Here is a 55,098-nt window from a genome sequence, read left to right as displayed (position 1 = left end):
TGGGGCCTCGGACGAGCCCATGCGGACTCCCCGCCGACCAGACTTCCCGGCACACCGCGGTCACCCTAACCCGGCCGGGGGCCGTCAAGACAGCGTCAACGTCCTTGGGAGCAGCGCCTACGGGCCGTAAGAGTCCCGTCAAAGGCGTACGCATCGCCGTAAGGGAGCCGTCAACGGCGGCCATATCCGGTCACGGGCGCGGTTACCTCGAAGCGTCCGTTCCCTTCGCACCTCACTCCAGGAGCTCACGATGGCCGATCTGGCCTTCGTCGTCACCACGATCGCGGTCTTCGCGCTGGTGGCCCTCGTCGCCAAGGGGGTGACGAAGCTGTGACCGCCGAAAACGTCGTCGGCCTGATCGTGGCCGTCGCCCTGCTGGGCTATCTCGTCCTCGCCCTGATCTTCCCGGAGAGGTTCTGAGCCACCACATGGGTCCCGTACTCGCAGGCATCCTCCAGTTGCTCGCCCTCATAGGTGCGCTGGCCCTCGCCTACATCCCCCTCGGCACCTACATGGCCAGGGTCTACTCCTCCGACAGACATCTGCGGGTCGAGAAGTGGATCTACAAGGGCATCGGTGCCGACCCGAACACCGAGATGCGCTGGCCCGCGTATCTGCGCGGTGTGCTCGCCTTCTCGGCGGTCGGCGTGCTCTTCCTCTACCTGCTCCAGCGGATCCAGGGCATCCTGCCCGGCTCGCTGGGCTTCTCCTCGGTGAGTCCGGCGCAGTCGTTCGACACGGCTGTGTCGTTCGTGACGAACACCAACTGGCAGTCGTACTACGGCGAGCAGACCATGGGTCACGTCGTACAGACCGCCGGTCTTGCCGTGCAGAACTTCGTCTCCGCGGCCGTCGGTATCGCCGTAGCGGTGGCTCTCGTACGGGGCTTCGCGCTCCCCCACTCTCGGCTTCGCTCGAGCGGGGGGACCCCCATCCGCACCGGTGAACTCGGCAACTTCTGGGCCGACTTGGTGCGCGGTGTCATCCGCATCCTGGTTCCGCTCTCCGTCGTCGCCGCGATCGTGCTTGTCGCGTGCGGCGCCATCCAGAACTTCTCCGGCATCCATGAAGTCGGTCAGTTCATGGGCGGGCAGCAGCAGTGGAACGGCGGGGCTGTCGCCTCCCAGGAGGCCATCAAGGAGGTCGGTACCAACGGCGGCGGTTACTTCAACGCCAACAGTGCCCATCCGTTCGAGAACCCGACGCCGTTCACCAACCTGTTCGAGATCTTCCTGCTGCTGGTGATCCCGTTCTCGCTGACCCGCACCTTCGGTGTGATGGTCGGCTCGGTCAAGCAGGGCTACGCGATCCTCGCGACCATGGCGACCATCTGGGTCGGCTTCGTCGCCCTGATGATGTGGACCGAGTTCGCCCACCACGGCCCGGCGCTCCAGCTCGCGGGCGGTGCGATGGAGGGCAAGGAACAGCGCTTCGGCGTCGGCGCCTCCTCGATCTTCGCGGTGTCCACCACCCTGACCTCGACGGGCGCGGTGGACTCCTTCCACTCCTCGTTCACCGGCCTCGGCGGCGGAATCACCATGCTGGGCATGCAGTTGGGCGAGATCGCGCCCGGCGGTACCGGCTCCGGCCTCTACGGCATGCTGATCATGGCGGTCATCGCGGTGTTCATCGCCGGGCTCATGGTCGGCCGTACGCCCGAGTACCTGGGCAAGAAGATCGGCACCCGCGAGATGAAGCTCGCGGCCTGCTACATCCTGATCACCCCGGCCCTGGTGCTGATCTTCACCGGTATCTCGATGGCCCTGCCGACCCCGCCGCACTCGATGCTCAACTCCGGCGCGCACGGCTTCTCCGAGGTGCTGTACGCCTTCACCTCGGCCGCCAACAACAACGGCTCGGCGTTCGCCGGTCTGAACGCGAACACCGACTGGTTCAACACCATGACGGGGCTCGCGATGGTGCTCGGCCGCTTCCTGCCGATGGTGTTCGTGCTGGCCCTGGCCGGCTCGCTGGCCGACCAGCGGCCCGTCCCGGAGACCGCGGGCACCCTGCGCACCCACAAGCCGCTCTTCGTGGGCCTGTTGGTGGGCGCGATCCTCGTCATCACCGGTCTGACCTACTTCCCGGCCCTGGCGCTGGGCCCGCTCGCCGAGGGGCTGGCGTCATGACCACCCATATAGAAAAGTCAGAGGACTCGATGTCCACAGCCACACCGACCCGCGCGCCGCACGACGACCTGCCGACCGGCCACAAGGACGAAGGACGGGTCGGCGCGGGCCTGTTCGACCCGAAGCAACTGATCAGGTCCCTGCCCGACGCCTGCCGCAAGCTCGACCCGCGGGTCATGGTCAAGTCGCCCGTGATGTTCGTGGTGTGGATCGGGTCCGTCCTGACCACGGTCTTCTCCTTCAAGGACCCGGGCGACTGGTTCGGCTGGGCGATCAGCGTCTGGCTGTGGCTGACCGTCGTCTTCGCCAATCTGGCGGAGGCGGTCGCCGAAGGCCGCGGCAAGGCGCAGGCCGACACCCTGCGCAAGGCCAAGACCGACACCATCGCCAGGCGGCTCAGCGGCTCCGTCGAGGAGCAGGTCCCCGGCACCGGACTGCGTATCGGCGACCTGGTCGTCTGCGAGGCGGGCGACGTCATCCCCGGCGACGGCGACGTCGTGGAGGGTGTGGCGAGTGTCGACGAGTCGGCCATCACCGGCGAGTCCGCGCCCGTCATCCGCGAGTCCGGCGGCGACCGCAGCGCCGTCACCGGCGGCACGAAGGTCCTCTCCGACCGCATCGTCATCAGGATCACGACGAAGCCCGGCGAGACCTTCATCGACCGGATGATCGCCCTGGTGGAGGGCGCGGCCCGGCAGAAGACGCCCAACGAGATCGCCCTGAACATCCTTCTTGCGTCCCTCACCATCGTCTTCCTGCTGGCCTGCGCCACGCTGCCGCCGTTCGCCGACTACGCGGGCACGCACCTCACCATGGTCGTCCTGGTCGCCCTCCTGGTCTGTCTGATCCCGACCACGATCGGCGCGCTGCTCTCCGCGATCGGCATCGCGGGCATGGACCGGCTGGTGCAGCGCAACGTACTGGCCATGTCCGGCAGGGCGGTCGAGGCCGCCGGTGACGTCTCCACCCTGCTGCTCGACAAGACCGGCACCATCACCCTCGGCAACCGCCAGGCCGCCGAGTTCGTGCCGGTGACCGGCACCACCGAAGCCGATCTCGCCGACGCCGCCCAGCTCTCCTCGCTGGCCGACGAGACGCCCGAGGGCCGCTCCATCGTCGTCCTGGCGAAGGAGAGGTACGGTCTGCGGGAGCGCCACCAGGGCGAGTTGACCCACGCCGAGTGGATCGCCTTCACCGCCCAGACCCGGATGTCCGGCGTGGACATCGACGGGCGCAAGATCCGCAAGGGCGCGGCCGGTTCGGTCGTCGCCTGGGTCCGGGAGCGGGGCGGCGAGGTGTCCGAGGACGCCGGCCCGCTCACCGACCGGATCTCCGCGGCCGGCGGCACCCCGCTGCTCGTTGCCGTCGAAGACACCGAAGGCGCACGGGTGTTGGGCGTCATCCACCTCAAGGACGTCGTCAAGGCGGGCATGCGCGAGCGGTTCGACGAGCTGCGCCGCATGGGCATCAAGACCGTAATGATCACGGGCGACAACCCGCTGACCGCCAAGGCGATCGCGGACGAGGCCGGCGTCGACGACTTCCTCGCGGAGGCCACTCCCGAGGACAAGATGGCGCTCATCAAGCGGGAGCAGGCGGGCGGCAAGCTGGTCGCGATGACCGGCGACGGTACGAACGACGCGCCCGCGCTGGCCCAGGCGGACGTCGGCGTGGCGATGAACACGGGCACGTCGGCCGCGAAGGAGGCCGGCAACATGGTCGACCTCGACTCGAACCCGACCAAGCTCATCGAGATCGTCGAGATCGGCAAGCAACTGCTCATCACCCGGGGCGCGTTGACGACCTTCTCGATCGCCAACGACGTCGCCAAGTACTTCGCGATCATTCCGGCGCTGTTCGCGGCCGTCTATCCCGGCCTGGACAAGCTCAACATCATGCACCTGGCCTCGCCCGACTCCGCGATCCTCTCCGCGGTCGTCTTCAACGCGCTGGTCATCATCGCGCTGGTCCCGCTCTCCCTGCGGGGTGTGCGGTACCGGCCGGTCAGCGCGGACAAGATGCTGCGGCGCAATCTGACGATCTACGGCATCGGCGGGCTGATCGCGCCCTTCGTCGGTATCAAGATCATCGACCTGCTCATCTCCCTCATCCCCGGGATCGGCTGATCCATCATGAACAACTCGGTATCCAACACAGCCCGGTTGCTCTGGGCGGGCCTGCGCGCCCTCCTCGTGCTGACCCTGGTGACCGGTGTCATCTACCCGCTGGCCGTCACAGGTGTGGCCGAGGCGCTCTTCAGCCACCAGGCGAACGGCTCGGAGATCAAGTCGGAGGGCAAGGTCGTCGGTTCCTCGCTCATCGGCCAACAGGGCTACAGCCTGGACTACTTCCAGGGGCGCCCCGCCAACGGACTCGGCACGAACTCGGTCAACACCCAGTACAAGTTGATCCTCTCCGGTGCCACCAACCTCTCCGCCGACAGCAAGGTGCTGCTCCAGCAGGTGGAGAAGGCGAAGGCGGCGGTCGTCAAGGACAACTCCGTGCCCGGCTACACCGTCAAGCCCTCCCAGGTGCCCGCCGACGCCGTCACCTCCTCCGGCTCCGGCCTGGACCCGGACATCTCCCCGGCCTACGCCGAACTCCAGGTGCACCGGGTCGCGGAGCGGAACCACCTCTCCGTCCCCCAGGTCGAGAAGCTGGTGAAGAACCACACCGACGGCCGCACCCTCGGCTTCATCGGCGAGCCCACGGTGAACGTGCTGGAGCTCAACATCGCGCTCAAGTCCCTTGTGACCAAGAGCTGATGGCGTTACGCGACCGGCAGGGGAGTCGGCGGCGCCGGGGGGGGGCAGCCGGACGTCGTGATGCTCGACCTCGGACTGCCCGACATGGACGGCGTCGACGTCATCAAGGCGCTGCGCCGACGACCACCCTCGTCACCCAGAAGCACCTGTTGCAGGAGGTGTGCGGGGTGTCCCAGAGCAACAAGACCAACCATCTCCGGGTCTACATGGCCCAGTTGCGCCGGAAGTTGGAGGGGGACCCGTCGAGCCCCCACTATCTGATCACCGGGCCCGGCATGGGGTACCGCTTCGAAGGATGACATGCGTCCGACCTTGCCCCGCTCGAAGGATCCACCTACAGTCCCGCTCCGTAATGTTCGTCGAGTGGTCCGAAACATTCGATCGGACCGGACGGAGGGCCGACACGGATGCGGACGTACGACAACCCGGTCATCGGCGGGTTCCATCCCGACCCCAGCGTGTGCCGGGTCGGCGAGGACTACTACCTCGCGTGCTCCAGCTTCGAGTACTTCCCCGGGGTCCCGCTCTTCCACAGCCGGGACCTGGTGCACTGGCGCCAGATCGGCAACGTACTCGACCGGCCTAGCCAGTTGGACCTGCCGGACGACACCCCGGCGTCGGCCGGCATCTACGCCCCGACCCTCCGCCACCACGACGGCCGCTTCCACCTGATCACCACCGACGTACGGGGCAAGGGCACCTTCCTGGTCACCGCCGACCGGCCCGAGGGTCCCTGGTCGGACCCCGTGCTCGTGGACGTGCCCGGCATCGACCCCGACCTGGCCTGGGACGAGGACGGCGCCTGCTGGTGTGCCGTCGCGGGGGTGAAGGTCGCCCGCATCGACACGGCGACCGGCAAGGTCCTGGAGGGTCCGTTCCCGGTGTGGTCCGGCACCGGACTCCAGCACCCGGAGGCCCCGCACCTCTACCGCGTCGGCGACTGGTGGTACCTGATGCTCGCCGAGGGCGGCACCGCGCACGGCCACAGCGTCTCGATCGCCCGCGCCCGCTCTCCGCGCGGCCCATATGAACCGGCTCCCGCCAACCCGATCCTCTCCCACAGCGGCACCGACCGGCCCATCCAGAGCACCGGCCACGCCGACCTCGTCACCGCCCCCGACGGCACCTGGTGGATGGTGCTGCTCGGCACCCGGCCGCGCGGCTGGTTCCCCGGCTTCCATGTGCTGGGCCGTGAGACGTTCCTGACCCCGGTGGAGTGGGTGGACGGCTGGCCACGGGTCGGTCCGGTGCGGGACCAGCACCCTGCCCCGGAGACCTGGCAGCCTCACCAACTCCCGCCGGTGCGCGACGACTTCGACACCCCTGCCCTCGCGTTCTCGTGGATCTCCCCGCGCCGCAGGCCGGACGCCACCTGGTCGCTGACCGAGCGACCGGGTTGGCTCACCCTCCACGCGGCGGCGGGCCCCACCTTCCTCGGCCGTCGGCAGCAGCACCCCGACTGCCGGGCGGCGGTCCGCATCGACCCCGGCTCCGGGCGCGCCGGACTCTCCGTCCGCATGGACGAGGCCCATCACTACGACATCGAGGTCGCCGGGGGAGCGGTGAGCGTGGTCGCGGAGATCGGCCCCGTACGGCAGCGGGTGGCGGAGGCGCCGGTGCCGGCGGGTCCGGTCACCCTCGCCGTCGACATCAGCACGGCGGACGTCGGCCTGCGGGGCCCCGACACCCTCACCTTCTCCGTGACGGGGTCCCAAGGTGCCGTAGAACTGGCCGAGTTGGACGGCCGCTATCTCTCCACCGAGGTCGCCGGGGGCTTCACCGGCCGGGTGATCGGCATGTACGTCACCGAGGGCAGCGCGGCCTTCGACTGGTTCGACTACGAGCCGATGGTGCGTCAGGAGCACCGAATGTGAAGGTAGTTGCCGAGATATTCGCGCGGTACAGGGGATTGCCACCGTTTGACAGGTGTCTCTAGGGTACGGCAGCAGCGCAGCTTTCTGGATTGACTCCGAAAGTTTCGACCTTCATCCCAAGGAGCGCACCATGGGCGAGTCGGCACTGTCCCGCAGACGTTTCCTGGCCACCTCCGTCGCTGCCGGTCTGGGTATGACAGCACTCGGCGGCTGCGGAGGAGGCTCGGACGGAGGGGCCTCGGGGACGACCACCCTGGAGTGGTGGCACATCAACACCACCGAACCCGCGAAGGGCATCTGGGCCGGACTGGCCCGGCAGTTCGAGGCACAGCACACCGGCGTCAAGATAAAGATCGTCACGCTGGAGAACGAGTCGTACAAGTCGAAGATGACGGCGCTCACCGCCTCCGGGAAACTCCCGGACGTCTTCCACACCTGGGGCGGCGGGGTCCTGAAGCAGCAGGTCGACGCCGGACTCGTCGAGGACCTCACCGACAGCACGAAGGCCTGGTCGGGCACGCTGCTGCCGGTGGCGAAGCAGGCGTATCTGCTGGACGGGAAGGTCTACGGCATCCCGGACGACATCGGGATGGTCGGCTTCTGGTACAACAAGTCGCTCTTCGAGCGGGCCGGCATCCCCCAACCCCCCACCACCTGGAGCGGGTTCCTCGACGCCGTGCGGAAGCTGAAGTCCGCCGGGATCACCCCCATCGGCCTGGCGGGCAAGGAGAAGTGGCCCGGCATGTACTTCTGGGCCTATCTCGCGATGCGCACCGCCGGCCTCGACGCCCTCCAACAGGCCGCCGACAGCAAGGACTTCACCGGCGCCGGGTTCGTCGCGGCGGGGCAGCACCTCAAGGATCTGGTCCAACTCCAGCCGTTCCAGAAGGGGTTCCTCGGCGCCGCCTACTCCACCCCGACCGGTGAGGCCGCCGCCGTGGGCAATGGCAAGGCCGCGATGGAGCTGATGGGGCAGTGGGCGCCCCTCACGCAGAAGAGCGCGGGCAAGGGCATCGGCGCCGACCTGGGCTTCTTCCCGTTCCCGACCGTGGAGGGCGGAAAGGGCGCGCTCACCGAGGTGTTCGGCGGAGGCGGCGGCCTCGCCCTGCGCAAGGGCGCACCGCAGGCGGCCGTCGACTTCCTGAAGTTCTTCGCCTCGGCGGCCACCGACCGGCAACTCGTCACCAAGACCGGGGTGATCCCGGTGGTCACCGCCGCCGAGGACGCCCTGACCGACCCCAACCTCCAAGCCGTACAGGAGCAGTTGAAGAGCGCCACCGGCTTCCAGCTCTACCTCGACCAGGCCTACGCGCCCGCCGTCGGCCAGGAGGTCAACGACAGCGTGGCCGCGCTCATCGCCGGTTCCAAGTCGCCGAAGCAGGTCGCCGAGTCGATCACACAGACCGCGAAGGAGGAGCAGTAGGCCGAGCAGATGACCTCCACCTACCTCCCCGACAAGCGGTCCCGCCCGCCCCTCGCGCCTCCGGTCACCGCACCCGCCCCCGGCCGGGGAAGGCGCCGTGTCCTCAACTGGCTCACCGCGATCGCCTTCCAGCTCCCCGCCCTCGCCCTGTTCGGCCTCCTGGTCCTCCTGCCGATCCTCTTCGCGATCTACGCGTCCCTGTTCCGCTGGGGCGGCTTCGGGATGCCGTCCGACTACACGGGCGCCGACAACTTCACCCGGCTCTTCCAGGACCCCGTGTTCCTGGGCGACTTGTGGCGCTGCGCGCTCCTGGTCGTGCTGTCGCTGGCGCTCCAACTGCCGTTCGCGCTCGCCATGGCGGTCCTGCTCAACCAGCGGCTGCGCGGCCGGGCCGTCTACCGGATGCTGTTCTTCGCCCCGTACGTCCTGTCCGAGGTCGTCACCGGAGTGCTCTTCAGCATGATCTTCGCGCCGGACGACGGCCTCGCCGACCATGTCCTCGGTGCCGTGGGCCTCGACGCGCTCGGTGGCAAGTGGTTCGCCGATCCGTCGACCGTGATGGCGACCCTCTTCCTCGTCATGACCTGGAAGTACTTCGGCTTCCACATGATGCTCTACCTCGCCGGACTCCAGGCGATCCCGGCCGAGTTGACCGAGGCCGCGATAGTCGACGGCGCCGGACCCTGGCAGCGCTTCCGCGGGGTCACCCTGCCGCTGCTCATGCCGACGCTCCGGATCAGCGTCTTCCTGTCCGTCATCGGGTCCATCCAACTCTTCGACCTGGTCTGGGTGATCACCGCCGGAGGCCCCGACCACCACTCCGAGACCATGGCCATCTCCATGTTCCAGTACGGCTTCAAGCGCTACCAGGTCGGCTACGCCAGCGCGATCAGCGTGGCCATGTTCGGCATCAGCCTCGTCTTCGCCCTCGCCTACCAGCGGTTCGTGCTCCGCCGCGACCTGGCGGGCGCGACCACCACCATGCGGGGAGGCGGCGCGTGAAGTCCCGTACACGTACGACGGTTTCGCTGCACGCGGTCCTGATCGTCGTCGGTGTGGTGATGGCCGTACCGCTGGTGTACGCGGTCGTCTCCGGCTTCAAGTCGACAAGTCAGCTCTCCGGCAACCCGATCGGGCCGCCCCACCCATGGGTCGTCTCCAACTACACCGGCATCCTCGGCTCGGGCTCCTTCTGGCGGCTGGCCGGCAACAGCACGCTGATCGCGGTGGCGACGACGGTCCTGGTGGTCGCAGTGTCGGCGCTGGCCGCGTTCTCCTTCGCCCGATTCGCCTTCCGGGGGCGGGAGTTGCTGTTCACACTGTTCACGATGGGGCTGATGTTCCCGTTCGCGGTGGCCGCGCTGCCGCTGTTCCTGCTGCTGCGCTCCCTGGACCTGCTGGACAATCCGCTGGGCGTGATCCTCCCGCAGGCCGCGTTCGGGCTGCCGATGACCATCGTCATCCTGCGCGGCTTCTTCCGGGAGATCCCGGCGGAGCTGGAGGAGGCGGCCACGCTGGACGGCTGTGGTCCGCTCGGTTTCTTCTGGCGGGTGCTGCTGCCGATGGCCCGGCCCGCGCTCGGCACGGTATCGGTGCTGGCCGTGGTCGCGAGCTGGAACAACTTCCTGCTCCCGCTGCTGGTGTTCACCGATCCCAAGTGGTGGACGATCCCCATCGGCGTCCAGCAGTTCCAGGGCCAGTACGCCTCCGACACGGCCCGCGTCTTCGCCTATCTCGTGCTGGCGATGATCCCGGCCCTCGCCTTCTACTCGGTCGCCGAGCGCCAGCTCGTCGGCGGCCTCACCGCCGGCGCCACCAAGGGATGACGGGCGCCGGACGACGAACTGCCCATCTATGAACAGGAGTCGCACCATGCCCAGAAACAGACTCAGGCTCGCGGGCGCCCTCGCCGCCGTCCTCATCGCGGCGGGCATCGCCACCGGCCCGCCCGCCCAGGCCCACGAGAAGCCCGCCACTCTCGCCCAACTCGCCGAGCGCCACGGCCGCTACTTCGGCAGCGCCACCGACAACCCCGAGCTGACCGACACCGCGTACACGAAGATCCTCGGCAGCGAGTTCGACATGATCACCCCTGGCAACGGCATGAAGTGGTATGCCACCGAGCCCCAGCAGGGCGTCTTCGACTGGACCAACGGCGACCAGATCGTGGACCTCGCCCGCGCCAACCACCAGCGGGTCCGCGCCCACACCCTGGTCTGGCACAGCCAGTTGCCCGACTGGCTCACCTCCGGCACCTGGACGGCCGACCAGCTCAGGGCCGTACTGAAGAAGCACATCACCACCGAGGTCCGGCACTACCGCGGCAAGGTCTACTCCTGGGACGTCGTCAACGAGGCCTTCAACGAGGACGGCACCTACCGCGACACCATCTGGTACCGCACGCTCGGCCTCGGTTACATCGCCGACGCGCTCCGCTGGGCCCACCAGGCGGACCCGCACGCCAAGCTCTACCTCAACGACTACAACATCGAGGCCACCGGCCCCAAGAGCGATGCCTATTACGCCCTCGCCAAGGAGTTGAAGGCCCAGCACGTGCCCCTCGACGGCATCGGTCTCCAGGCCCACCTGGCGCTCCAGTACGGCTATCCGACGACCCTGGAGGACAACCTCCGGCGCTTCTCCCGCCTGGGGCTGGACACCGCGCTCACCGAGGTCGACGTCCGGATGCAACTCCCGGCGACCGACGCCAAGTTGGCCGAACAGGCCACCTGGTACCGAGACCTGACCGAGGCATGCCTCGCGGTGCGCCGGTGTGTGGGCGTGACGGTGTGGGACTACACGGACAAGTATTCGTGGATTCCGGCGTTCTTCCCCGGTGAGGGAGCGGCTCTTCCGTGGGACGAGCAGTTCGCGCCCAAGCCCGCCTATTTCGCACTCCGGGAGGCACTCGGATAGCAGCCGACTACGGGGAGTGATCAGCCCCGGATATACGTCGGGGCCGGTGCGCACCGAAGTGTGTGCGGCCGGCCCCTCATGTTCTTGAAATACTCAGGCGGCCGTCATCACCTGGCGGTGCGGAGCGATGATCTGGCCGTCGGGCAGTAGCTCACCGGTGTCCTCGAACAGGAGAACGCCGTTGCACAGCAGGCTCCAGCCCTGTTCCGGGTGGTGCGCCATGAGGCGGGCGGATTCCCGGTCGGCGGATTCGGCTGTGGGACACGGTGGCTGGTGCTTGCACATGGGTGGGATCTCTCGCTCTGTCGTGGTCATGTCCGTCCCCCGTGGTGTTGAGTCACTCCGAACCCAGTGTTGCCCCACGGGCGTCAATCCGCAGGGATTTAGCAGCACCGCTTCTCACAGGTTAGTGACGCTTCACCCGCGCGGACGGTTCATCCCAATTCCCAAGCTCGTACGAGCTTTTTCCTGCTCGTACGAGCGTTACAAGCGTAATAGGGCCGGAAACGCGATCGTACCCCGCTACCGGGAATTCGGCGGCGGGGTACGGGGGTGACTTCGGAGAGAAGTCAGGCGGGTGAGCCGAGTAGTGGCGCCGGAGTCACCCGATGGGTCAGCACCGGCAGCAAGTCTGCGACCCGGTGCGGACGGTGGGCCGCGATGCCGGGCGGTGCAGGGGCCAGTGGGACCAGCAGATCGGTCGCGTCGGGATGGCCGTCGGCGCCGTCCGCGGTGAGGTCGCCGTGCAGCCAGAGCGTGAGCATGTAGAGGCCGGGTACCGAGAGAAGGCGCGGCTGGTAGGCGCCCTTCATGTTCTCGGCCTGGCGCAGCGCCCGCTCGGTGGAGGTGATGTACGGGCCCTCGAAGAAGTGCGAGAACGCCCAGCCGTCGGGGGTCAGCATCGTCTCGGCCGCGGCGACCGCGCGGTCTCCGCAGCGGATCAGGAAACGCCACCCGGCCAGCCGGGTGACGGCCGTCCCTTCCGCGGTGACGCGGTCCAACACATGTACGGGCAGCGGGAGTTCGGGTGTTGCCGGTCCCTGGGCCGCGCGCAGGGACGGTGTTCGGGCCTCGCGGACGGCGGTGGGGGAACCGAGTGCCGTGAGAACGGAGCGCAGGGCGGGCGCGGGAGCCGGGGGGACATGCAGCGGCATGGTGGGTCGCCTCTCATTCGACAGGCACGGTGGCGCGAGGGCGGGACGGGGGCGGACGGCGCTGTCTGCTCTCGGGGTCAAGGAGGCGGGGGCCGGGAGTGCTGTGAACATGGGTGGGGCCTGCCGCACGTCACCTCGACGGCAGGACCAGGACGGTGGGCGCCAGCCTTCTGACTTGTTCGCGGAGTTTATACGACGCGTGTTCAGACGGTGTTTCGTCTAACCGTTTCCCGTATGAACAACAAGGGACTATTCGGCCAGCGATTCGCGGGAATCATCCCGGTTCCGGAGCGAACCCGGGGCGATGACCTCGGGATATACCGCCGATGCGGTCGGCCCATTCTCGTCGGCGTTTTTCACGAGGTCTTCATTGAGTGCGGAACCGCAAGTTGCCGCATGCCTCGTGAATGTGCCGCCGGTCACGTCCGACCAGAGTAGCGGGCCCCGGGCCGCTCCGGGACGTTATTGATCGCCAGGTCTGGGCATCATCCTTCCTGACCCGGGACGAGGAGGTGACGCTTCGATGGGTGAGAAGGTGGTGGCGGGGCCGTTCGAGCTGGCCGACCGCCAGCGCTACCGCGCCAAGCTGCGGCGGTGCCTGACGGGACTGGAGCGGCTGCTGGCCGAGAAGCGGTTCGACCGCCCCAAGAACCTCATGGGGCTGGAGATCGAACTGAACCTCGCCGGCTCCGACGGCCTGCCGAAAATGCTGAATGGACAGGTCCTCGAACGTATCGCGAGCCGAGATTTCCAAACAGAACTCGCCATGTTCAATCTGGAAGTCAACATTGCCCCACACCGATTGGAAGGCCGGGTATTCGACCGGCTCGCCGAGGAGATCCGTACGTCGCTGGCATATGCCCATCGGAAAGCGGGCGAGGTCGACGCCGGAATAGTGATGATCGGCATTCTGCCGACGCTCGACCGGGACGATCTGGTCTCCTCGAACCTCTCCGCGGTCGACCGCTACACCCTGCTCAACGACCAGATCGTGGCCGCCCGCGGCGAGGATTTCGTCCTCGACATCGAAGGTGTCGAGCACCTCCTGTGCACCTCCGGCTCCATCGCGCCCGAAGCAGCCTGTACCTCCGTGCAGTTGCACCTCCAGGTCACCCCGGACCGCTTCGCCGACGTGTGGAACGCGGCCCAGGCCGTCGCCGCCGCCCAGGTCGCCGTGGGCGCCAACTCGCCCTTCCTGTTCGGCCGTGAGCTGTGGCACGAGTCCCGCCCCCCGCTGTTCCAGCAGGCCACCGACACCCGCCCGCCCGAACTCCAGGCCCAGGGCGTCCGCCCGCGCACCTGGTTCGGCGAACGCTGGGTCACCTCCGCGTACGACCTCTTCGAGGAGAACCTCCGCTACTTCCCGCCGCTGCTCCCCGTCCACGACGACGAGGAGCCCCTCGACGTGCTCGACGCGGGCGGCATCCCCACCCTCGCCGAACTCGTCCTGCACAACGGCACGGTGTACCGCTGGAACCGCCCCGTCTACGGCATCGCGGACGGCGTCCCGCACCTGCGCGTCGAGAACCGCGTCCTGCCCGCGGGCCCCACCGTCACCGACGTCATCGCCAACACCGCGTTCTACTACGGCGTCGTCCGCGCCCTCGCCGAGGAGCCGCGCCCGGTGTGGACCCGGCTGCCCTTCGAGGCGGCCGCCGCCAACTTCGACACCGCGTGCCGCCACGGCATCGACGCCCGCTTCGTCTGGCCCCGGCGCGGCCGGCTCGGCGGTACCACCGAGATCGACGCGGTGGCCCTCGTACGCGACGAACTCCTGCCGCTCGCCGAGGCCGGCCTGGACGCGTGGGGGGTCGAACCCGCCGACCGGGACCTGTACTTGGGAGTCATCGACGAGCGCTGCCGACGCCGGGCCAACGGCTCGACCTGGCAGTCCGCCACCTTCCACCGTGCCCTGGAACAGGGGCTCGACAGGGACGCCGCGCTGGCCGCCACCACCCGCCGCTACAGCGAGTTGATGCACCTCGGGGAACCCGTCCACACCTGGCCGGTGGGCCTGCCGGAGCCGGTGCCGCTGGGGTGAACGGCGGGCGGTTCAGCCCGCGTCGGCGGAGGCGCCCGACGCGCCGGCCGCCACGATGGCCTGGAGGATCACCGACTGGATCTGAGTCGGGTCGCTCACCTCGTGGCCCGAACCGCCGGTCGCCTCGGCGATCTGCCGGGCCTCCTCCTTGTCGGCGTCCGGACCCACCGCGATCATGATCAGCGGCACCGGCCGCTCGGGGCTGGCGAGTTGCCGCAACTGTTTGAGGAGCGTGGTCCGCGAGATGCTCCCCGGGTCCTGGTTGACCCCGTCGGTCAGGATGACCAACGCGTTGAACTTCCCCTTCGCGTAAGAGGACGTGGCCGCTTTGTACGCGGCGAGCGTGGTGTCGTAGAGCCCCGTCGCGCCGTTCGGCACCGGCTTCAGACCGCCGAACGCCGCCGAGAGCCGGTCGCGTTGGGTGCCGTCGCCCGTGCGGTCGCCGAGCCGCTCGGTCGGCACCAGGACGCGGTAGTCCTTGTCGCCGTCGAGCTTCGTGGAGAACTCCCACAGCCCGATCTCGTCCTCGGGCGTGAAGGTGGCCAGCGCCTGGAGCAGCGACGCCTTGGTGACGTCCATCCGTGACTGCCCGGTCCCCGGCACCGCTTCCGACATCGAGGCGGACGCGTCGACGACCGTGGTGATCCGCGCGCTCTGCACCGTGATCGTCCAGGTGCCCAGCGCCTCCTGGAGCGCGGCGTCGGAGGCGGGCTCGGCCGGCGGCACCGCGTACGGCTGCGGACTGATGCCGCCCGCCTTGGCGACCACCGCCTTCGGCGCGTCCTCGTCATCGGTGCGGAAGCCGTACTTCACCATGAGCTTCTGTTGCGCGGGCTGCGTCAGATAGGTCAGGAACCGGATCGCGGCCCGGCTCTGGTCCGTGGTCAGCCGCTCCTGGTCGACCAGGTTGTACGGGTAATCCAGCCGGGGCGAGCCGTCCTTCGGATAGAACAGGTCGAGTCGCCCGTCGCTGTCGGCCGACGCGTTGTACGCGAACGCCGACTGCTCGCTGAGGACCAGCGCCTGGTTGCGCTTCGGATTGCCCTGCTCGGTTCCCGAGGAGTCACGCGGCAGGGTGTCCAGGACCTGGCTGTCGGTGTCCGAGATCCGCTGCGACAGCGTCTTCATCATCGCCGCCGCCTGCGTGGCCCCGCCCTTGACCTTGGCGGCGGCCGTGCTCAACTCGGTGAGCGCCAGCAGCCCGGTCGCGCTGCGCGCCGGGTCGGCCGCGGCCAGCCGCAGCGAGTCGTCCTGCAAGGTGGCACCGGCCAGGTCCAGCCAGGTGTACGTCTTCTTCGGCCACCCCAGCGACTTCGCGGCGGCCGGGACCATCGCCACTCCGACCGGCGTGGAGGCCACGTTGCCCGCGGGGGTCACCTCCGTCGCATTGCTGTCGGCGGCCGACGAGACGTGGCTCACCCACAACTCCGAGTCGGGCACCCACACCTGTACGTCCGGATGCTTGCCCGCCTTGAGGCCGTCCGCGAACTTGTACGACTCCTCGGCCGTCACCGAGATGTTCAGGCACTGCCCGTCGGAGGTGATCGCCTCGTCCCGGGCCTGCCCGGCCGCCGCGCGCAGGGCGGGCGCCATGTCGGGGGAGGCGGCGAGCTTCAGCCGTACCGCGTCCTTCCGGCAGGAGGAACCGAAGGACAGCAGACCGCTCTGCACCGCCACCGCGGTACCGCCCGCGACGGTCAGCACCAGAACCGTGGCGATGGCCACCGTACGGCGGCGCGCGCGGGGACGGGGGTCGCTGCCGCCCGCCCCGTACTGATCGGGCAAGCTGTGACGTCCCATGACGGTGGTGTCCCTCCCAGTTGAACCTCGTGCCGGTCCGTCTCCCCCAACGGCCTGTCGCGCACGATCTTCGTAAGTTCATTCGAGACCCTAGCGGGGCGAAGATGGGCATGAGGCGGGATTTCCGAACTGAAGGCAGGTGTGCAGGTGGAGGCAGGGCAGGTGGCCGAAACTTTTCCGCTGGAGCGGCCCACACGGCGGATTCTCCGGTCCGAGGCGCTGCTCGTTCTGGGGCTTTCGCTCGGTGCGAGCGGAGTGTCCGCCCTGATCAGCTTTGTCGGATCGGTCACCAAACCGGGAGGCCTCAAGGACCAGGCGGCCACCCTCAACGCCTCGGCCGCACCGGGCCGCCCCTGGCTCGATCTCGCCTGGCAGTTGTTCGGAATCGCGTCGGCCCTCGTCCCCGTCGCACTCGTCGCGCACTTCCTCCTGAGGGAGGGCGAGAGCCTGCGCACGATCGGCTTCGACCGCACCCGGCCCTGGCCCGACCTGGGCCGTGGCGCGGGGATCGCGGCGGTGATCGGCAGCACCGGAATCGCCTTCTACCTGGCCGCCCGCGGCCTCGGCTTCAACCTCACGGTGGTACCCGAGGCGCTGCCCGACGTCTGGTGGAAGTACCCGGTCCTGATCCTCTCCGCGATGCAGAACGCGATCCTCGAAGAGGTGATCGTGGTGGGGTATCTGCTGCGCCGCCTCGGCCAGTTGGGCTGGACGCCGGGCACCGCCCTGGTGGCCAGTTCCGTACTGCGCGGCAGCTACCACCTCTACCAGGGCATCGGCGGCTTCATCGGCAACATGGTGATGGGCGTGGTCTTCGTCTACCTGTACCGACGATGGGGCCGGGTGGGTCCCCTGGTGGTGGCGCATTCCCTGCTCGACATCGGGGCGTTCGTCGGCTACGCGCTGCTGGCCGGAAAGGTGGGCTGGCTGCCGACCGCGTGAGCGGCCTCAGACCAGCAGCTCGCCGTCGATGACCGTGACTGCCCGCCCGCTCAACAGGGTCCGGTCACCGCGGAGTTCGGTACGGACACGCCCCGAGCGCGGCGAGGCCTGCAGCCCGGTGAGGACCGTGCTGCCGAGCCGCTCGGACCAGTAGGGAGCCAGTGCCGTGTGCGCGCTGCCGGTGACCGGGTCCTCGTCGATCCCGACGTTCGGGAAGAAACAGCGGGAGACGAAGTCGTAGCCCCGGGTGGGGTCTTCGGCCCGTGCGGTGGCGATGATGCCGCGCGTGGAGTGCGCGGCGAGCGACTTGTGGTCGGGTGCCAGTCCTACGACCGTCTTCTCGTCGGCGAGTTCGACCACGAGGTCGCCGATGTTCGGGCCGGTGTCGAACGCGGTGAGCGGTTCGGCGCCCAGGGCCTCGGCGATACCGTCCGGAATCTCCACGGGGGTGAGCGGTGCGGTCGGGAAGTCGAGGGTGATGGACCCGTCCTGGGCCGGCGTGGCGATGAGGACACCACTGAGCGTGGCGAAACGCACGGGTCCCTCGTGGGCGCCGGTGGTGTGCAGCACATGGGCCGTGGCGAGGGTCGCGTGCCCGCACATCGCCACCTCGGTGGCCGGCGTGAACCACCGCAACGCCCAGTCGGCGTCGCCGCCCGCGGGCAGCCGGTGGGCGAACGCCGTCTCCGCGTGATTGACCTCCAGCGCGATCTTCTGCAGCCGCTCGTCCGCCGGGAAGGCGTCCAGGAGCAGCACCCCGGCCGGATTGCCGGCGAAGGCACGGTCGGTGAAGGCGTCGACTATTCGGATCCGCATGACGTCGACGCTAGACGTTCTTGGACGTGGCGGAACAAGGCCAATTCGCGGGTGGTGGACCGATTTCCGCGACACGGTCCGCGCGGGTGACGGGCGCCCTCGGCGTGGCCTTCGTCTTCGGTATGGCGGTCACCGACACCATCACCACCCCACGTCGGCCATGGCCCCCGGCGCAAACGGCTGCCCATCATCACCGCCTACATCACGGCCGACGCCGCCGAGCACTCCGGCCTCCAGCGCGACCGCGCGGTCATCATGGGCTCGCACATCGAGGTGTAGGGGCAGCGGGGGGCCGTCCTTACGACGGCGAAGGGCGTCCCGGTTTCCGGGCCAGGAACGTGGCGTGCGTCCGCGTCGCTCCCTCGGCGGGCTCCAGGACCAGCCGGGCGGTGAGGGTGAATCCGGCCCCTTCCAGCAGCCCGGCGATCCGATCCGGGGGGAGCAGATAGGACTCGTAGGACACGGGACGGCCGCCGTACGCCTCTGTAGGGCGCAGGAGTTGGCCGTCGCCCACGTGGCCGGCCAGCATCAGCAGGCCACCGGGCGCGAGTGTGCGGTGGAACTGGGCGAACACGACGGGCAGTTGATCCGGAGGCGTGTGATGGGTCGAGTAAAAGGCGAGGATGCCGCCCAGTTCGTCGTCCCCGATATCCGGGGCGGTCATCGAGCCCACGGTGAAGGTCAGACCGGGGTAGGCGCGGCGGGCCTGTTCGACCATCCGCGGGGAGAGGTCGATGCCGAAGGCGGGCACCCCCAACTCCGCCAGATGCGCGGTGAATCTGCCGGGCCCGCAGCCCAGGTCCGCCACCGGGCCGAGGCCGGCCGCCCGCACGGTCTCGGCGAAAGCGGCCAGCATCGCGCGGGACAGTGGGTCCAACTCGGCCGGGGTCTTGACCAGTTGGACATAGGCGGCGGCGACGGTGTCGTACGACTCCCGGATCGCGGAGAGGTAGGAGGGGTCGGTCATGCGGGCGACTCTAGGCCGTGTCCGCAAAGTCCCGCCTGCCGCGCGACGTCCGGCACGCTCCCCCGCTGCCTCAAGGGCGGTGCCCCCACTGGCCGCACCCGGCGCAGACCCAAGTACGTCCAGTACGAGGCTCTACGCCGGGCACGCCGAGAGCAGGCGCCGACTGCGACATCAGCCGCTTCCGCGGCGGGCGCGCGGCCCGCCCTGCGGGCGGACGACGGGACTTTGCGGACACGGCCTGGGCCCGCGATGGTTGCCATGGGCAGCAACTCCCTTGGCTCTGGCCGGTGATGGTGCCGCGGGCCCTGACGCAGCCGGACGTCGTTGCCGGTGTGGGGCAGCGGGGCGCGCTCCGCGAACACGGCCAGGCGCAGCACGAGGTAGCGGCCGATGCCGACGAGCGCGGTGGCCGACAGATACACCGTCTGTTGCAGGACGAGTCCGGCTTCGGGGCGGAGCGCGGCCAGCGCGCCGACCGCGCCGGAGGTGACCAGCCAGCCGAGGGCGATGGTGGCCGCGCTCTTCAAGTGCCCTGCCAGGCCCGGCCGTCCGTGGCCGAAGGAGACGCGGGCGTGCAACTCGGTGGCGACCGCGGTGGAGGCTACGGTGGTCAGCGCGTTCGCCGCCATCCACGGCATCCACTGAGCCAGCGGGACCAAGGCCGCCGAGGCCACCAGGGTGATCCCGCTGCCCAGCCCGGCGAAGCGCCCGAAGGCCGCCGCGTGGCGGCGGATCAGTCGCAGGCCGTTCATGATGATCCCCTCTCGCGCCGCTGTCCCTGTCCGGGCTGTTGTCGTCATGCGGCAGAGAGTCGCTGACGCGCGATTCAACGCGGTTTCAGAGCGATCTCAGGGGGACGGGCGGGGGCGAAACCGGTGCGGTGGCAGGGCAGTTGATCGCCGACATCACTCCATCGACTCCAAAATGCGGTCGAGTGTGCGGCGCCCCATTCCGCTCATCGCCGGATTGCTCTCGACGTAGTACCAGACGACGCCGATCGCCTGTTCGAACGCCCATGCCTTGCCGCGCTCCCACTCCAGATCGTTACAGGCCAGTGCCCGCCGGAGCACTTCCCGCGGGCCTGACCGCAACAGGTGCCAGGCACTGACCAGGTCCAGCGCGGGGTCGGCCGGGCCGAAGCCGCCGGTGTCGAGTACGCCGCTGAGCCGGTCTCCCGCGACCAGCACATTGCCGGGGATCAAGTCACCGTGGCTCATCACGTCGGCACCCGTGCGGGGCAACTCCCGGAAGTAGTCCCACACTTGGCGCAACCGGGGCACGTCGAGCAGCCCCTCGCTCTCCTCGAAGCACTCCGCCATCCAGTCGTCGTGGTGAGCGAGAACGCCGCCGCGATTTTCGCCGTTGAACAGCCGCCCGCGCGTGTCGGCGTCCCGGAGGGCCGCGATGAAGGCCGCGAGGTCCTCGGCGAACGCGTCCGACCCGCTCGGGTCGGCATCGGAGGCGACCGTTCCCGGCAGCCATGTCTGGACCGACCACGGCATGGGGTAACCCGCTCCGGGCTTTCCCAGGGCGACGGGTTCCGGGGCGGGGAACCGGGACACCCGCGCCAGCTCCGCGCTCGCCCGGGCTTCCTGTTCCAGAACCGCCAGCGCCTCGGCGGCATCGGCCGGACGCAGGGGGAGACGAGCGGCGAGGTCGTTCCCTATACGGAAGATGGCGTTGACCGTCCCGGTCGACGACAGGCGGTGGATCGCCCTGCCGCTCCACTGAGGGAACTGTTCCTGGATCAAGGTCGCGACGATGTCGGTGGACACGTCCACTTGGTCGACGTGCATGGTCATCTTTCGCAGGCTCTTCCGCTGGTCCAATGCCGTCCGCCGGAAGCACATCAGATCGACCGCGACGACAGCCACTAGTTATCGGTCGGGGGTTGCCACCCGAACAGTTCCGATATATCGTTGACGCATCGCGACAGATCAACGATGGAATGGAGTGATTGCGATGCGTACCCACGGATACGAGCGTGGACATGGACAGGACGGCCCCTTCCGGCGCGGCCGGGGTGGCCCTGACGGACGGCGTGCGGCTTTCGGTCCCTTCGGGCCGGGTGGCCCGGGCGGTCCCGGTGGACCCGGCTTCGGCCCGGGCTTCGGTCCCGGCCCCTGGGGCGGACGAGGGCGCGGCGGCCCCAGGGGGAGGGCGCGGCGCGGCGACGTACGTGCGTCGATCCTCGCGCTCCTCAAGGACCGGCCGATGCACGGCTACGAGATGATCCAGGAGATCGCCGAGCGCAGTGGCGGCGCGTGGAAGCCGAGCCCCGGCTCGGTCTACCCCACCCTGCAACTGCTGGAGGACGAGGGTCTGATCGCCAGTGAGTCGGAGGGCGGCAAGAAGCTCTTCGCGCTCACCGACGCCGGCCGCACCGCGGCCGAAGAGGGCCCGGACGCCCCCTGGGAAGAGGCTTCCCGCGGTGTCGACTGGGAGGCCCTCAGCGAGATCCGCCAGGCCGGCTTCGGCCTGATGGAGGCCTTCGGCCAGGTCTGGAAGACCGGCAGCAAGGAGCAGCGCGAGAAGGCGCTGACCGTCATCAACGACGCCCGCAAGAAGCTGTACCTGATCCTGGCCGACGAGGACTGATGTCCTCGAGGTCGGATGGGGCACAAGGGCAAGGCGCCCCGCGGAACCTCCGTGGGGCGCCTTTCCTGTGCGCGTTCCCGTTCCTGCGGTGTCCCGGTGCCTTCCTCAGGCCACCAGCCCACCCAGTTTGCGCAGCGATTCGTTCAGTGCGGCCGTCCCCGAGTCCTTCAGCTTGCCCGCCATCAACGACACCGCCGCCCCCGTGAACTCGCCGTCGATACGGACCGTCGTGGCGTCGCCGTCGGGGGTGAGGGTGTAGCGCGTGGCGACGTTCACGGCCATCGGGCCCTTGCCGCGGATGGCCAGCACGCGGGCCGGTTCCACTTCCTCGACGGTCCACTCGACCTCCGCCGGGAAGCCCATCAGCTTCATGTTCTCCTGGAAGGTCCCGCCCACTTCGAGAGTCTCCGGGCCGCCCTTGGGGAAGTTGGTGTGCGTCGCGTTCCACTCGCCGTACGCGGGCCAGTCCGTGAGTTGTGCCCACACCTTCTCGGCCGGGGCCTCGATGCGTGCCTCCGCGCTGATTTCGGCCATGCGACCACCTCTTCGTATCGGGCTACGGTGTCGCGGAACGTAGCCGCAGAGCGCCGAACATTCAATACTGATGAACCGTCAGGAATTGTGTGCGTCCGAGCGTCCGTCTGCCCGCCGGGGTTCAGCTCACCCGCCGTATCACCGCCGCGTCGAACAGGTCCCACGCGCGCGGGTAAGTGCTTTCGTCGTGACAGTGCCAGGCGTCCCAGAACAGGTCGGCGAGCAGTGCGTCCTCCGGGGCGTACACCCGGTACACGTACTGTCTGCCGTCGACCGCCGGCAGAGCCACCAGCCAGCACCTGCTCTCCATGTTCGCGAAAGACGTACGCCGGACGCGGCGCGGTTGCGCACGGGGCGCACGCTGGTCACGCGCGCGCCTCTCAGGGTCGGGGAGCGTGATCTCATCCGTAAGGAGGAGATTGCGGTGGCCAGGGTCCACTTTGTGTGGGACGTCGAAATGCTTCCCTCCGGGGATGCCCTCGACGCGGGGGACTGATGGGGTGGGAGTGTGCAACCCCGTATCCCCAGGCAGTCGGCCCACGAGCAGGGAATCCACCGCGCGGACAACGATGCCAGACTCAGCGCGGAGCTGGCGGCGGTGGTCGTCGGCGCGCGCCGCCGGGCCCTGCGGGACGGGGACCGCCAGATCGACACGGCCCACCTGCTGCACAGCCTCCTGGAGTCGGACCCCCAGGCACGTGCCGTCTTCGGTGACGGCCCGCGGATCGCTCGACTGCTCGGCTACCTCGTGCAGCGCAGCATCGGCTACGGCCTGCGCTGGCAGGGCACGGTCGAGGACTCCGGCGCCATCCCCGTGATCACCGCCGCCGAGGGCTGGTCACCGCTGGCCGCGGGCGCCCTGGAGTACGCCTGTGAGCGCGCCGAACTCCGTGGCGAGGACCTGGCCTGCGGCATCGACCTCCTTGCCGCGATCGTCGCGGACCCCGAGTCCCGCGCCGTCGAGGTCCTCCGCCGGGCGGGCATCGAGTCGCCCGAGGTGCTGGTCTGGATCGAGAGCACCGCACCCCCGCCCGCCCCGGAACCGTCCACGCGCTGAGACAGGTGTCAACGGGGGTGACGCTCCTGTCGCCGCCTGTCATCATGTGGCCGTGGATACGTCTGAGAGCGGTGCGGTGGGAGGCGGGAAGGGGGTCGGGCTCGGCCTGGCGCTCGGGTCCGCGTTGGCCTTCGGGGGGTCCGGTGTCGCGGCCAAGCCGCTGATCGAGGCGGGGCTCGACCCGCTGCACGTGGTGTGGCTGAGGGTGGCCGGCGCGGCACTCGTGATGCTGCCCCTCGCCGTACGGCACCGCGCGCTGGTACGCCGTCGCCCCGCGCTGCTCCTCGGATTCGGACTGCTCGCCGTCGCCGGTGTCCAGGCCTGCTACTTCGCCGCGATCTCCCGAATACCAGTCGGCGTCGCCCTGCTCGTGGAGTACCTCGCACCCGCCCTCGTCCTCGGCTGGGTGCGGTTCGTGCAGCGGCGTCCGGTCACCCGCGCCGCCGCGCTCGGCGTGGTCCTCGCGGCCGGTGGACTTGCCTGTGTCGTCGAGGTGTGGTCCGGCCTGAGCTTCGACGCCGTGGGACTGTTGCTCGCGCTCGGCGCCGCCTGCTGCCAGGTCGGCTACTTCGTCCTGTCCGACCAGGGCAGCGAAGCCGGCGCCGAGGCCCCCGACCCGCTCGGCGTGATCGCCTACGGCCTGCTCGTCGGCGCCCTCGTACTGACCGCCGTGGCCCGCCCCTGGACCATGGACTGGTCGATCCTCAAGGGCGACGCCCACATGAACGGCACCGTCGTCCCGGCCGCCGCCCTGCTTGCCTGGATCGTCCTGGTCGCCACGGTCCTGGCCTACGTCACCGGAGTGGTCTCCGTCCGCCGCCTCTCGCCCCAGGTCGCGGGCGTCGTCGCCTGCCTCGAAGCGGTCATCGCGACCGTCCTGGCCTGGATCCTGCTCGGCGAACACCTCTCCGCACCGCAGATCGCCGGCGGAGCGGTCGTCCTGCTCGGCGCGTTCATCGCCCAGTCCTCGGCCCCTACGAAGGGTTCCGAGGTGCCGGTGGCCGGCGGTGGTCCGGAGCGGGAGTTGAGCGCGCGGGAGACGGCTGCGTGAGCGGCGCCCGCCCGATTGCCACTGTCTGTCAGCGAGGCCGTCGACGGCCCGGGCCCTCGGCGACTTGGCCGAGGCTGCCGAGTCTGTCCGGATCGATCACCGCGCGGATGGTGGGGAGCGGTCGTCCTGCGCGGTTCGTTCGTCGCGCAGCCCCCGGCCTCCACGAGGCTCCGAGCGACCGGTGGCGGGCGGTGGTCCGGAGCGGGAGACGTCCGCCTGAGCGGCGTTCGCCTGATTGCCCGCTGGCCGTCAGCGTGGTCGTCGATGCGCCTGTTGTGGTTCGTGGCGCCTACGAAGGGCTCCGAGGTGCCGGTGGCCAGCGGTGGTCGGGAACGCGAGCTGACCGTCCGCGGGACAGCCGCCGCCTTAGCGCCGTACGAACGGTCGCCCACGGTTCGGGTCAACTCGGCTGCCGGCGCGCCCGCCTCGGCGCGCGGTCGACGGCCCAGGCGTCGCGACTGGACCGAGCGCCAAGTCCCTCCGGGTTGATCACCGCGCAGGTCGGCGGCTGGGTGGTTGTTCTGCTTGTCGTGTTCATCACGCTGTCCTCGGCCCCCTCGGAGGGCTGCGGGCTGCGGTCCGGACCGGGAGACGGCCGCCTGATCGCCCACGGTCGGGTCAACTCGGCCGCCGACGTACCTGCCGTAGCTCACGGTCGACGGCCCACGCGTCGGCCACCGGACCGAGGTGGCCCAGCTTGTCGGGATTGATCACCGCGCGGATGGTCTGGATCTGTCCGTCGAGCATGTCGAGGGCCAGGGTGTGCAGCACCTTGCCGTCGCGGTCGCGGAAGAGTGCGCCGGGCTGGCCGTTTACCTCGTGGGGTTCGCACGATACGTCGATACGGATCAGCCAGGGGAAGACCGTGCCCAGTACCCGGGCCACGTTCTCCGCCCCGACAACGGCCTTGGCCAGTTGAGGGGCCTTGCCGCCGCCGTCCCCGACGAACTGGACATCGGCGGCGAGCAGTTCACGCAGGCCGCCCACGTCGCCGTCCTTCAACGCGTCGAAGAACCGGGTCGCCAGTTCCTGCCGCTCCTGCCGGTCCGCGGCGAACCGGGGGCGCCGGTCCGCCATGTGCCGCCGTGCCCGTACCAGCAACTGCCGGCACGCCGAATCCGAACGGCCCACGGTGGTGGCGATCTCGTCGAAGCCGAAGGCGAACACCTCCCGCAGCACGAACACCGCCCGCTCCAGCGGGCTGAGTTGCTCCAGCAGCAGAAGGGCCGCCATCGACACGGAGTCGGCCAGCTCCACCGAGCGCGCGGGATCCTGGTACGGGTCGCTCAGCAGCGGCTCGGGGAACCACGGACCGACGTACTCCTCCCGCCGTACCCGCGCGGACCGCAGGACGTCGATCGCGATCCTCGTCACCGTGGCCGACAGGAAGGCCTTCGTCGACGTGGGCCGGGTGGCCGTGCCGTCGAAGCGCAGCCAGGTCTCCTGCACCGCGTCCTCGGCCTCGCCCACACTGCCCAGGATCCGATAGGCGATCGAGAACAGCAGCGGCCGCAGCTCCTCGAACTCCTCGACCTTGGTCACGCCAATTCCCCTTCTGCTGACGGTACTTGCCTTGTTCCTTGTGACTCGCTCAGCCGAACATTCCCGGCTTGTAGTCGCCCGCGCACGGCTGCCGGGTGATGATGTTCAGCCGGTTCACCGAGTTCATGAAGGAGACCAGGATGACCAGCGAAGTGAGCTGCTCGTCGTCATAGTGCTTGGCCGCCCGCGCCCACACCTCGTCGCTCACCCCGCCGCCCGCGTCCGCGACCCGGGTCCCCTCCTCGGCCAGCTCCAGTGCGGCCCGCTCCGCCTCGGTGAAGACCGTGGCCTCCCGCCACACCGCGACCAGATGCAGCCGCACCGCCGTCTCGCCCGCCGCGTCGGCCTCCTTGGTGTGCATGTCGACGCAGACGGCGCAGCCGTTGATCTGGCTCACCCGCAGCGCCACCAACTCCTGTGTCAGGGGCGGCAGGGACGAGTTCTTGAGCGTCCTGCCCACCGACATGAACTGCTTGGCGGCCTTGCCGGCGATGGGGCTGGCGAGGTAGTTCAGTCGTGCGTCCATGGTGTGCCCTCCGTGGGCTGTGGTCGTCAGTGCCTCTACATCCCCCGAGACGAGACAGCCCGACCCCCTGTGACATCGACGAAAGTGACCTGCGTCTCCCGGCCGCCGCCCCTTAGGCTGACCGCCATGCACGCGACCGCACTCCAGCTTCCGCCGCCCGCCGCCTGAGGCGGGCCCTCCGGATTCCACGCCCGGTACCGCCGGGCCGGACGGTGCTGCCCGCAGACGAAGTCCGCGAACCCCGCCGACCGGGGTTCCTCGTCGCACTTCTGCACCTCTGCGGAGACCACGCGTGTCGAACACCGCTCTCGGCCTGCCCGTCGGGCGAGGCCTGCTCTACCTGATCGTCGCCGGTGTCGCCTGGGGGACCGCGGGCGCCGCCGCCTCCCTGGTCTACCGGACCAGCGATCTCGGCCCCCTCGCCCTGTCCTTCTGGCGCTGCGCGGCCGGCTTCGTGCTGCTGCTCGCCGTCCACCTCCTGCGCAGCCCGCGGGCCCGCCCCGCCGTATCCGAACCGCTCGGCCGCAAGATCCTTCGGACCGTGCCGACCGGCCTCGGACTGGCCGTGTTCCAGACGGCCTACTTCGCGTCCGTCGAGGCCACCGGCCTGGCCGTGGCGACCGTCGTCACACTCGGCGCCGGACCCGTGCTCGTCGCACTCGGGGCGAGGCTGACCCTGGGGGAGCGGCTCGGTGCCGCCGGCACGGTCGCCGTGGGCGGGGCGCTCGCCGGGCTCGCCGTCCTGTCACTGGGGCCGGCCGCGACCGTACGGACGCCGGGCGTGCTGCTGGCGCTCGTCTCGGCGGCGGGCGGCTCGGCCATGACCCTGCTCACCCGGCGCTGGGGCCGTGACGGCGGGAGGGACGCGTCCGGGACGGCCGTCTGGACCTTCGCGGTCACCAGCCTGTGCCTGCTGCCGTTCGCCCTGGCCGAGGGGCTGGTGCCGCACACCGCCCAGCCCGGCCGGGTCCTGTGGCTGCTCGGGTACATCGCGACCGTCCCGACGGCCCTCGCCTACGCGCTCTACTTCGCGGCGGCGGCCGTCGTACGGTCCGCCACGGTCTCCGTGATCATGCTCCTCGAACCGGTGAGCGCGGCCGGCCTCGCCGTCGTCCTGCTCGGTGAACCGCTGACGCCCACGACCCTGGCCGGCACCCTGCTGATGCTCGGCTCGGTCGCGGGCCTCGCGGTGACGGAGGCCCGCACGGCGACACCCGACGAACAGGTCCCCGTGTGACAAGAGGCGCTCACCCCTCGCGCCGCCGCAGCAGATGCTCCCGTGCCGCTGCGTCCCGAGGACCACCCCGCTGAGCGAGCCCCGTCGCGATACGGTCCCGCACCTCCACCGACCGCTTGCCCGCGTACTTGAACTTCGCCCGTACGCCGGTCACTTCGAGCCGCAGCACGCGGATACCCGACAACAGCCGTCCGTACGGCGCCTCGCCGGCCGCGACCGTCGCGGAACCGCCCTCGGGCTGGAAGTGACCGACCTGGCGGTTGAGCAGGGTCGCCTTCTCGGCGGGGTCGTCCACCAGGTGGGCGGTGCACCGGAGTTGGACCGCCGCGTAGAAGCTGGTCGGCACGCCGTGTTCCGACGGGCCGTCCGGCTCCGCCTGCCAGGGGCCGGTGATGTACGCGTAGTCGTCGACGACGCTCAGCACCACCTGGGGGTTCGCCTCCAGCGCGGGCCACAGGGGGTTGGGGCGGGCGAGGTGGGTGACCGCCTCGCCGCGCCCGGGGTCGTAGGCGAAGTGCAGCGGCTGGACCAACGGGGCTTCGCCGGGAGGGCCGTTGACGGCGAGCTGCCCGAAGTCGTGGGCGGCCAGCCAGTGTTGCCACTCGGCGTCGTCGTGGGGTGCGTCCCAGGGGTGGATGAGCATCACAACGCCGCCAGGTAGCCCGGGAGTTCGGTTCCGGGGGCCAGGTCGTCGTTCGGGAGCGGGGTTCCGTAGGCCGGCAGGAGGGGGACGACGCCGGCCCAGTGGGGGAGGTCCAGGTCCTCGGGGTCGTCGTTCGCGCCGCCGGTGCGGACCTTGGCGGAGACCTCGTCGAGGTCGAGGCGGATCACCATGGTCGCGGCGAGTTCCTTCTTGTCGGCGGGCCGTGAGTCCGCCGCCCGGCCCGGCACGACATGGTCGACCAGTGCGTCCAGCGCCGTCCGCTTCTCCTCGGGGTCCGTCACCTGGTGGGCGATGCCGTGCACCACCACGGAGCGGTAGTTGATCGAGTGGTGGAAGGCCGAGCGGGCCAGCACCAGACCGTCGACATGCGTGACCGTCAGGCACACCGGGAGCCCCGGGTCGGCCTGCCCCGTCATCCGCAGCGGGCGCGCACCCGTCGAACCGTGCACGTACAGCCGCTCGCCCACCCGGCCGTACAACGTCGGCAGCACCACCGGCGCACCGTCGCGGACGAAGCCGAGGTGGCAGACGTAGGCCTGGTCGAGTATCGCGTGTACCAGTTCCCTGTCGTACGACGCCCGGTTCGCGGCGCGCGTGGGGACGGTCCGGTCGGTCGGCGTGTAGGCGTCGGCTTCGGACGTCGGCTGTGAGGTGGTCCCCTGGACGGCGCTCACCATGGTGCTCTCCCTTGCGTTTCCGTATTGCACTAGTGCATAATCTGCTTTGTGCTAGGAGGATATCGGATTCAGGGGCGACGTGCTGCGGACATCGCGGCGGACGTCGAGCGTGCGGTGGGTTCCGGGGAGCTGGAGCCCGGTCAAGTGCTGCCTCCCATGCGGGAGTTGGCGGTCGAGCTGGGGGTGAATCCCAATACGGTCGCGGCCGCGTACCGGACCCTGCGGGAGCGCGGGGTGATCGAGACCGCCGGGCGCCGGGGCAGCCGGGTGCGGCCCAAGCCGGCCACGACCGGGCGCGAGCACATCCGGGTGGAGGTTCCGCGGGGGGTGCGGGACGTGTCCCACGGCAACCCCGATCCGGTACTGCTGCCCGCCCTGGCGCCGGCCTTCACCTGGGCCGCCGAGCGGGCCGACCGGGAACCGGTCATGTACGGCGACGACCCGGTCGAACCGGAACTGGCCCGCATCGCGCGCGCCCAACTGGACGCGGACGGCGTGCCGCCCGGCCCCGTGGCCGTCGCCTCCGGCTCCCTGGACGCCATCGAGCGCGTCCTCGCGGCCCATCTGAAGCCTGGGGACACCGTCGCTGTCGAGGATCCCGGGTGGGGCAGCCTCCTCGACCTCGTACCGGCGCTCGGACTGCGCGTGAGGCCCGTCCGCGTCGACGACGAGGGGCCGCTCCCCGACGATGTGCGCGCCGCGCTGGAGTCCGGGGCGCGGGCCCTGATCGTCACCGACCGCGCGCAGAACCCCACCGGAGCCGTGGTGAGCGCCACGCGCGCGCGTGCCCTGCGCTCCGTGCTCCGCCGCCACCCGGAGATCCTGCTGATCGAGGACGACCACGGTCACGGCATCGTCGACCAGCCCCTGCACCCCCTGGCCGGCACCACCCGCCCCTGGGCCTTCGTCCGCTCGGTCGCCAAGGCGTACGGCCCCGATCTACGGCTCGCCGTACTCACCGGCGACGCCGTCACCCTCGACCGCGTCCGTGGCCGCCAACGACTGGGCCCGGGCTGGGTCAGCCGCCTGACCCAGCGAGCCGTAGCCCGGCTGTGGGCCGACGGCGCGGTGGACACGCCGGCGGTGGCGGCCGCGTACGGCGAGCGCCGGGACGCACTGATCGCCGCGCTGGCCGAGCGCGGGGTCACGGCCTGCGGCGGCAGCGGCCTCAACGTGTGGATCCCGGTACCGGACGAGACGGGCGCCGTGTCCCGCCTCCTCCACGCGGGCTGGGCCGTCGCCCCGGGCGCCCGCTTCCGCATGAGCGCACCACCGGGCATCCGCGTCACGGTCTCGACCCTGACGTCCGAGGAGACCGGCGTACTGGCGGAGGCGATCGCTTCGGCGTGTGGGGTGGTGCCGGTTCGGGGTTATGCGTAGGGGGAGTCGAGCGCGGGGAATCGTGGGTATCCCCACTGCCCAAAGACCGGCCTCCACCCGCCGACCTACACCGCCCTCTTCCCCCGCACCTGCGTAAGCCCCGCCCCCGCCAACACGATCACCGCACCCACCGGAGTCGACCACCTCAACGACTCGCCCAGGATCGCGACGCCCGCGGCCGTGGCGATGACCGGGATGAAGTACGTGACCATCTGGGCGGTGGTGGGCCCGACCTCGGCGACCAGGCCGTACTGGAGGAGGACGGCGAGGCCCGTGCCGAGGGCGCCCAGTGCGGCGATCGCCAGCAGGGGGAGGACCGGGAAGTGGGTCGGCAGGGAGGTGAACAGCGGGGTGATGGCGGCCAGTTGGAGGGTGGCGAGGAGCAACTGGGCGCCGGTCAGGGAGAGATGCGAGGTGTTGGTGCCCGCCAGGGTCCGGCGGACGTAGATCCAGCCGATCGGGTAGCTGAGCGAGGCCAGCAGGGCCATCGCCGTGCCACGCGCGTCCAGGCCGCTGAAGCCCTGCCAGGCGCCGAGGACCGTCAGGACGCCCAGGAAGCCGAGGCCGAGACCGGCGACCCGGACGCGCGTCGGCCGGTCCTCGGAGAGGGCCACCAGGGAGAGCGCCATGCCCCACAACGGCGAGGTCGCGTTGCAGATGCCCGCGAGCGTGGACGGGATCGTCAGCTCCGAGTAGGCGAAGAGCGAGAAGGGGAGCGCGTTGAGGAGGAACGCGGCGACCGTCAGATGACCCCAGGTGCGCGCACCGCGCGGCAGCCGCTCCCGCTTCGCCGCCATCGCCGCCGCGAGCACCGCCGTCCCGAACAGCAGCCTCCCGAACGTGACTTGGAAGGGTGCGTAGCCCTGTGTGCCCACCTTGATGAGCAGAAAGCTGAAGCCCCAGATGAGGGAGAGGGCCCCGAAGCGCAGCCGCCAGTCGAGGGCGGGGCGGGGGAGCGGAGTGGTGGTCGCGGCCGGGAGCTGGCTCCCGCGGGCGGTGACTGTGCTCATGGGACAACCGTCCTGGACCCGACCTCGTAGCACAAGCGAAATCTCCCGCCCGGTATCTCGTAGTATCGCTTACATGTTGAACCTTGAGCGCCTGCGCACCCTGGACGCCCTCGCCCGGCACGGCTCGGTCAGTGGTGCCGCCGAGGGGCTGCATGTGACGACCTCGGCCGTGTCGCAGCAGATGTCCAAGCTGGAGCGGGAGGTGGGCCAGCAGCTCCTGGCGAAGAACGGGCGGGGGGTGCGGCTCACGGACGCGGGCCGGCTGCTCGCGGAGCACGCCGGGCGCATCCTCTCCCAGGTGGAACTGGCCCAGGCCGACCTGGAGGCCCAACGTGGCCAGGTGGTGGGCGAGTTGAGGCTCTCCGCGTTCCCGACCGCCGCCCGCGGCCTGTTCCCCACCGCGCTCGCCGAGCTGCGCGCCCGGCACCCCGCGCTGCGCGTCCGCTCCACGGAACAGGAGCCGGAGCGAGGCGTCGCGGGCGTCGTGCGCGGCGACCTCGACCTCGCGGTCGTCCTCGACTGGTACAACAAGCCGATGCCGCTGCCGGACGGCCTGGTGAAGGCGCCGATCCTGGACGACCCGGCCGACGTGGCGATGTCGGCCGGCCATCCGCTGGCCGGGCGCGCCGAGGTGGACCTCGGGGAGTTCGCGGACGACGAGTGGATCACCTGGGGCGAGGGCGAGTTCTGCCACGAATGGCTGATGTTCACCCTGCGCTCCCGGGGCATCGAGCCGATCATCGGCCACCGTGCCGCCGAGACACACACCCAACTTGGCCTGGTCGCCGCCGGGTTGGGCGTGTGCGTCGCGCCGCTGCTGGGCCGCAACCCGATGCCGTCCGGAGTCGTCACCGTCCCCCTGAAGCAGCGGGTGCGCCGCCATGTGTACGTCGTATGGCGCGCGGACGCCGACCGCCGCCCCTCCATCCGCGCGGCGGTCGAGGCACTGCGGGCGGCGGCCGGAACCGTCGCCTGAAGCCCTGCCCGAGAGCAACTCGCCTACAGCGCGGCCAACTTGCGGAAATCCCAGGAGGCGACCGTGTCCGGCGTCAGCCGTACCCACGCGTGCCGGCCGTCGTACGGCATCGAGTCGAGGCCGAAGTTCTTCTGAGCGAACAGCTTCTCCACGGCGACGAGTTCAGGATGCGGTTCCCCGGTGCGCGGAGCCTCGCCCACGAACTCGACGGTCCCGGACAGCTCGACGCCGCGCAACTCGTCGTAGGCGTGCCCGCCGTCGATCACCACGGCGACGCGCGGTTCGCGACGCAGGTCCGCCCAGCGCTTGCTGCGGGTGATCGAGTACAGCCAGAGCGAGGTGCCGTCCCAGGCGAACCAGAGCGGGCTGACATGCGGCGCCCCGTCCGCGGAGACGGTCGCGACGCGACAGGTCCGCTCGGTGGCGAGGAATTCGTCCAGTTCCTCGGGTGTCATCATGATCTTCCGGCCCCGGCGCTGAGTGGCGGTCATGCGATCCCCTTCGGCTACGGCACGAGCGGCGGGCAGCCGCTTCGGGCGGTGCGCGAGAAGAGTGGACGCAATAGCGTCGGTCTTCCCTGCGCACGCGATGCTCGCTACTGTCACCCGCCCCGCCGTCGACGACAAGGGAGAGCCATGCCGTCGCACGAACAACTCAGTGAGATCCTCGACACGGTGAGCACCGTGCTGCTGACCGTCGAGTGCCAGCAGGGGGTGGTCGGCCCGGACAGCGCGCTGCCCGAACTCGCCCTCGCGGCACGCTCGTCGGGCACGCTCGCCAACGTCGCCCGACTGGTCGCCGCCGCGCACGAGAGCGGGGTCCAGGTCATCCACGCGATCGCCGAACGCCGCCCGGACGGGCGCGGCGCGAACCGCAACGCCCGGCTGTTCCGCGCCGCCGAACGCCTGCCCGTGCGGCAACTGTCGGGCACCACCGCAGTGCGCGTGGCACCTCCGATAGAGGTCACCGAAGAGGACTTCGTCGTACGACGGCTGCACGGTCTGTCCCCGATCCAGGGCACCGACGTCGACGCACTGCTGCGCAACCTCGGCTGCCGCACACTGATCGTCACCGGCGTCTCGGCCAACGTGGCAATCCCCAACGCGGTGTTCGACGCCGTCAACCGCGGCTACACCGTCGTCGTGCCCGGGGACGCCATCGCGGGGGTGCCCTCGGAGTACACCCCCGCGATGATCCGCAACACCCTCGCATTGGTCGCTACGGTCGCGACCACGGACGAGGTGCTGCGCTGTTTCAAGCGACCGCGTGAAGCGGGTCGCGGCTGACCGTCACATCAGCGGAACGCCGGCCGTCACGCCAACGTGATCGAGTCCCCGGACACGGAGATCTGCTCGGCGGGCAGGGCCTGGGTCGCGGGACCCTTCTTCACGCTGCCGTCCGTGACGGAGAACTCGCTGCCGTGGCACGGGCAGCCGATGACTCCGTTGCTGATGGTGCTCACCGCGCAGCCCTGGTGGGTGCACTTCGACGAGAACGCCTTGTAGGTGCCCGCCGTCGGCTGGGTGACCACCACGCCCTGGCTGGCGAAGATCTTGCCGCCGCCCTCGGGGATGTCGGTGGTCTTGGCCAGTTCGGTGCCACCGGCGTCACCCTGGGCGGTGGACGAGCCGGCGGTGCTGGTGGAGCCGGAGGTGTCCGAGGAGCCCGAGGTGTCCGACGACGAGTCGTCGCTCGATGAGCACGCGGTCAGCGCGACGGCGAGCCCCGTCGCGCCGACCGCCGCCAACGCGGTGCGACGGGAGGGCGCCGTGACGGGTTCGAACGAATCGCTGGTCATGCTGACGTTCCTTCCATAGGGAAGCATCTGAGGGTGTGCAAAGGGGTACGGGATACGGATGACCGTCGTTCAGACGGTGTCGAGAGCTTGGCCTGATCGAGATCAGGCAGGCGTAAAACGTCGCTGTCGTTCCGCTGTCAGGCGCGCATAAAGCCTGAACAGGCCCTCACTACGGGCACCAGTAATCTGGGGCGATGCTCAAGGAAGTCAGCGCGACCCGCTACATCACGCCTCTGCGGGAGGGCGGTTCGCTGCCGGGTCTCGTCGAGGGCGACGACTTCGGGACGTACGTCATGAAGTTCAGCGGCGCAGGACAGGGCCGCAAGACGCTGGTCGCCGAGGTCGTCGTGGGGGAGCTGGCCCGACGGCTGGGATTCCGGGTGCCCCGCCTGGTGACCCTCGGACTCGACCCGGTGCTCGGTCTCGGCGAGCCCGACCAGCAGGTCCAGGAACTGCTCAGGTCCAGCGGCGGCGCCAACCTCGGCATGGACTTCCTGTCCGGCGCGCTCGGCTTCGACCCGCTGGCCTTCACGGTGAGTTCCGAGGAGGCCGGCCGGGTCGTCTGGTTCGACGCGCTGGTCAACAACGTCGACCGCTCCTGGCGCAACCCCAACCTGCTGATGTGGCACGGCGATCTGTGGCTCATCGACCACGGCGCCACCATGATCTGGCACCACAACTGGCCCGGTGCGCAGGCCTCGGCGGCCCGCCCCTACGACGCCGCCGACCACGCCCTCGCCCGCTTCACCCCCGATCTCGCGACCGCCGCCGCCGACCTGGCCCCGCGCGTCACGGAGGACCTCCTCGCCGAGGTCACCGCCGAGATCCCCGACGCCTGGCTGACCGGCGAGCCCGGCTTCGACACCCCCGACGACCTCCGCCGGGCCTACGCGGCGCCCCTCCTCGCGCGCGCCGCCGTCATCCACGAGCGCGTCCAGGGGGACCAGTGAGCGAGCGCCACATCATCCGGCCCAGCGAGGCCAACGAACGGGACGTCTTCGAGTACGCCCTGCTGCGCGTCGTCCCCCGTGTCGAGCGCGGCGAGCAGATCAACGCCGGGGTCCTGGTCTACTGCCGCGCCCGCTCCTACGTCGGCGCCCGCACCCATCTGGACGAGGCCAGGCTGCTGGCCCTCGACCCGCACGCCGATGTGGCCGGGATCCGGGCCGCGCTCGGCGCCGTGGAAGGTGTGTGCGCGGGCGGTGACGCCGCCGGTCAGGCGGCGCGGGACGACGCCGGGCGGCGCTTCCGCTGGCTGATCGCGCCCCGCTCCACGGTCGTGCAGCCGGGGCCGGTGCACACCGGTCTCACCCTCGATCCGGCGGCCGAGGCGGAGCGCCTGCTGGACCTGCTGGTGAGGTAATGGATCACACCGGGCGGCGCGCACGTTGACACCGCGTGCCAGGGCTTCTAGCGTCACGTCTGCCGAAGGTACTAAGCGGTCGCTCACCGGCGGGCCGCGGATTTCAAAGGGCGAGAGTTTCTCAAGGGCGAGGAGAACCAGCAATGTCCACCACTGAGCAGCGGGTCGCGATTGTCACCGGCGGGGCGCGGGGCATCGGCGCCGCCACCGCCGTACGCCTCGCGGCCGAGGGCCGCGCGGTCGCCGTCATCGACCTCGACGAGGCCGCCTGCAAGGACACCGTGGAGAAGATCACCGCGGCCGGCGGCAAGGCCCTCGCGGTCGGCGCCGACGTCTCCGACGAGGCACAGGTCGAGGCCGCCGTCGCGCGCATCGCCGCCGACTTCGGCGCGCCGACGATCCTCGTCAACAACGCGGGCGTGCTCCGCGACAACCTGCTCTTCAAGATGAGCGTCTCCGACTGGGATACCGTCCTCGGCGTCCACCTGCGCGGCTCCTTCCTGATGACCAAGGCCGTCCAGAAGCACATGGTCGACGCGGGCTTCGGCCGGATCGTCAACCTCTCCTCGTCCTCCGCCCTCGGCAACCGCGGCCAGGCCAACTACTCCGCCGCCAAGGCCGGTCTCCAGGGCTTCACCAAGACCCTCGCCATCGAGCTGGGCAAGTTCGGCATCACGGCCAACGCCGTCGCCCCCGGCTTCATCGCCACCGACATGACCGCCGCCACCGCCGCCCGCGTCGGCATGGGCTTCGACGACTTCAAGGCCGCCGCCGCCACCCAGATCCCGGTGCAGCGCGTCGGCGAGCCCGACGACATCGCCAACGCCGTCGCCTTCTTCACGAACGAGGCGGCCGGTTTTGTCTCCGGCCAGGTGCTGTACGTCGCCGGCGGACCGCTCAACTAGCGAACACGGGAACACGGGAACGCAGGAAAAAATGACTGAACTGCCTGAACTCTCCGGCAAGGTCGCCGTCATCACCGGCGCCAGCCGCGGCATCGGCTACGGCGTCGCCGAGGCGCTGCTCGCCCGCGGTGACCGCGTCTGCATCACCGGCCGCAACGAGGACGCCCTCAAGGAGGCCGTCGAGACCCTCGGCGCCGACCGCGTCATCGGCGTGGCCGGCAAGGCCCACGACGAGGCCCACCAGGCCGTCGTCGTCGAGCGCACCATGGAGGCCTTCGGCCGCGTCGACTTCCTGGTCAACAACGCCGGTACGAACCCGGTGTTCGGCCCGATCGCCGACCTCGACCTGAATGTCGCCCGCAAGGTCTTCGAGACCAACGTCATCTCCGCGCTCGGCTTCGCCCAGCGGACCTGGCACGCCTGGCAGAAGGACAACGGCGGCGCCATCGTCAACATCGCCTCCCTCGCCGGAGTCTCCGCCTCGCCGTTCATCGGCGCCTACGGCGTCAGCAAGGCCGCGATGATCAACCTGACGTTCCAACTGGCGCACGAGTTCGCACCCGGTGTGCGGGTCAACTCGATCGCCCCGGCGGTCGTCAAGACCAAGTTCGCCGCCGCCCTGTACGAGGGGCGCGAGGCGGAGGCCGCCGCCTCCTACCCGCTGGCCCGCCTCGGCGTGCCGTCCGACATCGGCGGCGCCGCCGCGTTCCTGACCTCGGACCAGTCCGACTGGATCACCGGCCAGACCCTCGTCGTCGACGGCGGCATCCTCCTGAACGCCGGAATGGGCTGACCGAACCGACCGGGCGCCGATTTCTTTGCCGTTCGCTTGACGGAATCGGCGCCCGTGTCGACGCACCACTCACGCACAGCCGGATGACAACGTCGTCATATACGCGCTGATCAAGTGCCCTGTCCAAACCTCGCTCGACCGGCCGGGGCACTGCGGTATGGTCTGCCGACCCTTGGTACGGCGGATCGAGGAGCGTGCGTGTGTTCAACCGGAACCGAGGCCTGCGCGGAGTCGTGGCGCTGGCGTCCATATCCGTGATGGCCGGATGCGGTGTGTTCTCGGACGGGAATTCCGACGACCGGGGACCCATCGTCGTCGGCACCACCAGCGCCCCCAGCACCCTCGATCCGGCCGCCTCCTGGGACGGCTCCTGGGAACTGTTCCGCAACATCTACCAGACGCTGCTGGCCTACCCGCCCGGCGCCACCACACCCGAGCCGGACGCGGCCAAGGGCTGCCGGTTCACGGACGGTTCGAACACCACGTACCGCTGTGAGCTCCGCGCGGGCATGAAGTTCGCCGACGGCGACACCCTCGACGCCCAGGCCGTCAAGCACTCCATCGACCGGATCAGACAGATCAACGCGCCGAGCGGACCCGCGGGCCTGCTCGGCAGCCTCGACCGGGTCCAGGTGACCGGCGCCCGCGAGGTCGTCTTCCACCTCAACAAGCCCGACGCCACCTTCCCGTTCGTGCTCGCCACCCCGGCCATGTCGATCGTCGACCCCGACGACTACCCCGCGCACTCGCTGCGCAAGGACAGCAAGGTCTACGGCTCCGGGCCGTACACCCTGAAGTCGTACGACGACGGCAAAGAGGCCCAACTCGTCCGCAACGACCGCTACAAGGGCTTCGCCCAGCGCCAGAACAGCGCCGTGACGATCCGCTACTTCCAGGACTCCGGCACCATGGTCAAGGCGCTGCGGGCAGGGAAGATCGACGTCACCTACCGCGGCCTCGCCGCCGACGACATCGTCGCCCTCCAGGGCCGCGCCTCCAAGACCCTGCAACTGGTCGACGGCTCCGGCACCGACATCAACTACCTGGTGTTCAACCCCAAGGACCAGTGGGCCGGAAAACTCGCCGTCCGCCAGGCCGTCGCCCAGGTCATCGACCGGGGCGCGATCACCCACAAGATCTACCGCGACACCGTGGACCCGCTCTACTCCATGGTCCCCAAGGGCCTCACCGGCCACACCACCGCCTTCTACGACGACTTCGGCGACCCCAGCGTCCCCAAGGCGCGCAAGCTCCTCACCGACGCGGGCATCACCCGGCGCGTCCCGCTCACCCTCTGGTACACCTCCGACCGCTACGGCTCCGAGACCGCCCTCGAATTCCGGGAGATCAAGCGGCAGTTGGAGGACTCCGGGCTCTTCACCATCACCTTGAAGAGCCGTCCCTGGAAGACCTATGTGACGGGCTACCAGAAGGGCGAGTACCCGGTGTTCGGGCGCGGCTGGTTCCCGGACTTCCCCGACGCCGAGAACTTCATCGCGCCGTTCGTCGGACAGCAGAACGCGCTCGGTACGCCCTACCTGTCGACCAGGATCACCGACGTACTGCTGCCCGAGTCCCGCCGGGAGAGCGACCGGGCCGACGTGGTCAAGGAGTTCGAGGACGCGCAGCAGGTCCTGGTGGACGACGCTCGGCTGCTGCCGCTGTGGCAGGGGCGGCAGTACGTGGCCGCGAGCGACGACGTCTCCGGCGGGGAACAGGCCCTGGACCCGTCGACGATCATGATGATGTGGAAGCTGTACCGCAAGACGAGCTGGTGACACCGCTTCCGGCATCCGTTGTCAGTGGGCGCCTGTAGGTTCTGGGACATGGAGGGCGACCGCACGGCGTGGTCGCTCCGCATCGCAGTCGCCGCACACGGTAAGGAAGTTGACGTGACCGACATCTCCATGCTCCCCGAGTCCTGGCGCGGGGTCCTGGGCGACGAGCTTCAGCAGCCCTACTTCAAGGAGCTGACCGAGTTCGTCGAGGAGGAGCGGGCGAAGGGTCCGGTCTACCCTCCGCGCGAGGAGGTCTTCGCCGCCCTGGACGCGACACCGTACGACCAGGTGAAGGTGCTGGTTCTCGGTCAGGACCCCTACCACGGCGAGGGCCAGGGCCACGGCCTGTGCTTCTCGGTCCGCCCCGGGGTGAAGACCCCGCCCTCCCTCCGGAACATCTACAAGGAGATGAAGGAGGAGCTGGACCTCCCGATCCCGGACAACGGCTATCTGATGCCGTGGGCCCAGCAGGGCGTCCTGCTGCTCAACGCGGTGCTCACGGTCCGCTCCGGCGAGGCCAACTCGCACAAGGGCAAGGGCTGGGAGAAGTTCACGGACGCGGTCATCCGCGCGGTGGCCGACCGCCCCGACCCGGCGGTCTTCGTCCTGTGGGGGAACTACGCGCAGAAGAAGCTCCCGCTGATCGACGAGGAGCGGCACGTCGTGGTCAAGGGCGCGCACCCGTCCCCGCTGTCGGCCAAGAAGTTCTTTGGCTCCCGCCCGTTCACCCAGATCGACGAGGCCGTCGCCCGCCAGGGCCACACCGCGATCGACTGGCGCATCCCGAACCTGGGCTGATGACCTCGCCTGGCCCGGCCCGGGGCCGCCTGACGGGGATTGTCAGTGCCTCCGGCTAGCGTCGACGGGGACGGCTCGACCGGCTGACGAGGTGCGGAGGACGCGGTGGCGGAGCGACAGGAACAGGCGGCGCCGGACGCTCTGCTGACCCGGATCGGACAGGTCGTCATGCTGCACCACGGCGGGGACCGCGAGGAGGCCCGGGACCGGATGCTGGGCCTGTGGGCGGAGCTGGGCGAGGACGGCGCCCCGCTGCACCGCTGCACCCTGGCCCACTACCTGGCCGACACCCAGGACGACCCCACCGACGAACTCGCCTGGGATCTCAGGGCGTTGTCGGCCGCGGACGAGCTGACCGACGGCGGGGAGGGGGAGAGCGCGGTGCGCGCCTTCTACCCCTCCCTGCACCTCAACCTCGCCGCCGACTATGTGAAGCTCGGCCGCTCCGACGCGGCCCGCACCCACCTCGGCCGCGCCCGCGCCGCCAGCGTGGTCCTCGCCGACGACGGCTACGGCAACGGGGTGCGGGCCGCGATCAGCCGGCTGGAGCTGCGGCTGAGCGAGGAGGGCGGCGATGGGGGTGGCGAAGGGGGCGGGAGCTGGGGGCCGCCAAGACAGCGGCCCTAGGCGTTGGTCGACCCGGCCCCGGTGGTCTCAACGGCCGTACGTCTGACCGCAGATGATCGACTGCGGGCTGTCCGACTTCCAGCCGCCGTACTTCCTGCCCAGGGCGCACACGTCCGAGGTGTTCTTGGGCACCGACTTGACCACGTCGGGGATGTCCGCGCTCGGCTGCCGGGGGTGCGGCGGCTTGGGGTGCGGGTGGGGATGCGGACGCGGGTGCGAGCGGGGGACCGGTACCGGTGCCTGTGAGGCCTGCTTGGGTGGGGCCGGTGTGTGGTGCGGTGGATGCGTGGCCGGTTTCGGGTGGTGGGGCGGGTCGATGAGTTCCAGCGCCTCCCGTGCCGGGGCCTGCACGATCTGCGGTTCCGCGCTGCCGTCCGGGCGCGGCACCGACGCTTGGGTCGGTGCCGCCGGGGGCACGGGAGCGGGCGGCCGCTGGACGGTCACACAGCCGGAGAGGGCCGAGACAGCCACGGTGACCAGGAGCGTTGCGGTGGTCGTCGTTCGATGCACCCGCGCAACTCTGCTGGTTCTGGCCGCGTTTGGGGCGGCGGACGGGCGGATGATGCCCCACACGGGTGATCTCCGCCCCCTTACGGACGGTCCGCGCCCACCCCGGGTGACGACGTGACGTCAGTCGCCGGTGCTGCCGTCGATCCGCTCACGGAGCAGGTCGGCGTGGCCGTTGTGCCGCGCGTACTCCTCGATCATGTGCGTGTGGATCCAGCGCAGGTTGAAGCGCTCGCCGGTGCGCCGGTGCTTGCCCACCGAGACGTCGTCCAGGGTGAACCGGGCCGCGTGCTCGTTCGCCGCCTCGATCTCGGCCCGCCAGGTGGCTTGCGCCTCCGCCCAGGTGTCCGCCTCGGTGAGATGGAAGTCGCCGTCCGGATCGTCGTCGGTGCAGTAGATCAGACCGGCCTGCTCGTCCGCCATGATGCGGCGGTACCAGTGCCGCTCCACTTCTGCCATGTGCCGTACCAGGCCCATGAGCGACAGGGTGGACGGTTCCACGGAAGTGGTCCTCAACTGTTCGTCGGTCAGGCCCTCGCACTTCCAGGCGAGGGTCTCCCGGTGGTACGTCAGCCAGCCCTCCAGCATGGTGCGCTCGTCGGCGGTGGTCTCGGGTTCACGGCGCTCGATCGTCATCCCCGCATCCTCGCGCGCCCTGTCCACCCGCACCAGGGGATATTGCCCCCGCCGTATGCTTCCGAGGGGATACCGCCGTGCGAGCGCTAGGGAGACTCCGTGAAGGTCGGCTGCATCGGACTCGGTGACATCGCGCAGAAGGCCTACCTGCCGGTTCTCGGCGGCCTGCCCGGGATCGAGCTGCATCTGCAGACCCGCACTGCCGCCACCCTCGCCCGGGTCGCCGACGGACTCCACCTGCCGGCCGACCGGCGCCACGCGGACCTCGACGCGCTCCTCGCACAGGGCCTCGACGCAGCGTTCGTGCACGCGCCCACCGTCGTGCACCCCGCGATCGTCACCCGGCTGCTGGAGGCGGGCGTACCGACGTACGTCGACAAGCCGCTCGCCTACGAACTCGCCGACTCCGAGCGGCTGGTGCGGCTCGCGGAGGAGCGGAACCTGTCCCTCGCGGTCGGCTTCAACCGCCGCCACGCCCCCGGATACGCGCAGTGCGCCGACCACCCGCGCGAGCTGATCCTGATGCAGAAGAACCGGATCGGGCTCCCCGAAGAGCCGCGCGCCATGATCCTGGACGACTTCATCCACGTCGTGGACACCCTGCGGTTCCTGGTGCCGGGGCCGATCGAGGACGTGACCGTGCGCGCCCGCACCCAGGACGGCCTGCTGCACCACCTCGTGCTCCAGCTCTCCGGCGACGGCTTCACCGCGCTCGGCGTGATGAACCGGCTCAGCGGCTCGGTGGAGGAGATCCTGGAGGTCTCGGGGCAGGACACCAAGCGTCAGGTCCTCAACCTCGCCGAGGTCGTCGACCACAAGGGCCAGCCGACCACGAGGCGGCGCGGGGACTGGGTTCCCGTGGCCCGACAGCGCGGCATCGAGCAGGCCGTGCTCACCTTCCTGGACGCCGTACGCGCCGGAAAGGTGCTCAGCGCCCGGGACGCGCTGGCGACTCATGAGCTGTGCGAGCGGGTGGTACGAGCGGTCGCGGAGCGGTCCGCCGCAGCCTGAACGCACGTGATCCTTCGCCGACGCACACCGCCGCGAGGACCAGCAACGCGACCTGCACGGGCCAGTCGCCGTAGCGGACGTACGGCGTGATGCCGTGGGCGAGCGGGACGTCGTAGACCTGGGTCGTGCTCTTGTCCGTGCCCAGCCATGATCCGATGCGCTGCCCGCTCGGGCCGTAGACGGCGGAGACGCCGGTCAGGGTCGCGTGGACCATCGGGCGGCCGGTCTCGGCGGCGCGCAGGGCGGCGAGGGTGGCGTGCTGTTCGGGGGCCCAACTGCTCTGGAAGGACGAGGTCGAGGACTGGGCGAGGAGGACGTCGGCGCCGTCCTGCGCGAGATGCCGGCTCATGTCGGGGAACGCGGTCTCGAAGCAGATCAGCGGGCCGATGCGCAACCCGTGACCGACGTTCATCACGACCTGCTCGGTGCCGTGCCTGCGGTCCACGCCCGCCGCCTTGCCGACCGAGGTGGCCCAGCCGAGCAGCGAGCGGAAGGGGATGTACTCCCCGAAGGGGACGAGCCGCATCTTGTCGTAGCGGTCGCCGGTGAGGCCGTCCGGGCCGACCAGCACTGAGCTCTTGTAGATACCGGGCTTGTCCGAGCGCTCGGCGTCCACATTGACCAGGATGTCGGCGCCGGTCTCCTTGGAGAGGGCCGCGATACGGCGCGCGAGGTCGGGCCGCTTGCCGAGGTCGAAGCCGACGCTGCTCTCGCCCCAGGCGATCAAGTCGACGTGCTGACCGGCGAGTTGGCGGGTGAGCTGCTCCTCGCGGTCGAAGCGCCGGTCGCCGCTGTCGTCGCCCGCGATGACACCGGGCTGTACGACGGCGATCCGCACCCGGCCGTCGACATCGGGACGCGGCGACCACACCCAGGCCGCCGAGGTCACGGCGGCGGTGGCGAGAAGCCCGGCGACGGCGGGCACCCGCACCTCACGGACCGAGACCAGCACGGCGACCGCCACATTGACGGCCACCACCAGGAAGCTCAGCAGCCACACCCCGCCGACCGAGGCGAGCCGCAACGCCGGCTCCACCTGCCACTGGGTGGAGCCGAGCAGCCCCCATGGGCCGCCCAACCCCTGCCAGGAGCGCACGAGTTCGACCATCAGCCAGCCCGACGGCAGGACGAGGAGCGCGGCGGCGCCCCGGCGCGGCGACGGCACACCACCGAGGAAACGGCGCACCAGCCAGCCCCACGGCGCCCACAACGCCCCCAGCAGCCCGGCGATGACCACGATGAACACACTCAGGCTCGGCACCAGCCAACTGTGCACGGCCAGCATGAACCCGAGCCCCCCGCACCAGCCGTCGTACACCGCCCGCCGTCCGGTCGGCGCCGAGCGCGTCAGCAGGATCCAGGGGACGAGCGCGACATAGGCGAACCACCACCAGGACAGCGCGGGAAACGCGAACACCGGCAGCGCGCCGGCGAGCGCGGCGAGCAGCGACCGCCGCCACGGGGAGGCGACCCAGTCGCCGAAGGTCTTCATACGGCACCTCCCTACCCGCTGGTCGCTCCAGTGTGCGTGTTACGGACGATCTCGCACAGAGGACCTCGCGCCGGCCATTCGGATCCGCTCAGTTGACCACGGCTGCCGGGCGCCGCTCGGGAAGACGCCGCCACTTCTCCTCGACCACGACCTCGGTCAGCCGCCAGCCGTCGTACGTCCGCAGCAGCCCGAAGGTGTACCGCCCGCCGCACACGAAGTCGGGCGCGGTGGAGGCCTCGCCGCCGTCCTCACTTTCCTTGGCTTCCTTGGCGAGGCGCATCGGATTGACGTAGTCAGCCTGGACGCGTGCGGTGTCGTCGGAGTTCTGGTCGAGGGCGCCGAAGCGGATGCGCCGGTTCACGATCAGGTGCTGTCGCATCGGGAACAACCGCATGCTCTCCGCGAGCCATCCGGCGATCTCGCCCGCGTCCCCCTCGATGCCTCCGGCGGACCGGTAGTCGGCGCGCCCGCCCGGTGCGAACAGCTTCCGGTACGCCTCCCAGTCGCCGTCGTCCACCGCCACCGCGTATTCGGTGATCACTTCGTCGACGGCCAGCCGGTCCATCACAATCGCCAGTTCCACACGCTGCGTCATCGGCCAAGTGTTGGCTACCGAGCGTGTCGCGCCAAGGGGTACGCGGGGACAAGGTGGGGAACATCCGGTGGTGTTCGATTGATGTTCGCCGGCATTCATCGCTATCCGTCGTGGGGAGTGCTCATGAAACGCCTTGTCACGATCGTCACCGGGGGCAGCCGGGGGATCGGTGCCGCGACCTGCCGACGGCTCGCGGAGGACGGGCATGACGTGGTCGTGGGGTACCTCCGGGACGCGAAGGCCGCCGAGGAAGTCGCGGACGGAGTACGGCGATCCGGGGTCCGTTCGGTGTGCGTACAGGCCGACACGTCCGTCGAGGCGGACGTCGAGCGGCTCTTCACGGCGGCCGAGCGGCAGCTCGGGCCGGTCACCGGGCTGGTGAACAACGCCGGGTCGACCGGACCGTTCGGCCGGCTCGCCGACACCGACCCGGCCGATCTGCGCCGGGTCGTCGAGGTCAACCTGCTGGGCACACTGCTGTGTTCACGCCGCGCAGCACGGGCGATGACGGGCCGGGGGAACGGCGTGATCGTGAACGTGTCGTCGTCCGCCGCCACCCTCGGCAGCCCCGGGGACTACGTCCACTACGCCGCGACGAAGGCCGCCGTCGACACCCTCACCCTCGGCCTCGCCAAGGAACTCGGCCCCGACGGCATCCGTGTCAACGCGGTCGCGCCCGGCGTCATCGACACGGAGATCCACGCGAGGATGGGTGACCCGGACCGCCCACAGCGCGTGGCGGCCTCGATCCCGCTGCGCCGCCCGGGCCACGCCGAGGAGATCGCCGCGGCCATCGCCTGGCTGATGTCCCCGGACGCGTCCTACACGACGGGGGCGGTGCTGCGGGTGTCGGGGGGACGGTGAGCCCTGTGCCCATGCGGCGGCGGCACACTGCTGAGGTGGTCCACTCAGGCGGCCGCGATGACCTCGTCGCGGATCGCGGCGGCCCACTCGACCACCAACAGCTCGTATTCCTCCCGCTCTTGGGCGGAGAGCGAGCCGCCCGCACGCAGCCAGAGTGCCCGGATCTGCTCGTTCACCTCGGAGGCAGACCGCACGGAACCAGGCGCCATGGAATCGGGGGACATGCGAACAGCCTAGGGGCAAGGACTGACAGTGCGCTACCAGACGGCTACGCAAACCGTATGGGGTTGGTCACGGGCGGCGTGAGCGGGAGAACGTGTGGCGCACGTCGCGCAGATCAACTGGCCCCGAAGCGGGGCAGTTTGGCCGCGACCGGGGCCAGGACGCTCCGGCCCGGCCGCTCAGCCCGCCGACTCCGCCGCGTGCGGGCTCAGCGCGCCCGCCGTCACCAGCGCGTTGATCACGATGCCGAGGGCGATGCGGTACCAGACGAACGGCATGAAGCTCTTGTGCGAGATGAACTTCATGAACCATGCGATGACGACTTGTCCTGAGCGGCTTTGACCTGCTGTTTCCCCCACTGAACGGTGTGAGCGCGTGTGGGGCCGTTCGCCGGTTTGCGCGAGAGGCCAGTCGCTTCCAGACCCAGGTCGTCGTCCGGGACGACGCGGTTGACGACGTCGGACAGTCCGTGCCCCGAGCTGGACTTCCGCGGCCGGTGACCCCCTGGCCGGCACCTTCGCCCCGGACGCCCCGCTGAAGACCGCCCAGGGGGTGACGAGCCTCGCCGCCCTGCTGTGCGACGGGCGCCCGCTGCTGATCCACACGGCCCAGGCGGCTGACCAGGCCGGCCTGGTCGCGCCCTGGTCCGACCGGCTGTCCGTCGTCGAGGTGGTGCCGGAGTCCGCTTCCGTGATGCTGGCCCCGGCGGTCGTGATCCGCCCCGACGGCTATGTGCTCTGGAGTGCGCAGGGACGGGGGGCGGGGGCTCCGGGACTGGCCGAGGTGGCCACCGCGTGGCTCGGCGCGCCGGCCCAGGTCCTGTAGTCAAAGCCCGCCTGCCCGGTGCCGTCAGGCAGGCTCCGAGGGTGTGGGACCCAGGCAACGGATCGCGACATCGATCGCGGCGGTCAGACACTTGATGTCGTGGTCGGCGCGTTCCCGCACCCGCAGGCCGAGCACCGTGGTGAACAGCAGCTCCACGGCGTCGTCGATGTCGAGACCGGCGGACAGTTCGCCGCGGTCACGGCCTTCGGCCAGCGCGGAGCGCAGGGCCTGCCGGGTGACCTCGAAGGCGGCCTCGGTCCGCTGGCGGACCTTTTCGTCGGCGGTGCCGAGTTCGGTGGCGGTGTTGACCACGAAGCACCCGCGGCCGGACTTGCCGTCGGCCGGGCAGGTGACCAGCCACAGCATCCATTCCCGCAGCACCTCCCGAACGGGACGGTCCGACGCGTCCAGCTGCTGCCGGGCCTGAGCTGACTCGGTGGCCCGGTAGTGGTCGAGCGCGCGCAGGAACAGCGTGTGTTTGTCCGTGAACGTCCGGTACAGGCTGCTGGGCGTGAGCTTCAGCTCGTCACCCAGGTCGCGCACCGAGGTCGCATGGTAACCGCGTCGCCAGAACAGCTCGGTCGCCGACGTGACCGCGTTCTTCTCGTCGAACTGTCGAGGGCGTGCCATGTGTTCACCTTACCCAACTTGTGAAGCGATCGCTCCCATACTAATGTCGGCCGTATGGGAGCGATCGCTCCCGAACAGATGAGGGAGGCTCCGTTGACGACCGCAGAACAGACCCCAGCCCCGGCACAGGAACCAGAGGCCCCGGAGAAAAGTCGCTGGATGGCGGTCTCCGCGGTGGCTCTGGGTACCTTCCTGCTGGTGACCGCCGAGCAACTGCCGATCGGCCTGCTGACCTCCGTGGGGTCCGCGCTGTCGGTCTCCGAGGGGACAGCGGGGCTCATGGTGACAGTGCCCAGCATCGTCGCCGCGTTCGCGGCACCACTGGTTCCGATGCTCGTCGGGTCGATGGACCGGCGCATCCTGCTGCTCGGTCTGATGGCCCTGATGACCGTCGCCAACCTGGCCTCGGCCCTGGCACCGAACTTCGCCGTCCTGGTGGGCTCCCGAGTGCTGGTCGGTATCGCGATCGGCGGCTTCTGGGCCGTCGCCAGCGGCCTGGCCGTCCGGCTCGTCGCGCTCGCGGACGTGCCGCGAGCCACCGCGGTCATCTTCGGCGGCGTCGGAGCCGCGAACGTGTTCGGTGTCCCACTCGGCACCCTGGTCGGTGACCTCACCGGCTGGCGCATCGCCTTCTCCTCGCTGAGCGCCTTGGCGCTTGTCACGCTCATCGCCCTGCTGGCGGTGCTGCCGGGGCTGGCCGCCTCGCAGGCCATCCGGCCGAAGCTGCTGATGGAGCAGTTTCGCAACCCGGGTGTGCGCGTCGGCATCATCGCGACGGCGCTCATTGTGTTCGGGCACTTCGCCGCCTACACGTTCGTGAGCCCGGCACTGCAGAAGCTGTCGGGGATCGACGGGCGCTACGTCGGTCCTTTGCTGTTCGGGTTCGGTACGGCCGGCATGATCGGCAACTTCGTCGCCGGCTCGGCGCTCTCCCGCCGGGTGCACCGGAGCGTGCTGATCATCTCCGTGGCCCTCGCGATCGCGATGCCGCTCTTCCTGCTGCTGGGCCAGACTGCGGTCGGCGGCGCCACCCTGCTGATCGTCTGGGGCCTGTCCTACGGCGGTGTGTCCGTGGGCCTCCAGACCTGGATGATCAAGGCTGCCCCGGGGGCGGTGGAAGCGGCTTCCTCGCTGTGGGTGGCCGTGTTCAACCTGTCCATCGGCCTGGGCGCGCTGGTCGGCGGGGTCATCGTCGACACGCTCACCCTCCAGGGCGTGCTGTGGCTCGGCGGCGCCTGCGCCCTGCTCGCCGCCCTGGCGATCTGGACCGCCCGCACCAACGACGCCCTTCGCTGACCGGGCCTTTCGCAGGGCCCACCAGGGACGCGTGGCCACACCGCCGACCGGTGTGCCGCCGCCGCGGCGGCGGCACACGACGGCCGGCTCGCATCGTGTTGGGCTCCAGGCGCGGCCCAGCGGCTCCGGCCGCCGGGCACGCTCTCCCGGATGCCCGCGCGCACGTCGGCCTCGGCCCTCTCGCGGTCGAGGCCGACGGCCGTGCGCCGATCCGAGCTCCCGTCGAAGAGCTTGGCCCAGGCGCCGCCCCACATCGCGCCGGTCAGCTGCTTGGTGTACACGGCGCCCTTGTGCGTACCGGTGCTTCCGGACCGTGTAGCTGAGCATCGCCGGCGAGTCCTCGAGTCCTCCCCGTCGGCCGCCGTGACCAGCGGGGCCTCGTGCATGCCGGCCCCCCGCTCGACCAGGTCCGACAGGGCGTCCGCGGCCACGACGGATCGGGTCTGGAGCCGGACGGCCACGGTGCCGAGTTGGATGCGGGCGAGGTCGATCGTCGCGTAGTCGCGGCTGGTGAAATCGAGGAGTGCGACCCGCTCACCGGACGTAATTCGTCCAGGCGGTGGTGCCACTCGCTCGCGACCGCCCTGATCCGCGCCCACAGCACGCGCCAGCTGGCCGTCTCGTGGCGAGGCGAAGGCCGGATCGCGACCCGGCCAGGTCGAAGTCCCGCACGAACTCCGTCACGCCTTCTCCGATGGCGGGGCGGTCCGCATGGCGCTCCATGACGGATGCCAGGCCTTGCGTAAGTCGCATGCCGAGTCTCGGCGTCGCGTGATTGGCCGACTTCAGGGACAAGGAATCGGACGGTTGACGGGCGCGTGCCGCCACGCTTCCAGCTCGTCACCCGAAGACAGGCACAGGCGGACGCGATCTCTGACCGATCGATCGACGAGCTGTCAGGTCGACGGGAAGGGAAAGCCCGTGGTCAGGGCCGCAGCAGCACCTTGCCCACCGTGCGCCGGGCCAGCAGGTCCTCATGAGCGCGGCGGGCCTCGGTCAGCGGGTAGGGCTCGTGCACCACCGGCTTGATCGTGCCCTGCGCGGTCAGTGACAGCAGCTCTTTCAGGGGACCGGAGAACGCGCCCGGTACGGCGAGGGTGGGGCGCAGCCAGAAGCCGACGACGGCCGCGTTCAGCTGGCTGAGGCGGGCTGGGTCGACGGGAGTGAAACCCCTGCGCGCGGAGTTGCCGTACGTGACCAGGCGGCCGCCCGAGGCGAGCGACTCCAGTGCGCTGTCGAAGAGTTCGCCGCCGACGGCGTCGAGGATCACGTCGGCGCGCTCGGCGAGCGGGTAGGTGACGGCGGCGTCCGCGCCGAGGGCCATGGCGAGTCGCCGCTTCTCGGGCGTGGAGGCCTGCGCCCAGACACGTCCGGCGCCGAACTCCCTGGCCAGCTGTACGGCGAGGGTGCCGACGCCGCCCGCCGCGGAGTGCACGACCACGGCCTCGCCTGTGCGCAGCCGAGCGGCGGTGCGTAGCAGATGCCAGGCGGTCAGGCCTTGCACCAGCAGGGCGAGGGCGGCCCCGGCGTCCAGTTCCTCGGGAATCTCCACCATTGCGGACGCCTTGGCCACCGCCTGCTGCGCATAGCCGTGGGACACCCGCGCCAGCACCCTGCGCCCGTCCTCGGTGCGTCCCACGACCTCGCTGCCTGGGATGTGGGGCAGCTGGTCGGCGGCCAGGTAGGAGCCGTCCGCCTGGTGGATGTCGGCGAAATTGACGCCGGCCGCCTCGACGGTGATCAGGACTTCGTCGGGGCCGAGCCTCGGGGCGGGTACCTCGACGGCGGTGAGCACTTCGGGACCGCCGAAGCGGTCGAACCGTATGGCGATCATGGTGGGCACGATATCGCGCCCACCATGATCACCCTGCCCGAGAATTGAAAAGGCCGGCGTGCTTGTCGCTGTCTCCGACCTGTGCGGCGTCGACGGCCGCAGTCGGCTGGAGCAGACACCCCTGTCCGGCCCCTACGCCCAGCGAGTGACCTCCTTGCCGCACTTGACCGCCATCCTCGACGACGAGGTCGCCGTCGTTCGACCAGGCTCGTCGCGGAGATCTGCGATGTGCATCGGTTCACCTCCGCCGAGAAACTGTGCTCCTGGGCCGGACTGATCCCGCGTCACTACGATTCCGGCACCCACCCCGAGATCGCCGAAGACCGGGTCCGGATCGACTCCCGCCGCGGCAAGAACATCGCGAAGATCGCCGCGGCCCGCAAACTGCTCACCCTCGTCTGCTACGGCCTGCGTAAATTGTCTGACCTCCGCACGGCGCGGCCGCGAACCTGATTGACCCCGCCTGCCGCACGTCGTATCGCTCCATGCGGCCGACCCGCAACCGCATCAGCACCTGGCGCGGACGCCGCACTTGACGACAATCGCCCCTTCAGGAATGACATATTCTGGCCCACTTGACGGATCCCGCGTGACTTGACGGAGTTCCGCACACCTTGTTGGTGATGCCACGGAATCCGTCGGAGGATCCAGTGGGCACGGGGATTCCGAGTTCTGCCCCTTTTTTCGCCATCCTGATTGCCTCTTTGCGACCTGCATCGGCGTACGCCTCGTCGCGATTGGAGAGACCAGTGGACGACGCTCTGCCCGATATTCGACACGCACAGGCGTTGCAGCACCTCCCGGTGGGAGGGCGAGGCTCAGGTGCTCCGGGTGCGGAAGGAGCTCGCCGGCCGGCCCGCACTCGTCGGTGCCGAGGATGTGCGCACCCAGCGGCCCATGCCAGCGAGGTGGCCGCCCGCGAGGCCCATGTGGTGCAGATGGTCACATCCCCACCCGTGGTGCGCGTGGGCCGGATGATCGGTCAGTTCGGCAAGCCCCCCTCCCGCCCCACCGAGCGGGTCGGCGACCTCGAACTCCCGGTCTACCGGGGCCACATGGTCCCGCCCCCGAACTGCGCCGCCCCGACCCCGAGCGGCTGCCGGCCAGCTACCTGGCCGCCCGCGAGGTGATGGGCCACCTCGGCTGCCTCGACGCCTCCGGACAGGCCCGTGTCGGCGTGCCCGTCCGGACCAGCCACGAGGGCGTTGCTGCCGGACAACGAGGTCCCGATGCTTCGCCGGCAGCCGGACGGGCAGTCGCTGCTGACCGCGCACCGGCTGGGAACCGGCGAGCGGACCCGGCAGCTCGACGGCGTCCATGTCGCCCTGCTCGCCGACGTTGTGAAGCCCGTGGCCTGCGAAGTCGGGCCCACGATGACGCCCGAACAGCAGCTGGCGCAGTGCGAACGGCTCGACTCCCGGAGGCAGTCGGGCAGGCTCGTCCTCATCGCCCGGATGGGCGCGGGGACGGCGGCCGAGCGGTTGCCCTCACTGTTGGCGGCCGTGCGCGCCGCCGGGCACCCGGTGATCTGGCTGACGGGCGGACTCCATCTGGAGACCGCCCAATCCGCACCGACGGTGGTGGGAGCCGATCGAGGGCCAGGCGATCCCTGCCGAGGCCGCCTCGGCGGGAAACGCCACCGGCGGCCGTACACCCGCCGAGGTCGCCGAAGCGGTTCAGGACGTATTGGAGTTAAGGCCGAGGCCGGTATGACGCCTTCATGGCCCGATCCCAACCACCTTGGGCCAGAGCGGACTTGTGGACCCGAACGGCATTGTTTAGCCTGACGTCAGTTGTCAGACAACTGAGGGGAGCGTCCCATGGCACTGCGCCCGATCGCCCGGCCATCGACGGCTCGCGAGGTCATCGCGCTGCTCCATCAGGAGCTGGCCGATGGCGCCTGGCCCATCGGTTCCCGGATCCCCTCCGAGAGCGAGCTGGCGGCGGAGCTGGGCGTCAGCAGGCCAACCATCCGTGAGGCCGTGAGCGCGCTGGTGCACACCGGCATGCTGGAGGCGCAGCGCGGCAAGGGCGTCTTCGTGCGGTCGGTGTCCGACCCGGCGCCGATGCTGCAGAGCATCGAACTGGCCGACGTGCGCGATGTGTTCGAGGTCCAGCTGTGCTTCGACGTCCAGGCAGCGCACTCGGCGGCCCGACGCCGTACGCCGGAGGACATGGCGCGGCTGCGGGAGTTGCTCCGGGCGCGGGCCGAGGCGGCCGGGCGGGACGACGCCGACTTCGGCAAGCGGGACGCCGCGCTGCATCTGGCCGTCGTCGAGGCGGCGCACAACGTGACGCTCACCGAGTGCTACCGCTTTTTCGTCCGGCGGCTCCAGGAGAGCCTGGACCTGTTCGCCGGCACCGACACGCACCTGGAGTGCGGCATCGAGGCCCATGAGGCGCTCGTCCAGGCCATTGAGGACCAGGACTCCGAGGCGGCCGCGGCGGCGGCACGGCATGTGGTACGGACGAGTCTGGACGCCCTGGAGGGACTGCTGGCGGTGCGCGCCGCCGAGCCGCCGGAGCTGAAGGCGGTGCCCTTGGCGCGGCGCCGGGGTGGGCCCGGCGGGTGACCGTCGCGGCGGCGACGGCGGGCACATCTGAGGCGGCGCGACAGAGAGGGAACACACCGTGCCGACACCTGGAGAGGACCAGCGTCTCGTCGGGCGCGAGCGGGAGCGGGCGGCATTACGGGCCGCGCTGGACGCGGCGGCGGCGGGCAGGGGTTCCCTGCTGATGTTCCACGGACCATCCGGCTCGGGCAAGTCTCTGCTGCTGCGGACGGCCGGCACGCAGGCGGCGCGACGGGGCATGGCCGTTTCGACCGTCCGGCTGGCCCGCCTCGACCAGCACTCCGCGATGGCCCCGCTGCTCGCCGCGCTCAGCGCGGGCCCCCAGCCGGTGGTCAGCGCCGTGCAGGCGCGCTCGCTGGCCGGGTTCGCCGACCGGCCCACACACTGGAGCCAGCTGATCAAGCTGCTGCACCGCCTCATCGTGCGGCGGGCCGCCCAGTCCCCCCTGGTGATCATCCTGGACGACCTCCAGTGGGCGGACCAGCTGACTCTTGCCACCCTGGAAACCCTGCTCCCCCGGCTCGCCGACGTGCCGGTTCTGTGGCTGGCCGCCTGCACCGACTTTCCTGTCGTACGGCCTACGCGGGACGCCCTCGACCGCCTGCTCACCGACCACGCCGAGGTCGTAGCCCTGTCCGCGCTGGACGAGCCGGCCGCCGCCGAGCTGGCGGCCCAGTTCCTCGGCGCGGCGGGGCCCGAGGACATCCGCCGGGTGGTGACCACGACGGGCGGCATCCCCGCCCTCATCGAGCGGCTGGTCCAACTGCTGCGCGAGGAGGGGCGGATCCGCACCGAGGACGGCACGGTGCGGGTGCTCGGCGGGCATCCGCCCGCAGATCCGGCCCGCGCCGCCGCGCCAGTGCTGTCCGGACTGGCCCCGCAGACCCGTGAGCTGTTGCAGGTGGGGTCGGTGCTGGGGCCGCGGTTCTCGCTGCGGGAGGCCTCCGCGCTCACTGGCCGGTCGACGATGGAACTGGCGGCCGCCGCGCAGGAGGCGGCGGCCGCGGGGCTGCTGGAGGACGACGGCGTCGCGTTCCGCTTCCGGGCCCCGCTCGTCCACCAGGCCCTTCACGACAGCCTCCTCGGCCCCGTGCGGCGCGCGCTGCACGCCGAGGCGGCCCGGCTGAGCGCGGTGGAGGGGCGGCCCGGCCCGGCAACCATCGGGCATCTGATCCTCTCCGGCACGCAGGAGGACCTGGAGCAGGCAGCGGCCCATCTGGAGTGGCTGAAGCGCAACGAGGACTCCGTGCCGTCCCATGAGCGCGAGGAGCTGTCCGGGGCCCTGCTTGCCCAGCTGCGCCGCCACCACCCCTTGGCGGTCGGGCCGGTGCGGACGGCGGTACGGCTCTTCCTCGCCACCGGTCAGCCCGGCGCCGCCCACCGGCTGCTCGACGCGGACCTGGCAAGCGCGGGCTGGGAGACCGACGCCGAGGTCGAGGCGTTCGCTGAACTCGTGGAAGTGCTCCTGCGGTTGGGGCAGGCCCAGGAGGCACTGCGGCATTTGCGACGGGCGGCCGAGGACACGCGGGCCCCGGCCCGCCGACGAGCGTGGCTCACCGCGCTGGAGGCCCGCTGCCTGGCGGCCTCCGGGGGCGACACCGCGCGCGCGGCGCGGCTGGCCCGGTCGGCAGTGGCGCTGGCCCGGCAGACAGCCGACCCCACCTCGGCGGCCCTCGGCACGGCCCTGCTGGCCGGGTTTGCCCAGCGCGCGGGTGACGTCGGCGTGGCGCTGCGGCTCGCGGGCGAGGCGGTCGCCGACGGGCCGTACGGCGCGGAGCGCGGCCTCGGGTGGGATCCTGCCGTGTCCGCGCTGATCCTCAGCTCGGCCGGGCGTCCCCTGGACGCTGGCGAGGTGCTGAAGGCCTGGCGGGACACCACCGGCGAGCAGATGTGGGGGTGGGCGGCGCCGCGCTGGCATTTCGCCCGATCCGTGCAGTTGTGGCACTGCGGCCGCCTCGCCGACGCTGAACAGGAGGCGCAGGCCGGACTGGACGCGTGCGGGCGGCTCGACGACCTCGGCAGCCGCACGGCGCTGCGGGCCATGCTGGTGCTGCTGGCGACGGTGCGCGGAGACCTGGAGCGGGCCGGGGCGAGCCTGGCGTCGCCGGGTGGCACGCCATCCGGGTTCACCGGTGCCTTCCCGGCGCTGGTCACCGCGTTCCATCTCGACGCGGCGGGCGATCCGGAGGCGGCCGTACGGCAGCTGACGGACCTTTGGACCGATCCGGGGCAGCACGTGTGGCTGCTCGCCGCGGATCCGCTGATCATGCCGCACCTGGTGCGGATCGCGCTGCGGGCCGACGCGCGCGAACATGCCGCCGGGGTGGTTGACCTGGCCCGTCGTCTGGCCCGGCAGAGTCCCGGCATCAACCCGCTGGCCGGGGCCACCCTCCACGTGCAGGGGCTGTACCGGGGTCTCGCGGCCCCTCTGCATCGCGCCGTTCGGGCTTTTCGCGGCGGTTCGCATCCGCT

At 70.4% G+C, this 55,098-nt stretch carries 57 protein-coding genes and 2 pseudogenes (1 of these 59 only partly in view); 35 read left to right on the top strand and 24 right to left on the bottom strand.

The genetic code is table 11. The annotated features are described in order from the left end of the window. Positions 1-330: 330 nt before the first annotated feature. The 10 genes and pseudogenes from kdpF to AB0M63_RS20535 all read left to right on the top strand — a co-directional run bounded on the left by kdpF (position 331) and on the right by AB0M63_RS20535 (position 11,107). Positions 331-420, top strand: coding sequence for a K(+)-transporting ATPase subunit F (gene kdpF, locus AB0M63_RS20580; protein ID WP_018566520.1), 90 nt, complete (start codon positions 331-333; stop codon positions 418-420). Between the two features lie 8 nt (positions 421-428). Next, positions 429-2,129 (top strand): potassium-transporting ATPase subunit KdpA, encoded by a 1,701-nt coding sequence (gene kdpA / locus AB0M63_RS20575; RefSeq protein WP_366020363.1) that lies wholly within the window; start codon positions 429-431, stop codon positions 2,127-2,129. 29 nt (positions 2,130-2,158) lie between these two features. Continuing rightward, positions 2,159-4,255, top strand: coding sequence for a potassium-transporting ATPase subunit KdpB (gene kdpB / locus AB0M63_RS20570; RefSeq protein WP_366020362.1), 2,097 nt, complete (start codon positions 2,159-2,161; stop codon positions 4,253-4,255). 6 nt (positions 4,256-4,261) lie between these two features. Then, positions 4,262-4,894, top strand: a complete 633-nt coding sequence (locus AB0M63_RS20565; RefSeq protein ID WP_366020361.1) for a potassium-transporting ATPase subunit C — start codon at positions 4,262-4,264, stop codon at positions 4,892-4,894. Positions 4,895-5,022: 128 nt separating this feature from the next. Next, positions 5,023-5,193, top strand: a pseudogene (locus AB0M63_RS20560) (winged helix-turn-helix domain-containing protein); the annotation flags it as partial. A gap of 108 nt (positions 5,194-5,301) precedes the next feature. Then, entirely contained in the window at positions 5,302-6,768 is a 1,467-nt protein-coding gene (locus AB0M63_RS20555; RefSeq protein WP_366020360.1) for a glycoside hydrolase family 43 protein, read from the top strand. A 130-nt stretch (positions 6,769-6,898) separates the two neighbouring features. Then, positions 6,899-8,191, top strand: coding sequence for an extracellular solute-binding protein (locus AB0M63_RS20550; protein WP_355903817.1), 1,293 nt, complete (start codon positions 6,899-6,901; stop codon positions 8,189-8,191). 9 nt (positions 8,192-8,200) lie between these two features. Then, on the top strand, positions 8,201-9,193 hold the full coding sequence (locus tag AB0M63_RS20545; protein ID WP_366020359.1) for a sugar ABC transporter permease: 993 nt from the start codon (positions 8,201-8,203) through the stop codon (positions 9,191-9,193). Next, positions 9,190-10,017: a carbohydrate ABC transporter permease gene (locus AB0M63_RS20540; RefSeq protein ID WP_355903824.1), complete on the top strand. Its 828-nt coding sequence runs from the start codon at positions 9,190-9,192 to the stop codon at positions 10,015-10,017. The genes AB0M63_RS20545 and AB0M63_RS20540 overlap by 4 nt, the downstream gene beginning before the upstream one ends. A gap of 46 nt (positions 10,018-10,063) precedes the next feature. Continuing rightward, the gene (locus AB0M63_RS20535; RefSeq protein WP_366020358.1) at positions 10,064-11,107 is read left to right on the top strand and encodes an endo-1,4-beta-xylanase; all 1,044 of its coding nucleotides are present in this window, start codon (positions 10,064-10,066) and stop codon (positions 11,105-11,107) included. 93 nt (positions 11,108-11,200) lie between these two features. On the opposite strand, the gene AB0M63_RS20530 is transcribed toward AB0M63_RS20535, so the two are convergent. Beyond that, positions 11,201-11,392, bottom strand: coding sequence for a DUF5999 family protein (locus AB0M63_RS20530; protein ID WP_329245543.1), 192 nt, complete (start codon positions 11,390-11,392; stop codon positions 11,201-11,203). Positions 11,393-11,676: 284 nt separating this feature from the next. Beyond that, a complete protein-coding gene (locus AB0M63_RS20525; protein ID WP_355903830.1) occupies positions 11,677-12,261 on the bottom strand; it encodes a hypothetical protein in 585 nt (194 codons plus the stop codon). Between the two features lie 523 nt (positions 12,262-12,784). Between AB0M63_RS20525 and AB0M63_RS20520 the strand changes: the two genes are divergently transcribed. After that, positions 12,785-14,302, top strand: a complete 1,518-nt coding sequence (locus AB0M63_RS20520; protein ID WP_355903833.1) for a glutamate-cysteine ligase family protein — start codon at positions 12,785-12,787, stop codon at positions 14,300-14,302. A gap of 12 nt (positions 14,303-14,314) precedes the next feature. On the opposite strand, the gene AB0M63_RS20515 is transcribed toward AB0M63_RS20520, so the two are convergent. Then, positions 14,315-16,102, bottom strand: a complete 1,788-nt coding sequence (locus AB0M63_RS20515; protein ID WP_366020357.1) for a substrate-binding and VWA domain-containing protein — start codon at positions 16,100-16,102, stop codon at positions 14,315-14,317. Positions 16,103-16,243: 141 nt separating this feature from the next. Here AB0M63_RS20515 and AB0M63_RS20510 point away from each other — a divergent pair, with 141 nt between their 5' ends. Further along, positions 16,244-17,044: a type II CAAX endopeptidase family protein gene (locus AB0M63_RS20510; RefSeq protein WP_355903839.1), complete on the top strand. Its 801-nt coding sequence runs from the start codon at positions 16,244-16,246 to the stop codon at positions 17,042-17,044. Positions 17,045-17,050: 6 nt separating this feature from the next. Here the strand turns inward: AB0M63_RS20510 and AB0M63_RS20505 are convergent, their stop codons facing one another. The 4 genes from AB0M63_RS20505 to AB0M63_RS20490 all read right to left on the bottom strand — a co-directional run bounded on the left by AB0M63_RS20505 (position 17,051) and on the right by AB0M63_RS20490 (position 20,629). Continuing rightward, positions 17,051-17,860: a PhzF family phenazine biosynthesis protein gene (locus AB0M63_RS20505; protein ID WP_366020356.1), complete on the bottom strand. Its 810-nt coding sequence runs from the start codon at positions 17,858-17,860 to the stop codon at positions 17,051-17,053. 298 nt (positions 17,861-18,158) lie between these two features. Then, complete coding sequence (locus AB0M63_RS20500) at positions 18,159-18,827, bottom strand: class I SAM-dependent methyltransferase (protein ID WP_366020355.1); 669 nt, start codon at positions 18,825-18,827, stop codon at positions 18,159-18,161. After that, complete coding sequence (locus AB0M63_RS20495; protein WP_366020354.1) at positions 18,824-19,579, bottom strand: hypothetical protein; 756 nt, start codon at positions 19,577-19,579, stop codon at positions 18,824-18,826. Before AB0M63_RS20495 ends, AB0M63_RS20500 begins: the two co-directional genes overlap by 4 nt. Before the next feature lie 153 nt (positions 19,580-19,732). Then, positions 19,733-20,629, bottom strand: coding sequence for an aminoglycoside phosphotransferase family protein (locus AB0M63_RS20490; RefSeq protein ID WP_366020353.1), 897 nt, complete (start codon positions 20,627-20,629; stop codon positions 19,733-19,735). Between the two features lie 160 nt (positions 20,630-20,789). Between AB0M63_RS20490 and AB0M63_RS20485 the strand changes: the two genes are divergently transcribed. Then, the gene (locus AB0M63_RS20485) at positions 20,790-21,425 is read left to right on the top strand and encodes a PadR family transcriptional regulator (RefSeq protein WP_355903854.1); all 636 of its coding nucleotides are present in this window, start codon (positions 20,790-20,792) and stop codon (positions 21,423-21,425) included. 105 nt (positions 21,426-21,530) lie between these two features. Here the strand turns inward: AB0M63_RS20485 and AB0M63_RS20480 are convergent, their stop codons facing one another. Next, positions 21,531-21,959 (bottom strand): SRPBCC family protein, encoded by a 429-nt coding sequence (locus tag AB0M63_RS20480; RefSeq protein WP_355903857.1) that lies wholly within the window; start codon positions 21,957-21,959, stop codon positions 21,531-21,533. A gap of 121 nt (positions 21,960-22,080) precedes the next feature. Next, a complete protein-coding gene (locus AB0M63_RS20475; RefSeq protein ID WP_366020352.1) occupies positions 22,081-22,269 on the bottom strand; it encodes a hypothetical protein in 189 nt (62 codons plus the stop codon). Between the two features lie 198 nt (positions 22,270-22,467). Here AB0M63_RS20475 and AB0M63_RS20470 point away from each other — a divergent pair, with 198 nt between their 5' ends. Continuing rightward, a complete protein-coding gene (locus tag AB0M63_RS20470) occupies positions 22,468-23,016 on the top strand; it encodes a Clp protease N-terminal domain-containing protein (protein ID WP_366020351.1) in 549 nt (182 codons plus the stop codon). Positions 23,017-23,062: 46 nt separating this feature from the next. Continuing rightward, positions 23,063-24,067 (top strand): EamA family transporter, encoded by a 1,005-nt coding sequence (locus AB0M63_RS20465; RefSeq protein WP_366020350.1) that lies wholly within the window; start codon positions 23,063-23,065, stop codon positions 24,065-24,067. Positions 24,068-24,685: 618 nt separating this feature from the next. Here the strand turns inward: AB0M63_RS20465 and AB0M63_RS20460 are convergent. Then, positions 24,686-25,609 (bottom strand): RNA polymerase sigma-70 factor, encoded by a 924-nt coding sequence (locus AB0M63_RS20460; protein ID WP_366020349.1) that lies wholly within the window; start codon positions 25,607-25,609, stop codon positions 24,686-24,688. 49 nt (positions 25,610-25,658) lie between these two features. Continuing rightward, positions 25,659-26,135 (bottom strand): carboxymuconolactone decarboxylase family protein, encoded by a 477-nt coding sequence (locus AB0M63_RS20455; protein ID WP_366020348.1) that lies wholly within the window; start codon positions 26,133-26,135, stop codon positions 25,659-25,661. Positions 26,136-26,427: 292 nt separating this feature from the next. Here AB0M63_RS20455 and AB0M63_RS20450 point away from each other — a divergent pair, with 292 nt between their 5' ends. Then, complete coding sequence (locus tag AB0M63_RS20450; protein WP_366020346.1) at positions 26,428-27,372, top strand: EamA family transporter; 945 nt, start codon at positions 26,428-26,430, stop codon at positions 27,370-27,372. A gap of 10 nt (positions 27,373-27,382) precedes the next feature. On the opposite strand, the gene AB0M63_RS20445 is transcribed toward AB0M63_RS20450, so the two are convergent. Together AB0M63_RS20445 and AB0M63_RS20440 are read right to left on the bottom strand one after the other, a co-directional pair. Beyond that, entirely contained in the window at positions 27,383-28,015 is a 633-nt protein-coding gene (locus tag AB0M63_RS20445) for an FMN-binding negative transcriptional regulator (RefSeq protein WP_366020344.1), read from the bottom strand. Then, on the bottom strand, positions 28,015-28,713 hold the full coding sequence (locus AB0M63_RS20440) for a pyridoxamine 5'-phosphate oxidase family protein (protein ID WP_355903881.1): 699 nt from the start codon (positions 28,711-28,713) through the stop codon (positions 28,015-28,017). Before AB0M63_RS20440 ends, AB0M63_RS20445 begins: the two co-directional genes overlap by 1 nt. A gap of 48 nt (positions 28,714-28,761) precedes the next feature. Between AB0M63_RS20440 and AB0M63_RS20435 the strand changes: the two genes are divergently transcribed. Beyond that, positions 28,762-30,093, top strand: coding sequence for an aminotransferase class I/II-fold pyridoxal phosphate-dependent enzyme (locus AB0M63_RS20435; protein ID WP_366020343.1), 1,332 nt, complete (start codon positions 28,762-28,764; stop codon positions 30,091-30,093). 65 nt (positions 30,094-30,158) lie between these two features. Here AB0M63_RS20435 and AB0M63_RS20430 read toward each other — a convergent pair whose 3' ends face one another. Beyond that, positions 30,159-31,103 carry a DMT family transporter gene (locus AB0M63_RS20430; protein WP_355903887.1) on the bottom strand — a complete coding sequence of 315 codons (945 nt, stop codon included), beginning with the start codon at positions 31,101-31,103 and terminating at the stop codon, positions 30,159-30,161. Positions 31,104-31,176: 73 nt separating this feature from the next. Here AB0M63_RS20430 and AB0M63_RS20425 point away from each other — a divergent pair, with 73 nt between their 5' ends. Further along, positions 31,177-32,079: a LysR family transcriptional regulator gene (locus tag AB0M63_RS20425; RefSeq protein ID WP_355903890.1), complete on the top strand. Its 903-nt coding sequence runs from the start codon at positions 31,177-31,179 to the stop codon at positions 32,077-32,079. 23 nt (positions 32,080-32,102) lie between these two features. On the opposite strand, the gene AB0M63_RS20420 is transcribed toward AB0M63_RS20425, so the two are convergent. Then, a complete protein-coding gene (locus tag AB0M63_RS20420; RefSeq protein ID WP_366020342.1) occupies positions 32,103-32,570 on the bottom strand; it encodes a pyridoxamine 5'-phosphate oxidase family protein in 468 nt (155 codons plus the stop codon). 144 nt (positions 32,571-32,714) lie between these two features. Between AB0M63_RS20420 and AB0M63_RS20415 the strand changes: the two genes are divergently transcribed. Then, positions 32,715-33,365: a cysteine hydrolase gene (locus AB0M63_RS20415; protein ID WP_355903897.1), complete on the top strand. Its 651-nt coding sequence runs from the start codon at positions 32,715-32,717 to the stop codon at positions 33,363-33,365. Positions 33,366-33,391: 26 nt separating this feature from the next. Here AB0M63_RS20415 and AB0M63_RS20410 read toward each other — a convergent pair whose 3' ends face one another. Next, a complete protein-coding gene (locus tag AB0M63_RS20410) occupies positions 33,392-33,877 on the bottom strand; it encodes a Rieske (2Fe-2S) protein (RefSeq protein ID WP_355903900.1) in 486 nt (161 codons plus the stop codon). A gap of 194 nt (positions 33,878-34,071) precedes the next feature. Between AB0M63_RS20410 and AB0M63_RS20405 the strand changes: the two genes are divergently transcribed. From AB0M63_RS20405 to AB0M63_RS20375, 7 genes are all read left to right on the top strand, one after another. After that, positions 34,072-34,827: a HipA family kinase gene (locus tag AB0M63_RS20405; protein ID WP_366020340.1), complete on the top strand. Its 756-nt coding sequence runs from the start codon at positions 34,072-34,074 to the stop codon at positions 34,825-34,827. After that, the gene (locus AB0M63_RS20400) at positions 34,824-35,240 is read left to right on the top strand and encodes a DUF3037 domain-containing protein (protein WP_366020339.1); all 417 of its coding nucleotides are present in this window, start codon (positions 34,824-34,826) and stop codon (positions 35,238-35,240) included. The genes AB0M63_RS20405 and AB0M63_RS20400 overlap by 4 nt, the downstream gene beginning before the upstream one ends. Before the next feature lie 143 nt (positions 35,241-35,383). Further along, a complete protein-coding gene (fabG, locus tag AB0M63_RS20395) occupies positions 35,384-36,145 on the top strand; it encodes a 3-oxoacyl-ACP reductase FabG (protein WP_366020337.1) in 762 nt (253 codons plus the stop codon). A 31-nt stretch (positions 36,146-36,176) separates the two neighbouring features. Beyond that, on the top strand, positions 36,177-36,938 hold the full coding sequence (locus AB0M63_RS20390) for an SDR family oxidoreductase (RefSeq protein WP_355903912.1): 762 nt from the start codon (positions 36,177-36,179) through the stop codon (positions 36,936-36,938). 200 nt (positions 36,939-37,138) lie between these two features. Beyond that, positions 37,139-38,716, top strand: a complete 1,578-nt coding sequence (locus AB0M63_RS20385) for an ABC transporter substrate-binding protein (RefSeq protein WP_366020335.1) — start codon at positions 37,139-37,141, stop codon at positions 38,714-38,716. A gap of 114 nt (positions 38,717-38,830) precedes the next feature. Next, complete coding sequence (gene ung, locus AB0M63_RS20380; RefSeq protein WP_366020333.1) at positions 38,831-39,514, top strand: uracil-DNA glycosylase; 684 nt, start codon at positions 38,831-38,833, stop codon at positions 39,512-39,514. A 105-nt stretch (positions 39,515-39,619) separates the two neighbouring features. Continuing rightward, positions 39,620-40,141 (top strand): hypothetical protein, encoded by a 522-nt coding sequence (locus AB0M63_RS20375; protein WP_366020332.1) that lies wholly within the window; start codon positions 39,620-39,622, stop codon positions 40,139-40,141. A gap of 27 nt (positions 40,142-40,168) precedes the next feature. Here AB0M63_RS20375 and AB0M63_RS20370 read toward each other — a convergent pair whose 3' ends face one another. Next, on the bottom strand, positions 40,169-40,651 hold the full coding sequence (locus AB0M63_RS20370; RefSeq protein ID WP_366020330.1) for a hypothetical protein: 483 nt from the start codon (positions 40,649-40,651) through the stop codon (positions 40,169-40,171). A gap of 120 nt (positions 40,652-40,771) precedes the next feature. Further along, positions 40,772-41,284 (bottom strand): DinB family protein, encoded by a 513-nt coding sequence (locus AB0M63_RS20365; protein WP_355903927.1) that lies wholly within the window; start codon positions 41,282-41,284, stop codon positions 40,772-40,774. 99 nt (positions 41,285-41,383) lie between these two features. Here AB0M63_RS20365 and AB0M63_RS20360 point away from each other — a divergent pair, with 99 nt between their 5' ends. After that, complete coding sequence (locus tag AB0M63_RS20360; RefSeq protein ID WP_366020328.1) at positions 41,384-42,295, top strand: Gfo/Idh/MocA family oxidoreductase; 912 nt, start codon at positions 41,384-41,386, stop codon at positions 42,293-42,295. Here AB0M63_RS20360 and lnt read toward each other — a convergent pair. Next, on the bottom strand, positions 42,213-43,787 hold the full coding sequence (gene lnt / locus AB0M63_RS20355) for an apolipoprotein N-acyltransferase (RefSeq protein ID WP_355903933.1): 1,575 nt from the start codon (positions 43,785-43,787) through the stop codon (positions 42,213-42,215). The two genes, AB0M63_RS20360 and lnt, sit on opposite strands and share 83 nt — an antisense overlap. Positions 43,788-43,875: 88 nt before the next feature. Beyond that, the gene (locus AB0M63_RS20350; RefSeq protein WP_366020327.1) at positions 43,876-44,382 is read right to left on the bottom strand and encodes a nuclear transport factor 2 family protein; all 507 of its coding nucleotides are present in this window, start codon (positions 44,380-44,382) and stop codon (positions 43,876-43,878) included. 123 nt (positions 44,383-44,505) lie between these two features. Here AB0M63_RS20350 and AB0M63_RS20345 point away from each other — a divergent pair, with 123 nt between their 5' ends. Then, positions 44,506-45,246, top strand: coding sequence for a glucose 1-dehydrogenase (locus AB0M63_RS20345; protein WP_366020326.1), 741 nt, complete (start codon positions 44,506-44,508; stop codon positions 45,244-45,246). Between the two features lie 44 nt (positions 45,247-45,290). Here AB0M63_RS20345 and AB0M63_RS20340 read toward each other — a convergent pair whose 3' ends face one another. Further along, positions 45,291-45,470 (bottom strand): hypothetical protein, encoded by a 180-nt coding sequence (locus AB0M63_RS20340; protein WP_355903945.1) that lies wholly within the window; start codon positions 45,468-45,470, stop codon positions 45,291-45,293. A 177-nt stretch (positions 45,471-45,647) separates the two neighbouring features. Further along, positions 45,648-45,800, bottom strand: a pseudogene (locus tag AB0M63_RS20335) (undecaprenyl-diphosphatase); the annotation flags it as partial. A gap of 220 nt (positions 45,801-46,020) precedes the next feature. On the opposite strand from AB0M63_RS20335, the gene AB0M63_RS20330 reads away from it, so the two are divergent. Next, positions 46,021-46,293, top strand: a complete 273-nt coding sequence (locus AB0M63_RS20330) for a hypothetical protein (protein WP_366020324.1) — start codon at positions 46,021-46,023, stop codon at positions 46,291-46,293. 24 nt (positions 46,294-46,317) lie between these two features. Here the strand turns inward: AB0M63_RS20330 and AB0M63_RS20325 are convergent, their stop codons facing one another. Beyond that, the gene (locus AB0M63_RS20325) at positions 46,318-46,923 is read right to left on the bottom strand and encodes a TetR/AcrR family transcriptional regulator (protein ID WP_355904019.1); all 606 of its coding nucleotides are present in this window, start codon (positions 46,921-46,923) and stop codon (positions 46,318-46,320) included. Positions 46,924-47,082: 159 nt separating this feature from the next. On the opposite strand from AB0M63_RS20325, the gene AB0M63_RS20320 reads away from it, so the two are divergent. Continuing rightward, a complete protein-coding gene (locus AB0M63_RS20320) occupies positions 47,083-48,219 on the top strand; it encodes an MFS transporter (RefSeq protein WP_366020323.1) in 1,137 nt (378 codons plus the stop codon). A 925-nt stretch (positions 48,220-49,144) separates the two neighbouring features. Here the strand turns inward: AB0M63_RS20320 and AB0M63_RS20315 are convergent. Further along, the gene (locus AB0M63_RS20315; protein ID WP_355904025.1) at positions 49,145-50,053 is read right to left on the bottom strand and encodes a zinc-binding dehydrogenase; all 909 of its coding nucleotides are present in this window, start codon (positions 50,051-50,053) and stop codon (positions 49,145-49,147) included. A gap of 81 nt (positions 50,054-50,134) precedes the next feature. On the opposite strand from AB0M63_RS20315, the gene AB0M63_RS20310 reads away from it, so the two are divergent. The 5 genes from AB0M63_RS20310 to AB0M63_RS20290 form a co-directional block, all read left to right on the top strand. Next, positions 50,135-50,506: a transposase gene (locus AB0M63_RS20310; protein ID WP_355904028.1), complete on the top strand. Its 372-nt coding sequence runs from the start codon at positions 50,135-50,137 to the stop codon at positions 50,504-50,506. Positions 50,507-50,961: 455 nt separating this feature from the next. Beyond that, positions 50,962-51,183 carry a 3-deoxy-7-phosphoheptulonate synthase gene (locus tag AB0M63_RS20305; protein WP_366020322.1) on the top strand — a complete coding sequence of 74 codons (222 nt, stop codon included), beginning with the start codon at positions 50,962-50,964 and terminating at the stop codon, positions 51,181-51,183. 99 nt (positions 51,184-51,282) lie between these two features. After that, the gene (locus AB0M63_RS20300) at positions 51,283-51,840 is read left to right on the top strand and encodes a 3-deoxy-7-phosphoheptulonate synthase (RefSeq protein WP_366020398.1); all 558 of its coding nucleotides are present in this window, start codon (positions 51,283-51,285) and stop codon (positions 51,838-51,840) included. Between the two features lie 33 nt (positions 51,841-51,873). Beyond that, a complete protein-coding gene (locus tag AB0M63_RS20295; RefSeq protein ID WP_355904034.1) occupies positions 51,874-52,626 on the top strand; it encodes an FCD domain-containing protein in 753 nt (250 codons plus the stop codon). Between the two features lie 58 nt (positions 52,627-52,684). Next, positions 52,685-55,098, top strand: the 5' portion of a protein-coding gene (locus AB0M63_RS20290) for a BREX system ATP-binding domain-containing protein (protein ID WP_366020320.1). Its footprint extends 457 nt past the window's final position; the window shows 2,414 of its 2,871 coding nt (coding positions 1-2,414); its start codon is at positions 52,685-52,687; its stop codon lies off the right edge, out of view.

Origin of the sequence: Streptomyces sp. NPDC051576 (genome assembly GCF_040681835.1) — a bacterium.
In the GTDB taxonomy this organism is placed as follows: Bacteria; Actinomycetota; Actinomycetes; order Streptomycetales; family Streptomycetaceae; genus Streptomyces.
Note: the sequence above shows the minus strand (reverse complement) of the source record. Positions and strands in the feature narration are given on the sequence as shown.

Bases quoted from the DNA above. Each gene is read 5' to 3' on its own strand.
- lnt (WP_355903933.1), bottom strand. From the start codon at position 43,787: ATGAAGACCTTCGGCGACTGGGTCGCCTCCCCGTGGCGGCGGTCGCTG.
- AB0M63_RS20500 (WP_366020355.1), bottom strand. From the start codon at position 18,827: ATGACCGACCCCTCCTACCTCTCCGCGATCCGGGAGTCGTACGACACC.
- AB0M63_RS20300 (WP_366020398.1), top strand. From the start codon at position 51,283: ATGCTTCGCCGGCAGCCGGACGGGCAGTCGCTGCTGACCGCGCACCGG.
- AB0M63_RS20440 (WP_355903881.1), bottom strand. From the start codon at position 28,713: ATGGTGAGCGCCGTCCAGGGGACCACCTCACAGCCGACGTCCGAAGCC.
- kdpB (WP_366020362.1), top strand. From the start codon at position 2,159: ATGTCCACAGCCACACCGACCCGCGCGCCGCACGACGACCTGCCGACC.
- AB0M63_RS20350 (WP_366020327.1), bottom strand. From the start codon at position 44,382: ATGACGCAGCGTGTGGAACTGGCGATTGTGATGGACCGGCTGGCCGTC.
- AB0M63_RS20480 (WP_355903857.1), bottom strand. From the start codon at position 21,959: ATGGCCGAAATCAGCGCGGAGGCACGCATCGAGGCCCCGGCCGAGAAG.
- AB0M63_RS20535 (WP_366020358.1), top strand. From the start codon at position 10,064: ATGCCCAGAAACAGACTCAGGCTCGCGGGCGCCCTCGCCGCCGTCCTC.
- AB0M63_RS20550 (WP_355903817.1), top strand. From the start codon at position 6,899: ATGGGCGAGTCGGCACTGTCCCGCAGACGTTTCCTGGCCACCTCCGTC.
- AB0M63_RS20320 (WP_366020323.1), top strand. From the start codon at position 47,083: ATGGCGGTCTCCGCGGTGGCTCTGGGTACCTTCCTGCTGGTGACCGCC.
- AB0M63_RS20555 (WP_366020360.1), top strand. From the start codon at position 5,302: ATGCGGACGTACGACAACCCGGTCATCGGCGGGTTCCATCCCGACCCC.
- kdpA (WP_366020363.1), top strand. From the start codon at position 429: ATGGGTCCCGTACTCGCAGGCATCCTCCAGTTGCTCGCCCTCATAGGT.
- AB0M63_RS20390 (WP_355903912.1), top strand. From the start codon at position 36,177: ATGACTGAACTGCCTGAACTCTCCGGCAAGGTCGCCGTCATCACCGGC.
- AB0M63_RS20430 (WP_355903887.1), bottom strand. From the start codon at position 31,103: ATGAGCACAGTCACCGCCCGCGGGAGCCAGCTCCCGGCCGCGACCACC.
- AB0M63_RS20415 (WP_355903897.1), top strand. From the start codon at position 32,715: ATGCCGTCGCACGAACAACTCAGTGAGATCCTCGACACGGTGAGCACC.
- AB0M63_RS20445 (WP_366020344.1), bottom strand. From the start codon at position 28,015: ATGCTCATCCACCCCTGGGACGCACCCCACGACGACGCCGAGTGGCAA.
- AB0M63_RS20490 (WP_366020353.1), bottom strand. From the start codon at position 20,629: ATGACCATGCACGTCGACCAAGTGGACGTGTCCACCGACATCGTCGCG.
- AB0M63_RS20525 (WP_355903830.1), bottom strand. From the start codon at position 12,261: ATGCCGCTGCATGTCCCCCCGGCTCCCGCGCCCGCCCTGCGCTCCGTT.
- AB0M63_RS20365 (WP_355903927.1), bottom strand. From the start codon at position 41,284: ATGACGATCGAGCGCCGTGAACCCGAGACCACCGCCGACGAGCGCACC.
- AB0M63_RS20545 (WP_366020359.1), top strand. From the start codon at position 8,201: ATGACCTCCACCTACCTCCCCGACAAGCGGTCCCGCCCGCCCCTCGCG.
- AB0M63_RS20295 (WP_355904034.1), top strand. From the start codon at position 51,874: ATGGCACTGCGCCCGATCGCCCGGCCATCGACGGCTCGCGAGGTCATC.
- AB0M63_RS20565 (WP_366020361.1), top strand. From the start codon at position 4,262: ATGAACAACTCGGTATCCAACACAGCCCGGTTGCTCTGGGCGGGCCTG.
- AB0M63_RS20455 (WP_366020348.1), bottom strand. From the start codon at position 26,135: ATGGACGCACGACTGAACTACCTCGCCAGCCCCATCGCCGGCAAGGCC.
- AB0M63_RS20425 (WP_355903890.1), top strand. From the start codon at position 31,177: ATGTTGAACCTTGAGCGCCTGCGCACCCTGGACGCCCTCGCCCGGCAC.
- AB0M63_RS20530 (WP_329245543.1), bottom strand. From the start codon at position 11,392: ATGTGCAAGCACCAGCCACCGTGTCCCACAGCCGAATCCGCCGACCGG.
- AB0M63_RS20420 (WP_366020342.1), bottom strand. From the start codon at position 32,570: ATGACCGCCACTCAGCGCCGGGGCCGGAAGATCATGATGACACCCGAG.
- AB0M63_RS20315 (WP_355904025.1), bottom strand. From the start codon at position 50,053: ATGATCGCCATACGGTTCGACCGCTTCGGCGGTCCCGAAGTGCTCACC.
- AB0M63_RS20405 (WP_366020340.1), top strand. From the start codon at position 34,072: ATGCTCAAGGAAGTCAGCGCGACCCGCTACATCACGCCTCTGCGGGAG.
- AB0M63_RS20515 (WP_366020357.1), bottom strand. From the start codon at position 16,102: ATGGGACGTCACAGCTTGCCCGATCAGTACGGGGCGGGCGGCAGCGAC.
- AB0M63_RS20520 (WP_355903833.1), top strand. From the start codon at position 12,785: ATGGGTGAGAAGGTGGTGGCGGGGCCGTTCGAGCTGGCCGACCGCCAG.
- AB0M63_RS20495 (WP_366020354.1), bottom strand. From the start codon at position 19,579: ATGAACGGCCTGCGACTGATCCGCCGCCACGCGGCGGCCTTCGGGCGC.
- AB0M63_RS20475 (WP_366020352.1), bottom strand. From the start codon at position 22,269: ATGGAGAGCAGGTGCTGGCTGGTGGCTCTGCCGGCGGTCGACGGCAGA.
- AB0M63_RS20340 (WP_355903945.1), bottom strand. From the start codon at position 45,470: ATGTCCCCCGATTCCATGGCGCCTGGTTCCGTGCGGTCTGCCTCCGAG.
- AB0M63_RS20505 (WP_366020356.1), bottom strand. From the start codon at position 17,860: ATGCGGATCCGAATAGTCGACGCCTTCACCGACCGTGCCTTCGCCGGC.
- AB0M63_RS20485 (WP_355903854.1), top strand. From the start codon at position 20,790: ATGCGTACCCACGGATACGAGCGTGGACATGGACAGGACGGCCCCTTC.
- fabG (WP_366020337.1), top strand. From the start codon at position 35,384: ATGTCCACCACTGAGCAGCGGGTCGCGATTGTCACCGGCGGGGCGCGG.
- AB0M63_RS20325 (WP_355904019.1), bottom strand. From the start codon at position 46,923: ATGGCACGCCCTCGACAGTTCGACGAGAAGAACGCGGTCACGTCGGCG.
- AB0M63_RS20345 (WP_366020326.1), top strand. From the start codon at position 44,506: ATGAAACGCCTTGTCACGATCGTCACCGGGGGCAGCCGGGGGATCGGT.
- AB0M63_RS20410 (WP_355903900.1), bottom strand. From the start codon at position 33,877: ATGACCAGCGATTCGTTCGAACCCGTCACGGCGCCCTCCCGTCGCACC.